The organism is Vibrio sp. R10-SG3-ISO10 (genome assembly GCF_059834185.1).
The window spans coordinates 1-57671 of the sequence record NZ_JCBDHG010000001.1 but is presented as its reverse complement, the minus strand read 5'-3'; the positions used below and the strand labels follow the sequence as shown (position 1 = coordinate 57671).

General features: G+C 44.6%; 45 protein-coding genes (1 of these 45 running past the window's edge). 13 read left to right on the top strand and 32 right to left on the bottom strand.

The annotated features are described in order from the left end of the window. Positions 1–630, bottom strand: the 5' end (the start) of a protein-coding gene (locus AC6R16_RS00225) for an ATP-binding protein (protein ID WP_500642092.1). Its footprint begins 990 nt before the window's first position; only the first 630 of its 1620 coding nucleotides appear in the window; the start codon lies at positions 628–630; the stop codon falls past the left edge of the window. A 351-nt stretch (positions 631–981) separates the two neighbouring features. Here AC6R16_RS00225 and AC6R16_RS00220 point away from each other — a divergent pair, with 351 nt between their 5' ends. Then, positions 982–1206 (top strand): hypothetical protein, encoded by a 225-nt coding sequence (locus AC6R16_RS00220; protein ID WP_500642091.1) that lies wholly within the window; start codon positions 982–984, stop codon positions 1204–1206. A gap of 52 nt (positions 1207–1258) precedes the next feature. Here AC6R16_RS00220 and AC6R16_RS00215 read toward each other — a convergent pair whose 3' ends face one another. The 12 genes from AC6R16_RS00215 to AC6R16_RS00160 all read right to left on the bottom strand — a co-directional run bounded on the left by AC6R16_RS00215 (position 1259) and on the right by AC6R16_RS00160 (position 13989). Continuing rightward, positions 1259–2428, bottom strand: a complete 1170-nt coding sequence (locus AC6R16_RS00215) for a tetratricopeptide repeat protein (RefSeq protein WP_500642090.1) — start codon at positions 2426–2428, stop codon at positions 1259–1261. Beyond that, complete coding sequence (locus AC6R16_RS00210; protein ID WP_500642089.1) at positions 2425–3042, bottom strand: energy transducer TonB; 618 nt, start codon at positions 3040–3042, stop codon at positions 2425–2427. The genes AC6R16_RS00215 and AC6R16_RS00210 overlap by 4 nt, the downstream gene beginning before the upstream one ends. After that, complete coding sequence (locus AC6R16_RS00205; RefSeq protein ID WP_500642088.1) at positions 3042–3446, bottom strand: ExbD/TolR family protein; 405 nt, start codon at positions 3444–3446, stop codon at positions 3042–3044. The genes AC6R16_RS00210 and AC6R16_RS00205 overlap by 1 nt, the downstream gene beginning before the upstream one ends. Beyond that, positions 3443–4000 carry a MotA/TolQ/ExbB proton channel family protein gene (locus AC6R16_RS00200; protein WP_500673164.1) on the bottom strand — a complete coding sequence of 186 codons (558 nt, stop codon included), beginning with the start codon at positions 3998–4000 and terminating at the stop codon, positions 3443–3445. Before AC6R16_RS00200 ends, AC6R16_RS00205 begins: the two co-directional genes overlap by 4 nt. After that, a complete protein-coding gene (locus tag AC6R16_RS00195) occupies positions 4000–5355 on the bottom strand; it encodes a MotA/TolQ/ExbB proton channel family protein (RefSeq protein ID WP_500642086.1) in 1356 nt (451 codons plus the stop codon). Before AC6R16_RS00195 ends, AC6R16_RS00200 begins: the two co-directional genes overlap by 1 nt. Beyond that, a complete protein-coding gene (locus AC6R16_RS00190) occupies positions 5355–6119 on the bottom strand; it encodes a DUF3450 domain-containing protein (protein WP_500673163.1) in 765 nt (254 codons plus the stop codon). Before AC6R16_RS00190 ends, AC6R16_RS00195 begins: the two co-directional genes overlap by 1 nt. A 172-nt stretch (positions 6120–6291) precedes the next feature. After that, the gene (locus AC6R16_RS00185) at positions 6292–8385 is read right to left on the bottom strand and encodes a TonB-dependent siderophore receptor (RefSeq protein WP_500642084.1); all 2094 of its coding nucleotides are present in this window, start codon (positions 8383–8385) and stop codon (positions 6292–6294) included. A gap of 197 nt (positions 8386–8582) precedes the next feature. Continuing rightward, a complete protein-coding gene (locus tag AC6R16_RS00180; RefSeq protein ID WP_500642083.1) occupies positions 8583–9959 on the bottom strand; it encodes an ATP-binding protein in 1377 nt (458 codons plus the stop codon). A gap of 4 nt (positions 9960–9963) precedes the next feature. Further along, positions 9964–10626: a response regulator transcription factor gene (locus tag AC6R16_RS00175; protein ID WP_500642082.1), complete on the bottom strand. Its 663-nt coding sequence runs from the start codon at positions 10624–10626 to the stop codon at positions 9964–9966. 142 nt (positions 10627–10768) lie between these two features. Next, positions 10769–11545, bottom strand: coding sequence for an MBL fold metallo-hydrolase (locus tag AC6R16_RS00170; RefSeq protein WP_500673162.1), 777 nt, complete (start codon positions 11543–11545; stop codon positions 10769–10771). Positions 11546–11735: 190 nt separating this feature from the next. After that, positions 11736–12698 (bottom strand): lactate/malate family dehydrogenase, encoded by a 963-nt coding sequence (locus tag AC6R16_RS00165; RefSeq protein WP_500642080.1) that lies wholly within the window; start codon positions 12696–12698, stop codon positions 11736–11738. Between the two features lie 418 nt (positions 12699–13116). Beyond that, entirely contained in the window at positions 13117–13989 is an 873-nt protein-coding gene (locus AC6R16_RS00160) for a DMT family transporter (protein WP_171801666.1), read from the bottom strand. 150 nt (positions 13990–14139) lie between these two features. Between AC6R16_RS00160 and AC6R16_RS00155 the strand changes: the two genes are divergently transcribed. The 3 genes from AC6R16_RS00155 (at position 14140) to AC6R16_RS00145 (ending at position 16821) form a co-directional block, all read left to right on the top strand. Then, positions 14140–14841 (top strand): glycerophosphodiester phosphodiesterase family protein, encoded by a 702-nt coding sequence (locus tag AC6R16_RS00155; RefSeq protein WP_500642079.1) that lies wholly within the window; start codon positions 14140–14142, stop codon positions 14839–14841. Positions 14842–15109: 268 nt separating this feature from the next. Further along, positions 15110–15505, top strand: coding sequence for a hypothetical protein (locus AC6R16_RS00150; RefSeq protein WP_004742824.1), 396 nt, complete (start codon positions 15110–15112; stop codon positions 15503–15505). Positions 15506–15717: 212 nt separating this feature from the next. Further along, entirely contained in the window at positions 15718–16821 is a 1104-nt protein-coding gene (locus AC6R16_RS00145; protein ID WP_500642078.1) for a phosphoribosylaminoimidazolesuccinocarboxamide synthase, read from the top strand. Between the two features lie 52 nt (positions 16822–16873). Here the strand turns inward: AC6R16_RS00145 and AC6R16_RS00140 are convergent, their stop codons facing one another. From AC6R16_RS00140 to AC6R16_RS00130, 3 genes are read right to left on the bottom strand one after another with little or no spacing between them, the layout of a single operon-like run. Then, the gene (locus AC6R16_RS00140; protein WP_500642077.1) at positions 16874–17257 is read right to left on the bottom strand and encodes a TadE family protein; all 384 of its coding nucleotides are present in this window, start codon (positions 17255–17257) and stop codon (positions 16874–16876) included. Positions 17258–17292: 35 nt separating this feature from the next. Beyond that, a complete protein-coding gene (locus AC6R16_RS00135) occupies positions 17293–17775 on the bottom strand; it encodes a TadE family protein (RefSeq protein ID WP_500642076.1) in 483 nt (160 codons plus the stop codon). A 15-nt stretch (positions 17776–17790) separates the two neighbouring features. Then, on the bottom strand, positions 17791–19158 hold the full coding sequence (locus AC6R16_RS00130) for a TadG family pilus assembly protein (protein ID WP_500642075.1): 1368 nt from the start codon (positions 19156–19158) through the stop codon (positions 17791–17793). Positions 19159–19325: 167 nt separating this feature from the next. Between AC6R16_RS00130 and AC6R16_RS00125 the strand changes: the two genes are divergently transcribed. After that, entirely contained in the window at positions 19326–20240 is a 915-nt protein-coding gene (locus tag AC6R16_RS00125) for a LysR family transcriptional regulator (RefSeq protein ID WP_500673161.1), read from the top strand. Here the strand turns inward: AC6R16_RS00125 and AC6R16_RS00120 are convergent. From AC6R16_RS00120 to gyrA, 5 genes are all read right to left on the bottom strand, one after another. Then, positions 20237–21103 (bottom strand): YjjW family glycine radical enzyme activase, encoded by an 867-nt coding sequence (locus AC6R16_RS00120; protein ID WP_500673160.1) that lies wholly within the window; start codon positions 21101–21103, stop codon positions 20237–20239. The genes AC6R16_RS00125 and AC6R16_RS00120 overlap by 4 nt on opposite strands. Positions 21104–21115: 12 nt before the next feature. Next, a complete protein-coding gene (locus tag AC6R16_RS00115) occupies positions 21116–22657 on the bottom strand; it encodes a YjjI family glycine radical enzyme (RefSeq protein ID WP_500673159.1) in 1542 nt (513 codons plus the stop codon). A gap of 142 nt (positions 22658–22799) precedes the next feature. Then, positions 22800–24683, bottom strand: coding sequence for a methyl-accepting chemotaxis protein (locus tag AC6R16_RS00110; RefSeq protein WP_500642071.1), 1884 nt, complete (start codon positions 24681–24683; stop codon positions 22800–22802). A gap of 128 nt (positions 24684–24811) precedes the next feature. Then, positions 24812–25117 carry a hypothetical protein gene (locus tag AC6R16_RS00105; protein ID WP_500642070.1) on the bottom strand — a complete coding sequence of 102 codons (306 nt, stop codon included), beginning with the start codon at positions 25115–25117 and terminating at the stop codon, positions 24812–24814. Between the two features lie 185 nt (positions 25118–25302). After that, a complete protein-coding gene (gene gyrA, locus AC6R16_RS00100; RefSeq protein ID WP_500642069.1) occupies positions 25303–27933 on the bottom strand; it encodes a DNA topoisomerase (ATP-hydrolyzing) subunit A in 2631 nt (876 codons plus the stop codon). A gap of 285 nt (positions 27934–28218) precedes the next feature. On the opposite strand from gyrA, the gene ubiG reads away from it, so the two are divergent. From ubiG to yfaE, 4 genes are all read left to right on the top strand, one after another. Further along, positions 28219–28926 carry a bifunctional 2-polyprenyl-6-hydroxyphenol methylase/3-demethylubiquinol 3-O-methyltransferase UbiG gene (gene ubiG, locus AC6R16_RS00095; RefSeq protein ID WP_500642068.1) on the top strand — a complete coding sequence of 236 codons (708 nt, stop codon included), beginning with the start codon at positions 28219–28221 and terminating at the stop codon, positions 28924–28926. Between the two features lie 468 nt (positions 28927–29394). Next, positions 29395–31677: a class 1a ribonucleoside-diphosphate reductase subunit alpha gene (gene nrdA / locus AC6R16_RS00090; RefSeq protein WP_500642067.1), complete on the top strand. Its 2283-nt coding sequence runs from the start codon at positions 29395–29397 to the stop codon at positions 31675–31677. A gap of 85 nt (positions 31678–31762) precedes the next feature. After that, positions 31763–32896, top strand: a complete 1134-nt coding sequence (gene nrdB / locus AC6R16_RS00085; protein WP_500642066.1) for a class Ia ribonucleoside-diphosphate reductase subunit beta — start codon at positions 31763–31765, stop codon at positions 32894–32896. Further along, entirely contained in the window at positions 32896–33174 is a 279-nt protein-coding gene (gene yfaE, locus AC6R16_RS00080) for a class I ribonucleotide reductase maintenance protein YfaE (protein ID WP_500642065.1), read from the top strand. The genes nrdB and yfaE overlap by 1 nt, the downstream gene beginning before the upstream one ends. Before the next feature lie 42 nt (positions 33175–33216). Here yfaE and AC6R16_RS00075 read toward each other — a convergent pair whose 3' ends face one another. Together AC6R16_RS00075 and AC6R16_RS00070 are read right to left on the bottom strand one after the other, a co-directional pair. Beyond that, complete coding sequence (locus AC6R16_RS00075) at positions 33217–33468, bottom strand: hypothetical protein (protein WP_500642064.1); 252 nt, start codon at positions 33466–33468, stop codon at positions 33217–33219. Between the two features lie 244 nt (positions 33469–33712). After that, a complete protein-coding gene (locus tag AC6R16_RS00070) occupies positions 33713–34954 on the bottom strand; it encodes a CinA family nicotinamide mononucleotide deamidase-related protein (RefSeq protein WP_500642063.1) in 1242 nt (413 codons plus the stop codon). A 177-nt stretch (positions 34955–35131) separates the two neighbouring features. Here AC6R16_RS00070 and AC6R16_RS00065 point away from each other — a divergent pair, with 177 nt between their 5' ends. Then, the gene (locus AC6R16_RS00065; RefSeq protein WP_500642062.1) at positions 35132–36028 is read left to right on the top strand and encodes a DUF3943 domain-containing protein; all 897 of its coding nucleotides are present in this window, start codon (positions 35132–35134) and stop codon (positions 36026–36028) included. A gap of 217 nt (positions 36029–36245) precedes the next feature. After that, a complete protein-coding gene (locus tag AC6R16_RS00060; protein ID WP_500673158.1) occupies positions 36246–36758 on the top strand; it encodes a glycine cleavage system transcriptional repressor in 513 nt (170 codons plus the stop codon). 50 nt (positions 36759–36808) lie between these two features. Here the strand turns inward: AC6R16_RS00060 and nspC are convergent, their stop codons facing one another. The 4 genes from nspC to AC6R16_RS00040 all read right to left on the bottom strand — a co-directional run bounded on the left by nspC (position 36809) and on the right by AC6R16_RS00040 (position 48646). Continuing rightward, a complete protein-coding gene (nspC, locus tag AC6R16_RS00055; RefSeq protein ID WP_500673157.1) occupies positions 36809–37948 on the bottom strand; it encodes a carboxynorspermidine decarboxylase in 1140 nt (379 codons plus the stop codon). Positions 37949–38142: 194 nt separating this feature from the next. Further along, entirely contained in the window at positions 38143–39396 is a 1254-nt protein-coding gene (locus tag AC6R16_RS00050) for a carboxynorspermidine synthase (protein WP_500673156.1), read from the bottom strand. A 15-nt stretch (positions 39397–39411) separates the two neighbouring features. Beyond that, complete coding sequence (locus AC6R16_RS00045; RefSeq protein WP_500673155.1) at positions 39412–42312, bottom strand: pyridoxal phosphate-dependent class III aminotransferase; 2901 nt, start codon at positions 42310–42312, stop codon at positions 39412–39414. 544 nt (positions 42313–42856) lie between these two features. Continuing rightward, positions 42857–48646, bottom strand: a complete 5790-nt coding sequence (locus AC6R16_RS00040) for a VCBS domain-containing protein (protein WP_500673154.1) — start codon at positions 48644–48646, stop codon at positions 42857–42859. Between the two features lie 288 nt (positions 48647–48934). Between AC6R16_RS00040 and AC6R16_RS00035 the strand changes: the two genes are divergently transcribed. Then, positions 48935–50248, top strand: a complete 1314-nt coding sequence (locus tag AC6R16_RS00035; protein ID WP_500642057.1) for a TolC family outer membrane protein — start codon at positions 48935–48937, stop codon at positions 50246–50248. A gap of 34 nt (positions 50249–50282) precedes the next feature. Then, positions 50283–50864, top strand: coding sequence for an OmpA family protein (locus AC6R16_RS00030; RefSeq protein ID WP_500642233.1), 582 nt, complete (start codon positions 50283–50285; stop codon positions 50862–50864). 64 nt (positions 50865–50928) lie between these two features. On the opposite strand, the gene nhaA is transcribed toward AC6R16_RS00030, so the two are convergent. The 5 genes from nhaA to AC6R16_RS00005 form a co-directional block, all read right to left on the bottom strand. After that, positions 50929–52113 (bottom strand): Na+/H+ antiporter NhaA, encoded by a 1185-nt coding sequence (nhaA, locus tag AC6R16_RS00025; RefSeq protein WP_500642056.1) that lies wholly within the window; start codon positions 52111–52113, stop codon positions 50929–50931. A 257-nt stretch (positions 52114–52370) separates the two neighbouring features. Further along, entirely contained in the window at positions 52371–53495 is a 1125-nt protein-coding gene (locus AC6R16_RS00020; protein ID WP_500642055.1) for a lipocalin-like domain-containing protein, read from the bottom strand. Next, positions 53496–55949 (bottom strand): ABC transporter permease, encoded by a 2454-nt coding sequence (locus AC6R16_RS00015; RefSeq protein ID WP_500673153.1) that lies wholly within the window; start codon positions 55947–55949, stop codon positions 53496–53498. Then, positions 55930–56601 (bottom strand): ABC transporter ATP-binding protein, encoded by a 672-nt coding sequence (locus tag AC6R16_RS00010; RefSeq protein WP_500642053.1) that lies wholly within the window; start codon positions 56599–56601, stop codon positions 55930–55932. Before AC6R16_RS00010 ends, AC6R16_RS00015 begins: the two co-directional genes overlap by 20 nt. Positions 56602–56724: 123 nt before the next feature. Further along, positions 56725–57671 (bottom strand): MATE family efflux transporter (locus AC6R16_RS00005; protein ID WP_500673152.1); only part of this gene is annotated, 947 nt, incomplete at its 5' end.

Below are 57671 nucleotides of genomic sequence, written 5' to 3'. Positions count from 1 at the left end.
TCGCCCTATCTCTTCTGGTTCAAAGCCTAGAATAGCTTTCTGAAAACGGCGTGACGCATAGCTAGACACAATTGCATTGGCACCAACGACAATAAAAGCCATCAGGACGAGGAAAATAATAAAAGGTTCGATACGATCTTGCAGGCGATCAATCAAATATCCGACAGAGACAACGCCAATAATTTCGCCCTGTTCATTGAATACAGCCGTTTTACCACGAACAGAATAACCAAGTGAGCCTTCTGCAACTGATATATAGGCTTCTCCACCCACGAGCGCACGATCATTGTCGCCACCTTTCATTGGCTTCCCAATACGTTCGTCGAGTGGGTGAACAAGGCGAATACCATCCTTGTCACCAATAACAATGAAGGCCGCGCCAATTAGGTTAGTCAAACTACGATAACGTTGCTGACTCTCACTATCAACGCCATTCTCAATAGCACTAATGACATAGGGTGATTTGGCCAGAAATGAAGCGACACCTAGAGCTTGATGCCCCATTTCGTCTTCCTGAGCTTGCTTAATATAGATAAATCCTGCCGCGACAAGAATTAACAGCTCGATCAAACCTGATAGTGTCATGATAATCAGCATTCTCTTACGAAAGCTGATACTGCTCCATTTCATACATTCTCCTTTGTGCATTTGCAGAATAACATTCGTCTAACATGACAACGATTGGTTGTTGAGTAATTTGTGAAGCTTACAGAGGTAATTTATTCCTATCGGTTATTAGGCGAGCACCGCTTATTCTTTAATCGATTACTTTTAGATCTAATTAGGTATTTCACATATAAAACCAGTGGAATAGTTGATTTGGATCACATGAGTTTTAGAACATTTTTTATACTAACTACTCACAAGTCTCGTATAATTATTGAGCACACAAAAATGTGTAGGGACGTTTAAATCGGCCGTCAAAGACAACATAACTATTCAACCATAATTATGACGGCTCACTTGTCAGAGGGAAAGACGATGAAACGGGACGTTTTTGGTATTTGTTTGTCAAAGGGTATGCTGTCAAATAACCTATCGAGTACGTTTACGCACGTGCGGGCTTACCAAAAGTCTGAAGAAAGCGAGGATGTAATGGTTTTACACGCATTCCCGCAAATGTCTGGTCAAGAGTTACTGACCAACATGAAAGAAACAAAAAGACTTTTGTGGCGTGCTGAATATATATGCTCAGGCATCAAATAGTTCTGCTTTATGTAAAACCAAGAGGGAAGCACATCTGCTTCCCTCTTTTTCGTTAGCTAGTCGTCTGGTTTTTCGATTGTCGTAATTGTGTTAAATACTTAATCCAACTCTTTGCTTGAGATGAGGGTTCAACATTATTGGCATGTTTAGCTTCGATTAAGGCTTTCTCTAGTTGATCCAATTTGTAAAACGCGCGAGTTTTGGCAAGAGCAACATCCGCCTTCCTACCCTTAACTTTTGATAAAACGCTCAGCGCAGGTTGGTAGTATCCTTGCTGAACCATCAGTTGGGCTACGTTCCAATGATATTTAGAGTCTTGCTTAGCGGCTAACTTCCAGATACCTAGAGCTTTATCCCACTCTTTGGCCAACTGCCAATACGTAGCTTGCTCAGAAAGCAGCTGTACGTCTGTGTCGGCACCATCAAGCTGACTAATCTCAATGGCTGCGCGTTCTGGCACACCACGTTTGGCATATAGCTGAGCGAGCATGCGGCGATCACTTTGACTTAAATCGAGCTTGTTTAGCTTAGCCAAAGACAAAGTGTCTAACGCATCACGGTCTTTGCCTATCCTTAACTGCAAGCCAACAAGCTGTCGCCACCAATTGATTTTGTCAGGTTGCAAAGCAATAAGCAGCTCCAAAGTCGGAATCGCCTGCTTCCATTTTTTAAGTTGCAGCTGGGCACCGAGCTTTAATGATAAAGGCTGAAGCGGGCTTTCTTTACTTACCTTCAGGTACTCATTAGCAGCAGGGATAACTTTTGACCATTGCTCTAGCTGATAATGAGACTGCGCGATACGAAGCCAAATATCATCAGCTTTCTGCGTGGTGGGTACTGTCTTTTGCAGCACATAATAGTGCTTTAAAGCTCGCTCAAACTGCTGTTCGTTCAGATAAAGATCAGCTAGCATTCGCTCAGTAATCCAACCTTGTTCATCTTGCAGAAGGCCACCGGTTACTGCTTTTTCTAAATGCTTGATCGCCTGTTTAGGCTTGCCGTCTTGCCAATAAAACACACCCAGCATACGAGCAACAAAAGCCTTATCGTATTCACGGGAGGTGTCTATCTCACTCAGCATGGTAATGGCTTGTTTCACCTGCTCTTCTTGTGCAAGTTCGTGCGCCTTTTGTACCCTGGTCGCGGTATATTGACTAAGCTCTTGTGCAAACGAAGTACTGGAAGCCAATATAAGAGGAACTAACAATAATCGTTTAATCATTTCGCTATCTTAAACTCCAATCTTACGGTTTGACCAAGCTGAGAAATGGCTCCCCCATCCACCACTTTTGGTTGGTACTTCCATTTTTTCAGTGCCCGGATTGCTTCACGTTCAAACATACGCTTAGGGTTGGCTTCCACCACTTCGACATCAATCGGTTTACCTGCTGGATCGATGGTAAATTTCATCACGACATACCCTTCGGCACCACGTTTTAACGCCTTTGTCGGATAGCGAGGTTCAACACGATACAATGGCATCGCCTGTTGATTGACACCGAAGTCACCGAAAGTCGGAGCGCTAATAGCCAATCCATCTACCGCCGTATCTAAGCCTAGCATTGGTTGAGCGATAGGCGACACTTGAGTTAGCTGAGTATTCGCCTGTGACGTTGGCATCTGCTCTGGCACTTCTGGAGCTTGAGGCTGCTCAGGTACAGAGCGTTGACGCCTTTGAACGTCTTGTTCGTTTTCTACCATCACCATATTGAAACTTAGTGCTTCACTCGGTTCAGGCGCACGGCGGTGGCTAATATCGACCATCCACGCCATCAAGCTGAAAATAGCCACAACGCACGATAACGCAATTGGTGTGGCAATGAGCAATCGACCCACTAGATCTTCTCCGCAGCCAAAGCTATATTCTTCACCCCAGCCCCTTTTGCCGCATCCATCACCTTAACAACCGTACCGCTATAGGCGTGTTCGTCCGCTTGAATAACCAAGGAAGCATCGGGTTTATCGAGCATTAGGTGCTCTAACGTTGCTTCAACCCGCTCAACATCAACCATTCGTTTGTCGATATAGATATCATTTGCAGAGGTTATCGCAACGAAAATACCTGCTTCCTTTTGACTCACCACATTTGAAGCTGTTGGCCTGTTTACTTCTACACCAGATTCACGAACAAATGAGCTCGTCACGATGAAGAAGATCAACATAATAAATACAATATCAAGCATTGAAGTCAGGTCTACCTGAGCTTCATCTTGTTTATGGTGGCGTCGACCGAGTCTCATCGTTGACTCCTTAAAGATTTTTCCAATTTAATTTCTTTCATTTGGCATACTTTGACTAATCGCGCGTGGAAGAACATGCCAGTAAGTGCAGCAACCATACCCGCCATAGTCGGCAAGGTCGCCAGTGAAATACCCGATGCCATCAGTTTCGGATCGCTACTGCCTTGATTCGCCATTACATCAAATACTGAAATCATGCCTGTCACCGTGCCTAGCAGACCAAGCATTGGGCAGATCGCCACCAGCACTTTAATCACATTGAGATTCTGGTTTAGTAGCGAGTGCGCTTCCGATAACCAACCTTCGCGGATCGAACGTGCATACCAAGAGTGCTGATCACTGCGCTGCTTCCAAGCGTCTACCCACTGGTTACGTTGTTTAGGAAATTGAAACCACAGAAAGACGATGCGCTCAATGATTAGCAACCAGCAAACCAACACCACACCGGATAGCCACCAAAGCACCTGACCACCTTGTTGCATAAAGGATTGCAACGAAGTCATCCAATTACTGGTGGCAATCACCTCAGGAAATAGAGCGAATATCGCTTCCATTACGCCGCATTCTCCAAGCTGTTGTCGCTGATTAACGTCTCTTTCTCCGCTTGCTCAGCAACAAGCGCAATACCTTGTTTCTCTAGAATGTTGCGGATGCTTTCCGCTTGAGAGCTCAAAATATTGTGAGCAAGTAACAATGGCATCGCAGCGATAAGTCCTAAGACCGTTGTCACAAGTGCCATAGAAATACCACCCGCCATCACTTTAGGATCGCCGTTACCGAACTGGGTGATCACTTGGAATGTTTCAATCATCCCGGTTACCGTGCCCAAAAGACCTAGCATTGGCGCAAGCGCTGCCAATAACTTAAGCATAGAGAGACCTTTTTCTAGCCCTGCTTGCTCATCAACCACAGCTTCAAGAAGACGCAGTTCCAATGCTTCAACGGTCTGATTCTTTTCTTTACTATAAACAGCTAGTACACGACCAAGTGGGTTATCCGTTGGCGTTTGAGGCATTTTCAGTTGCTTGCGAATCTTTTGGCGTGCTACCGAAAGGCTAACACCTCTAACCAATGAAATAATTAGACCAATAACAAGCAGGCCCAGAATGACTTTACCAACGACACCACCAGCTTGGAGTCTGTCCATTAAGCTAGGAGTCAACGCTAGTTGTTCAAGCATAATGCCACGCGAAGGATCAACAATAAGGTTGGTGCGCTCACCAGCTAATAAGCCCGTCAAAGACGATGTCGTCGGCCCGTTTTCTGGCTGTTTAATGTAAGCCGTAGCGTCTTGTTTAGCACCGTTCCAATTTAGATAGCCTTGCTCGCCAACTAAACCGAAAGCACCAAGGCGTTGCGCTGTCACATCGTGAGAAAGGCCTTCACCGTCGACAAATTTAACTTGAGTCGGCTGTACCTGACCCGTCGCTTTAATTTGTTCTTCTAGCGCTGACCATAAACCTGTTAATTGCGGCATAGAAGGTAGCTTGGTTGCAGCAACAATGTCTTTAATAGTATCAGAATGGGTTTGAGCACCCGCGCCGGTTACTGAATGAGAAAGCTCAGTTTCAAGTTCCTTTGCATGCTGGCGAACTACACCAAACACCTCACCTAGGCTTCCCGTTTCGAGGCGAAGCTTTTCTTCGAGTCTAGCTAACGTGTCTTCGTTCTGGCTAAACTGGGCAGCAAGTCGATCGTTTGCTTTCTGTAACGTTTCTCTTTGTTGAACCAGTTGCGCTTTTAGTGCTGCCAGTTCACGCTCGGTTTGCTTAAAACCTGATTCGCGTTGAATATTGTGTTGCTTTTGAACCTTCGCGTCAGCTTTAGCCGGAGAAGCTAAATCAGCTGCAATGCTGTTAAACGATAGAGCGGTAAATGCAATTAAAGAGGCAATCAGTGTGCGTTTCATTATTTTGCCTCCGCCACTTTTAAAGAAATAGGAAGAGTAATTAGGCTTGGTGCTGTTTGTTTCGCCGCAATGCTAAACGCTTTATCTAGATCTGATTTAAGCGAAGAATCAATATCTAACCATTGACTGGATTTTTGATCCCAAGACCAAAATTTGCTGCCATTTAAGCTACGTGCAACTAACGAAATACGACCTAAGTAAAGCACATCCGCTTCTCTGCTCTCAGCATTAACGGTGATTTGACCTTGATACAAACCAAGTTTAGTACCGTAATCTAGCTCGATTTGATAAGCCTCTAAGATACGACGATACTTTTCCGCATCACTCACATCCGCTCTGGTCATCATAGACTCAAGCTTAGCGATTCGCTCTTGACGTTGATCCAATTTGATGGGGACATCATCAGCAACGATCTGTTTTAGACCGTCGACCATTTGATACATCAGCGGAACAATACCTTGACGTGTAGACTTAATCTCTTCTATCTGGCTATCTAAACTAGCTACCTCTTGCTCTTGGCTTGAAACCAAAGCATTCAGGTGATCGCGATACACTTTTAGATTTTTCACTTCTTCTTCAAGCTGTTCAATTTCAGCTTTTAGGGTCAACGTCTTTTCTGCACTGGCGTCGATACGTTTTTGACTTGAGGCAGAAGCCGCATTGGTTTTACTCTGGATAGATTGAGCGGAGTCAAGGCTATTCGCCAAGGTATTCGATGTTGACGTAGCAAGGATGAGCGCCAAGCTAGTTTTAATTAAATTCATAACGTCTATTATTCACTGATGCGATATACGATTGAGAAACACTCTCATTTTCACTCGCGACATAGTACCGCGATTGGGTAAAATTGCAATTGTCCTTACACTTTATACAAAAATAGGGGAAAGGCTATGCCTCTCCCCTATTAAAACTCAAGTCAGTTTATGACTCTTGTTATTAGTATTTGATTTGTAACGTCGCCATGTAGTTGCGGCCTTCACCAATCACTACGTCTTCTGCGTAGTTGTGCTTTGAAGATGTAGAACCACCGCCACCTAAGTATTCAGTATCGAACACATTTGCAACCGTTAAGCGCGCAATCATATCTAGGTTTTCATCGTACTTGTGAGTGTATGCCACACCCATGTCTACACGGGTGTAACCGTCTTTCTTAAATGTATTCGCGTCATCACCGTAGCGAGAGCCTTCATAAATCACACCTACATTTAGATCGACTTGATTAGTTGCGGCGTAATTTGACCATACACTTGCAGCAAATTCTGGCACATCAACAGGACGGTTACCTGCGTAGTTTTCATGGTTTTCAATTTTTGCATCTAAGTACATCGTCGAGCCCGTAAGAGACAACTTGTCTGTCACAAACCCTTGGGCTGTTAGCTCCACACCACGGTGCACTTGTTTACCGTTTTGCGTCTTCGTCCAGTTTCCAGATGCAGCATCTTCAACATCCATACTGATATTATCTTTGGTAATGTCGAACACAGCACCCGATACGAACAAACGACTGTCTAATAGCTCCCATTTGGTACCCAATTCATAGGATTTACCCAAAGCAGCATCAAGCAATGCCCCATCATTGGTGTACGTCCTGCTTCCACTTGAAACTGTGCCCTGCGGCTCAAAGCTTTCTGAGTATGAAGCATAAATGCTGCCATTGTCGGCTGGATGGAAAATGATGCCAAGCTTAGGCGATACGTTTTCTTCAGCAACACCGTTAGCTACCTTACGGTCAAAACGTAACCCAGCAAGTACCTGCCATTGCTCGCTAAGCGTTACCATATCTTGAGCATAGAATCCCCAAGTATCGTAGCTCGAGTGGCTAATTTTAGGGTCACCACTGCTGAATGTTGGTACGCCAACAGACTCACCAGGAGCAACATTTTGGCTGTTGAAGCTTCTTTGATAGCGATCGTAACTGTATCCTAGCCAATTAGAGCCAAACAATAGTTGGTGATTCATGCCAGCTAACTCTAGATTACCTACAAAATCTACATATGCAGTTCTAAAGCGCCACTTATCATGACGGTTGCTACCACCATGCTTTACCGTACCGTTAGAATCTAATGTAGAAAAATCCGGATAGCTTTCAACATCGGTACGTTCAAAATCTTGGTAGTTAAAGCCACTCTTTATCGCCCAAGCATCCGTCAGGTTGGCATTAACGTTGAAACCAACGTTTTCTACATCATTTTCAATTTTTGACCACTGCGCATCCCAGATATGTTCTTCACTACCTACACGCTGGCCATCTAATGTATAAAGTGCTCCTGAATCAACACTGCCATTATCGTTGGTCTTATCGTAGTGGAATGAAACCGTCACATCCTCATTGACGTCATAATCTACAAACAGACCCGCAACTAAACGTTCAGTTTGAGGCTTAGAGCCATCACCGTAGGTTCTCCATGAGTTATAACTCTCTTTGGAAACAACCGTGCGTGCTCTTAATGTTTGATCATCATTGAGCGAACCGCTTACATCGACCATTGTACGTGAACGGTCATTTGAGCCTACATCTTGGCTAACATTTACTTTAGTGTCGTAAGTTGGCTTTTTTGAGACCATATTGATCAAGCCACCCGGTGCAGAAACACCATAAAGTAGACCTGAAGGCCCTTTAACCACTTCTACGCGTTCTAGTAGTTCAACAGGCTGACGATAATGCGACCAGTGTTGATGTCCGTCACGAAGAAAACCAGATGAGCTTTGTACTTCGAAACCTCGTAGTGAGAAACGCTCACGATTTCGGCCCGTACCACCAGCACTGACACTTGCATCATTCTTTAGTACTTCACCAAGAGTGCTAGCACGTTGCTCGTCAATAAGTTGCTCGTCAAGAACAGTAATCTGTCCTGGAGTTTCCAATTGTGAAGCTTCCATACGCATCGCTGTTGAGTTTGTGTCAGCTTTGTAGCCATAGTCACGGCCTTCAACCACCATGTGTTCGTCAGTTTCAACACTTTCAGCAACCACTGCTGGAGCAGCTAATACAGCACCGATGACGAGTGCTAACTGGCTCTTTGTGAACATATTTTTCTCCGAATATTTCGTGCAGAGCTAACTTGCCCTGTTGAGTTATTTATAACGAAGCGAAATATAAGTGATAACCAATATCATTTGCATTAAATTTACAATCTTTGCATTCGTAAACAATTGTTATCATTCTTAAACCACAAAAAAAACGAACACCTATGATGTTCGCTTCCTCAAGAATCAAAAATGTAGAGCTAAATAGGCAGTGTCAACTGAACCCTTAATCCCTTCTCTTTACGGTTTGATGCTCTCACTTCCCCTCCAAGTAGTTTCATTGACTCTTTGACGATCGCAAGGCCTAAGCCATATCCCCCACTCTTTTTATCCCTTGCGGACTCAAGTCGCGTGAATGGTCGGAAGATATCTTCCAATTGAGCTTGCGCTATTCCGGGGCCGTCGTCAGCGACTTCGATACACACTGAATTTTTGGAATAGTTACGTAGCTCGTAAATAGAAATTTCAATCTGTGCATCTTCGCCAGCATACTTGATCGAATTTGAAAGTAAGTTACTGAGGCATCGCATTACCAATCGTTCGTCTGTCATCACGACTGGGATTGTCGAACCCATCGACAGGCATATGCTCTGCCCTTTCTTGAGTTGCAATCGGCTCTGCTCAATTTGAGTAGATGTTAGACTTTCCAAACAAACGGGATTGGCATCAGCCTCATAGCGGGAGTTCTCTAAGCGGCTATACTCTAGAATCTCACCAACCAGAGCGTCCATTTCATCGACTTCCTTTTCTAACCTTTCAACTAACGGAAGCTCATTTTCACTCGCTTTAGAACGCAGTAGATGCAGCGCAAGATTTTGCCTTGCCAAAGGGGTTCTTAACTCATGGGAGACATCACGAATGAGGCGACGCTGCCTCTCAGCCAATGCGTGAATTTCCTTAGTCATGTCGTCAAAGTCATGAGCCAGATCGTTAAACTCACGCGTGTTAGAGTTCAACTCTTCAACAACCTTTACTTTAAAATCACCTGAAGCCAGGCGTCGACTCGCCTCTCGAAGGCGATCGAGTGGCATCTGCAACTTTCGCGCAAAGATCAGAGAGAATAAAAACAATATAGCGATGACAATAATCACCTTGCTCACTGCAAAGTAAACAATGAATCTATGCGCGGGATGCAATTGACTTGGTAGCTGAACAACCAGCGTATTGCCTTTGTCCAAGCGGACACCAATTAATGGCTTATTGACTCTGTCGTCAAGTAACTCATCAATCTCTCTGAGAAACCTCAATTTAAATTCAAAGTGAGGATGCATCTGACGATGAGACAGTGGCTTGTTTTGTGGGTTGAGTACAAACAGATAATACGGCTGTGCGTTCGCCCAATCCGCCAACTCATCCATATCGCCATCTTCTATAAGCACATTCGCTTGGTGCGCTAGACTCTGGATGTCTTGCTTTACTTCCAGCGGTACTTTAAGCATGGTTTTGACTAAAGCTTGCTCCGCTACGGCCTGCACAACCAATATCGAAATGATCACACCAGACATATAGCTGAACAACTGAAAAACAAGCGAATCTTTTCTCTTCGCAAGGCTTTGGAAACGAGGCGGCCAAATCATTTGGCTACCCTGCACTTTCGACAAAGCTGTAACCTTTGCCTCTTACCGTTTTGATATGCTGTTTTGATAAACCCGCTTCAACAAACTTACGTCTTAGATTGCTGATGTGCATATCGAGGTTACGATCAAACGGGCTTAACTCTTTTTTGAGCACTTCGATTTGTAACTCCGCTTTCGAAACCACAATGCTTTCGCGGCTGATCAAATAATTGAGCAAGTCGGCTTCAGTACTTGTCAGTGGCAGGTTAGACACTTTTGAAGCGGGCCCAGAAACATCAATGCTTTGACTTTGCCGCTGCTTTTCTAATCCTACCCGACGGAAGATCGCTTTAATGCGAGTTAGAAGTTCAGGTACTTTGAACGGTTTGCCGATGTACTGATCCGCACCCGACTGATACCCATCCAACATGGATTCTTCATCATTAAGCGCTGTAAGCATAAGAATTGGCGTAGCAAAACGTTGGCATATTTTACGTGCCACCTGCATACCATTAAGTTTGGGCAGCATGACATCGAGTAACACCAAATCGACCGGTTTTTTCTCGATGTATTTAAGTGCGGTTTCACCACAGTGTACACACTCTACGCTGTACCCTTCTGTGATAAGTACATCTGCAAGTAATCCACACAACTCGATATCATCATCAACAACTAAAATTCGCGACATGAGAACAACAGTACAATTGAAAAGAGTTCGCATTCTAATCTGAACCCTAAAACAACACAATGTCCTGTTGCTAGATAATGTTCTTAAACGTCTTTATACCAACTAGCATAAGTAGATGTTCAGATATTGGTTCTGGTGGGTGCTATTTACGTTTTGAAACGCCCAATCGCCAGACTGCTCCCGTAAGACTTTTAAGTTTGACCTTAGTCGCTCGCCAGTGAGTCGAAGGTGTTCTAGGTGCGGTATCGACTAAATGTTGATAGACCTGTTCGTTCAGCTCGACTTGCCCACCGTGTGCCACCAAAAGCACTTTGGGGTTTAGATTATAAACGCGCTTTAACGACGCTTTGTATTTGTTCGGATGGAAAATGGGAAAGGGTGAAATCAGTCGTTGCTTCACTTCAACCATTAGGTCAGCGACGTAAAGGATGTCGCGTTCAACGTTGTGCAGCGAGAGATCTCTATCCGTATGTCCTGGCGTTTCTAATACTTTCCAGTCTTCAAAATTGGGAATCGCTTCCCCATCTCGAAGCTCTACATCTGCATTAAGCTTTCTCGAATACCATAAATTACGCTTTGGTTTACGCTTTCTATTGGCGACCCAGCGAGCCAAAGCAATATCCGTTAAGTGCATCAAGAAGCCGTCGATACCTGAATACCAATCTTTATCCCTTTTCGCGGAGACGATCGTACACCCTGTTATCTCGCGTAGTTTGTGTGCAGCACCAGCATGGTCTGGATGCATGTGCGTTACCACAACCGTTGTCAAATCAGTGAAAGGCCTTTGAAGTTCATGAGTGATGAACTTTTTAATATAGGAGATATCTGCTCTAGACGCTCCGTCGAGAAGCATTAGCTTGTCTGTATATTCGGCGAGGTAGATTTTTTGAATATACCCATCTAGAGCGTGAATTTTCATGACGCAAACCAATTAACAAATCATTTACATTTCAATGTAACAAGCTTTACAGCAAATGACAGAGTAAACACTCTAAACTGTGAACTTTGAAGACTTGTACTGAACTAAACGTCAGAAGATCTAATTCAATAGGATTAAAAACCGGTGGATTTAACACCACCCGCAAGATTAGGTTTATAGCATCGGCAGCCTAATTTTTGTGCATGGCAAGACCCGTCTTATCTGCTACTTGCTTCACGACCTTATTCACTTCAATCGCGATATTTGATAGCTCTTCCATCTCTTGCTGAGTAAATGGGTGGATAAGAATCGTCTCCGCGCCGTTTTTCCCTACCACGGTAGGTACGCTGAGCACGACATCTTTCAATCCATACTCTCCATCTAGCAAAGTAGCAACAGGTAGCACTGAGCGCTCATCAATCATAATCGATTGGATAATACGGAAAACACTTGCGGCAATACCGTGGGTGGTATTTTGCTTGCGCTTAAAGATCTCGTAGCCCGCTTGTTTTACCGACTCAAGTAACTCATCGGCACAAATTCGCTCGATATGGTGAGTATCACAATAGAAATCGGCCGGCTGCCCAGCGATGGATATTAAGCTCTTAGGCGTAAAGCAATGACTACCATGCTCCCCTAACACATAACCAAACACGTTCTTAGGATCCAGATTGACACGGCTAGCGACAATACTCATAAGGCGCGCCGTATCAATCACACAGCCACTACTGATGACTTTTGAGCGCGGAAAGCTGGTATTGGTGGCAATAAAGTGGGCGACTAAGTCACAAGGGTTACTGACAACAATCAGTGTGGCGTTAGGGGCCACTCGTTCAACTTGTTTTGCAATATCAACACCGATGCGGCTATTGATTTCTGCCAGATCGATACGAGTTTGACCTTGCTTGATTTGAGCACCCGCAGTAACAACCACGATGTCGGCACCAATCAGCGTTAGGTAATCATCGGTGGGTACTAGATGAGTATTTTTTGAAAACGTCAGTGCTGAGGTGTGCCTGAAGTCAAACACCTCTCCTTCTGCTCGTTGCAAGTCTTTATCAAGCAGCACCAATTCACTAATGCTACCCAGTGTCAGGAGGTAATTACACACCCCAACCCCGACTGAACCTGCTCCAATTACACCGATTTTCATTTAACTTTCCCTGTATTCGTTACCTCTTAACTGTGGATTGTACTAACAATTACATCAATTATTCCAATATAATTTTATGCTAAAAATAAATAACAGAATTTACGACTACAGATTAGATAATGATTAGGGTCTGTTGACCTTTTGCGGTTAAATTTTGTTCGAGATAAAAGCGTTTTAATCGCGGCGAGTGGCGGACGGCTAGTTGTTTGTGGCCTAGTCATTCTAAGCAAAACACCTCTCAACAAAGAGTAAAACGGTTTTTGCGGGGGCGCCCAGCTCGAACCCTTCGGGCAGCGTTTGTGGCTCCTTTCTACTGCGTTATCGGCTTATCAAGTAGGTTAACTACATCTCAAAGCCTCTGCCTTGTATAAAGAACCCACAAACTGCTGCAAAAATCAGCTCAAAAGGTCAACAGACCCTAGTTTCTTCCTTTAAACAGTCGACCATCAGTTCGGTAGAAGATCAGAGCAAGCAGAATTAAGCTGCATCCAATTAACTTGTTGCGTGAAAGCTGTTCTCCATACCAGAGAATACTCAGGATAACCGTCCAGATTGGTTCCAAAAGCATAATGAGCGCAGCGTTGGCTGGGTTACATCCCTTTTGCCCTAGAGTTTGCATCACGTACCTAAGACTCGTAGCTAGCAGTGCGCTAAGAGCAAACCAACCCCAAATAGACGCTTCAACACTTTCAGGTATCGTCTCAAATAATGACGAAGCAACCAGTGCTAGAACTCCGGTTACAAACAGTTGAATGCAAGTCAGCATCAAAACAGGCATTTTCTGCGCGAGCTTGCTGTTCACATTGAAGTGAAGCGCAAGAAGACAGGCATTGGCAAGAAACCACAATTGCCCTGCTGAGCTTTTCCACCCATCCGTTAATGACAGCATTGCTAAGCCAGCGATAGCAATCGGCATCGAAACCCAAAAGGCTCTTTTCGGTCTTTCTTTGTAAAGTACCCATGCAATGATTGGCACAATGATCATCGAAAGGCTGACAATAAATGCCCCTTCACCGAGCGTCTCACTGATAGAAATTGCATAAACCCAAGTCAGTAGCGCTAACGCCAGAATGCTACCTCCTCCTATGGCTTGAAGTAGCAATTGGGTTGTTAAGTCCCTAAAGCGCTTATAGCACAGTGGTAACAAGCAAATAGAAGCCACAACAAAGCGCAACCCAACAAAACCAAATGGGGGAAGACCTTGTATTGCTTCTTTGGAGAAGATCCAGCCTAAACCAGCGAGTGCAGTGGTGAAGAACAGAATCCAGGCAGCTTTACTTTCAGCGTTCAATTTACATCTCTCTAAGGTCGAACGACCTATCTATTTTATTATTAATATCCGACTGATAGTGTCAGATTTAGGCTGTAATGGCTATGAATTATCTATCCAAAATTTCAGCGAAGGAGTAATCTGTTCTCTTTCCATCATTGAGAAGAAAATATGATTATTGTTGGACATCGCGGAGTCGCTGGTCGCTACCCTGAAAATACTAAAGTCAGTATAGAAGCGGCCATTAACCTCGGGCTCGATTGGGTTGAGGTAGACGTGCAGCCCACAAAGGACGACCAACTTGTTATCTGTCACGATCATACAATTAATAGATGCAGTGACGGTTCCGGTCGTATCGATAAACTGACTCTGAAGCAACTGAAAGAATATGATTTTGGTGCTTGGTTTAATGCAGAGTTTGCCAACCAGACGCTTCTCACTCTAGAAGAACTTCTCACTCTGGCTAAAACACACAACTTAAAACTCAACCTTGAGATAAAAGTAGACCGCCATGATGTTCAAAAGGTGTGTGAGTTACTCAAAGCGCAATTAGCCAAAAATAATGTTGATCCTTGCGATGTAGTGCTTTCGAGTTTTAGTCATGCAGTTATACGTCAACTTAACCAATTGCTCCCGCAATATAGACTCGGTGTGTTGTGTAATCGTCTCGACAAGAAAACCAAAACTCTCCTTAAAGAAGTCGATGCGTTTAGTTGCAACATCAACTATCACAGGGCTAACAAGCAGCAGATTGAACAACTCAAGCATGACGGATATCAGGTATGGAGCTACACCGTCAACAACCCAAATTCACTGAAACACCTCCCTAACCTAGACGCGATTTTTAGCGACTTCCCCGAGCGATTCTTATAACGCTACTGACGTTCTGACATACAGTGTTATCCAGTACTACTGTATAACACTGTATAAGCCATAGTGACCTGCATCACTATTTATGAATTATTTGTCAAATCTCTCTCGCACCCAACAACTTTATATTTATTTTATATATCAACACTTTAAATAACACACCGAACTCACATCGTTCTAACTCTGTTTAAATGCTGCACAAAAATGCTTGCCAACACAGCCAATAAAAACTACTGTATAACCATACAGCATGTACAAAGGAACAGTAATTATGATTCAGGCACATACTCAAACTCACACGTTCTCTAAATACAATGTTTTGGCTCAACCTACAGCGCCAATGAACATCGATAACGATACGTTAAGTCGCCTAGCTGGTCTTTCTGGCCAGAAACAATGGATCTTATTTACTGCTGAATGTCCTCGCCCTGACTATGAGCAGTTCGCTGCCTTCAGTGTGAGCTGTAAGAAAATTATCCAGATGAAAGCTTCTCAAAAACAGTCTGAGTTTGAAATTGTTAAGAAAGCGATTGAATCAGGTAATGCGAGTGCTGTTGTTGCATCAAACAATATTCCTATGGTTGAGCAAAGCTTACTCCGCAACCATGCTATCCAATTCCAGTGTGAAGTCTTTTTCGTTGAGGGCAGAGTTAACCAGTATCACTAACAAGCTCAACAAATTCACTGTCTTTTTGCCCTACCTTGTGTGGGGCTTTTTCTTTTTTGCACCCTATTGAGCTGTTTTTCGCCATATAGAAAAAAACAAAGCAAACGTTTGCTTTTTCTCTGGCAGCACAAAATAGTTCTGGTATTATGCGAAGCAAATAAATTATCTGCGTGGATAATTTCACCACCTTGCTAAAGTATAGGAATGTCAAAATGAGTCTCGCTGATCAAGTTCTAGCTGTTAACGATGATCTTCCAATTCGTACCGATAAACCCGTCCACAGTGGAAAAGTTCGCTCTGTTTACTGGCTAACTGAAGAAGACAGCAAGCGTCTTATCCAAGAAAAAGGTTATGACGTTGCCCCTGATGCGCCTCTTGCTATCATGGTAATCAGTGACCGTATCTCAGCGTTTGACTGTATCTGGCATGCTGAAGGCGGCTTAAAAGGGGTTCCTGGAAAAGGCGCGGCACTCAATGCGATTTCCAACCACTGGTTTAAGCTGTTCAAAGACAACGGTTTGGCAGACAGCCACATCCTTGATATTCCCCACCCTTTCGTTTGGATCGTTCAAAAAGCGAAACCAATTATGATTGAAGCGATCTGCCGCCAGTACATTACTGGCTCAATGTGGCGCTCTTATGAGAAAGGCGAACGTGAGTTCTGTGGTATTGAGTTACCAGAAGGGCTAGAAAAGGATAAAGCGTTGCCAGAGCTGCTGATGACACCTTCAACGAAAGGCATTTTAAAAGGCATTCCGGGCGTGCCTGAAGCGGATGACGTCAACATTACTCGCCAAAACATCGTTGATAACTTCGAAGCGTTCAACTTCTCTAAAGCAGATGATATCGCTCAATATGAAAAACTGCTACGCGAAGGCTTTGTTGTCATTAGCAACGCTCTTGCAGAAATCGAGCAAATCTTTGTTGATACCAAATTTGAATTTGGCTACGTCAACGATGCAGCAGGTAACGAAAAGCTGATCTACATGGATGAAGTGGGCACTCCAGATTCATCACGCATTTGGGATGAGCGCGAATACGATGCAGGAAATATCGTAGAGAACTCGAAAGAAGGCTTCCGTCAGTTCTTGCTTAACCACTTCCCTGATCCAGACATTCTGCTTAACAAAGAGCGTATGGATGAGCGTGAAGCATTAGCGCGTGACAATGAACTACCTCTAGAAGCCTTGATGGATATTTCTAAGACTTACCTCGGCATTGCTGAGAAAATAACAGGCGCTGAGATTGAGCTAAGCGACAATCCAAAACAGGAAATCATAGATATCCTTAGTCGTGATTACGGTTTGGTTGACTAGCTCCAAACGCAATCGAATTAATGCCCTAACCACTGGTTGGGGCATTATTTTATCAAAAGTATATCGTGCTTGAAGCCGTGCTAGATATAGTCAAGTCGTTAAACAAAGTAATAAATGAAGAAAATTCGTGGGAGACGGTGACATCGACCTCACTGCCAGGTGAGTTATCCGGAGACCAAACCACTGAAGTGGTCACATTGTTTATCGGTGAACGTGACTGAACAAAGGCAGAAATAGTCGACTCAGTTGCTGGAGCATCACTAGACCTTAGAGGATCTTTAACAGCCTGGCTGCCTCTTACTGCAGCATAACGGGCTCCCTCTCTAGCTAAGTGAGACAAAGCGCCATTTGAATACACATACCTAGCCCCCTCTATAATAGAGAAAATCATAAACATAAAAAGTACCGACACTAGGGTGAATTCAACAATTGTCATCCCTTTTTGCGTACTTGAATATCTACTGAAGCGCTTCATTCCACTCTGTACCTCGCAGACCTATTCAAAGTGACGGTCCCAGGCATCGCATCATGGCCGCTGAAGGTTTTAAAGTTTCGTGAAACCGTTGTTTGTATGTACACTTCTTTGTTTTCAGGGCAGCTTTCGGAACATGCGCTCTCTGTTGGTTCAGGCAAAGAAACTGCGTCTGAGTCGTAGCAGCGACAAACTCTAACAGAAGTTACGTCTACGCGAGAAGATTCACCGGTATTCATGGATAAACCTTGCGCATCTTTTGAGGCAATCGCTAACATGCCCGCGGAATCTATTGCTTCATCAATATCGGTGCTGTGTATCGAGCCATATCCAGCGGCTGCATTGGCAGAACTATTGGTCACAATAACTTCGGACATGACTCTACCGAAGTCGACAGCGATATAAAGGAGCAACATAATGAACGGAGTGAGTATTGTCAGTTCAACGGCAGCGAGTCCAAGTTGGTTGTTAATGCGTTTCATTGCTTGATCTCCTTTTCACTCAACAAGCGAAATTCGAACATAAGGACCTGAACTTAGTCCACTTGGTGCACTCGAGTTATGGGTTATAACAAGAGAAGAATCACTGGCTACTTGTATATATCTGGTTATGAATACACCATTTGTTGCCGCCACATCCGTGTTACTTGATATTTCCAAGTACTGATTGCCCGCATAGAAAGTCCCTGCCAACTGTGCGCTAGCACTACTGTTAAGCTTATTAACAGGGTCTTGTTGCGGGCCGGACGTTTCCGGTGCATCTCTGTCGGTGTACCAAAAAATGTCTTCATACTCGTCTTCTACACCGCTCTCACACGCTGTAGTGCTTGCTTGACTACAAGCAGATAGATTTAAGGTTCCTGAAGATTTTACATCCAAAGGGTGAAACTCTTCTTCGCTATAGCTGCTGCCATAGTTGCTACAAGCCATCTTGGCGCAAGTGTTATATATAAAGACCCCATCTCCCTCCAACTTAGCGTCACTACCATCAACAACGAGCCCCCCTCCTTGCATTATGTATGTTCCGGGGCTCATAGTTACGTCAGCTGAACCCTTGATAAAAAGACCTCCGCAATAAGAGCCTGGGTTAATGGTTCGAGTTTGTGAATCAATCTCATAACGTTCATACAACCCACCACCCTTACTGTTTCCACTATAATCACAACCACCATATGCAACAGCTGGGGCGGCAAGGGAGCTAAGAGGGTCTGAAATTGCATCAGCACCTTCATTAGCGGATGGATCTATCGTACTGCCACTCTCATAGGCTCCTCCAACAACATCAACTTTGGATGTTTCCAATGTAGAACCACTATCGACATAAAGGCCCTTGCTATCTTCAGAGTTCGCATGCGCGCCACAATTTGCGCTGAGAGTAGAGCCACTTGAAACATGGAAAGCTTTTTCATGATCGTCACCTAGCGCGTAGACACAAGCACTGGACGAAATCACTCCATTAGCAACCGCCCTAGCTGAATAGTTGAAACTGTCAAAACCAATAAACTTTAGGAAGAAAGTAGACACATCCTTTGTGATGACAACCTCGACAAAATCGCTATCTCCAGCATAAGGTCCGGATGAAGGAGGGCTGTTGACAGATATTGAAACACCATTGACGCCGTTTTCAAAACCATGAGCCTGTACTTCTGAAGTACCATATTTTTGAATGTCACTGCTGCTATGACCATGATATTTTTCAAATGCAGCAGAAATGGCGCCAGCATCCGCTGCTATTTGGGCTTGTCTGAAGTCTCCATAGGCAAAACCTGAATCAACGGCTAATCCTATAAACCCAATTAGAACCGCTGAAGCTACCGTGAAAAATATCGTCACAAGCCCATTCTGCTTGCCAATACGTTGCTTCATCACTGACCATCCCCAGCTTGGAACTCATAGTAAAGTCTAGTTTATGATTACACTTTAATCTAATGTCATCTGACTCTCGCAACCAAATAGATAAAATGGTTAATCTGCTATTTCCAATCTTCTCGACAGCGGGTATAACATTAGTATTCCTACTGAATTAAATAGTTATGGATTACCTAGCCCTTTCTCGAATCAGCCTTAAACACCTTACCGTGTTACATGTCCTTCTTAGTACTCATAGCGTCACCAATGCCGCCAAGGTTCTATGCGTTACCCCGTCGAGTGTGAGTAAGACTCTCAACCAGCTGCGTGATCAACTTAAAGATGAGCTGTTCTACCGTGAGGGAGGCCAATTAATTCCAACGCCATTTGCGCTTAGTATTGGTTCTGAAGTTCATAAAATATTGTCGAGCATGAATGGTATTTTGCACCAAGGTGCTTTCAAACCAGCGGAATTTGAGGGGACGATTTCTCTCTCTATGCGCGAAAGTACCTTTGAACTGTTCGCGTCAAAAATCGCGCTCATCATAAACCAGCTCGCCAAAGCAAGAGCTATCAATGTTTATGCGAAAGAGCAGTTAAGTTTTGATGCCTTGGTGCGCGGGCAAGTCGATTTTATGATCTTACCGCATGATATTAGCCAACCGCCGACTCGGAGCCGAGAGCTAATGTGGAAACAGATTCATTCAGATGAGATGGTGTGCTTGATGTCAGAACTACACCCACTCGCAAAGAGTGAGTTGGATATACCCGGATACCTCTCGTATCAGCATATCGGTATTTTGGACAAAGATCTCGCTGAGCCCTACTTCGAGCAAAACCTGACACAAAAGTACGGCGCCCGTAAGGTGGCTATGTCAGTCGCGGATTTCGGCGCTGCCGCGATCATGTGCCACCATTCACAACACTTACTGACCTGCTCTAAAATGTGGGCTGAAAACGCAGCGCAAGCGAAAGGCTTAGTTTCTAAACCTCTTCCTTTTGAGTATGGTGAGGTTGCCTATAGCTTAGTGTGGAACCAAGCAAGCTTAAACAACCCAGCGCTACACTGGCTCCATCAGCAATTAACGATCGCGGACTAAGTATATATAGCGGGGGTAAGTATCGGTTGGACAATTTTATCTGCAATAAGTGAGCGAAACCGATTCATCTCATCTTCGCTACATTTTACCCACTCTAGTGCTTGCCCACTCACCCCATGATGCTGAAACGCATTGAGTCGAACGACTACATCATCTGGCAGTGAACGGATTAGCTTCACAACCTCATCGATTTCACTGTCCAGATCGCTTTTCCTCGGAACGTGTAACAGCCTAAGCTCATGCAGTTTTTTGCCGCTTGCTAGGTAGCGAATCGAATCAATCACCCTATGGTTGTCTCTTCTGGTTAGCCACTGATGCGTTTCACTCTGCCACGATTTTAAATCGAGCATAACGCCATCAAGAACAGGTGTGACTCTCTCCCAAGCATGAATGGGTAAATAGCCGTTACTATCAATGAAACAGGTTAGATGCCCTAACTCTCTGTCTGCTTTGATGGCACTAAATAACGCTATGATAAACGGAAGCTGGAGAGTGGCTTCTCCACCCGAAACCGTGATGCCGGAAATAAAGAAGTGTTGGCTACGGATGAGTTCCAAGATCTGAGTGACATTGTAACGCCTAATCTTGGGGCTCGATTTGTGACCACAGATATCGATACATTTATCGCAGTGAGTGCAAAGCCCTTCATCCCAAACCACTTTGCTATCAATCATCGCTAACGCTTGTGTAGGACATGAATGAACACAATCGCCACAGTGATTACAATGATTGATCGTATGTGGGTTATGGCAATTTAAGCAATCGAAGTTACACCCTTGTAAAAAGATGACCAGGCGATTACCCGGCCCATCAACACAAGAGAAATTAAGAATGCGGCTAACTAACGCTGACTTCTCACTCACTGCTGTGCCCTATTACTTGTAAACTGGCTCTGTTTCCATGCTGACCACGCGAGGTGAACGGTCTAAAATTCCAGTGTTCTTCGCCGCCTCAGCTCCCAAGAAAGTGGTGTTTTTACGTGAGCCTTCCTCGGCAAACTTGTTGATATCAGAAAGCTTAATCATATAACCCGTGACACGGACTAAATCATTAGATGCAACGTTCGCGGTAAACTCTCTAAAGCCTTGCCTCAATGCCCCCTTACACAAGTTGAACATCGCCTCAGGGTTGGATTTCACCGTTTCATCTATGGTCAAAATATCACTAATGCCAGAGGTGTAATATTTGTGCTGCTCAGCCGTTGCTTGAACATAAGACACAGGATCAGGTTCGGTGCCATAAGGGATACGAACACCTGGCGTCACATCTTCATCCAAGCTTATCCCGCCTTGAGCGTGAAGCAGCGCCTTACCCTCTAAACCATATTTCACTGGGCTGCTATCGACAAGGAGAGCGAGCTTTTCTGATATTGCCAGTGCAAGTCGATTTGCCTGCTGACTGTGGCCGTATTGCTCATCAATGCCTTCTTTGTCAAGCAAGATATTGACCGCTTCAGCCATGCCATAAATGCCATACATAGGTGCAAATCGATTCTCTTCAACCAAACCTTCAGTCGTTAAAAAGCCTTTGAAGAAGTTCGATTTCTCGTGCAGGTGACTGCTGCGCGCATCCATAAGCTCAATCATTAGCTCACTATAAGATGGTAAAACGTAGTCTAGAAAATCTGTTCTATCTTTGGCACGCAATGCGACTTCTTTTAAGTTCATGCGAACTAAGGTATTCGAACCACCAGCAAGAGGCAGAGAGTTGTAGCAACTAACAATGCCAAACTTATTCTCACCATAAGCGGCCGCATGCATCGGATAATTAGCGATATGAGGTTTGCTACATTCACAGATATTGGTCGTCGCTTGTTTGAGTAGATCGTCTGGGGTGACGTTCGCGTCGTACATAAAGGTTAAGTTCGGAGCGATCTGCTTTAACTCTGCGTCGACTCGTAAAATTGTTCGGCAAATGACATTGTCTGTAGGGCCAATATTCACATGCATAAAGGCATCTGGCAGCGTTCTATCGAGCATGATCCAGAAACGTTTCAGCTTGGTGTAAATTTCCGCTTCACTTAAGGTTCCTACATAGGGCAACAGGACATCATCAAGCTGACCAAGATAGACCGGAATATTCGTTACAGAAGGAACATGGTGGTAGATGATCGTCAGTAGATTCAGCGCATCATCAAAATCAGTCGCGGGTTCTAGTTCTAGGTAATCTGAGCCTTGCTTAAGGAACTTCGCATAGTCAGGTAAAACATAGCGAGGTTTGAAAGGGGCATGGCCTTCAAACATGTCACAAATTACGCCCTCTTCCATCGCTTTTGAAACACCTTCAGAAACCTTCATATAGGGAAGACTGGCTTCCGCTTCTAGGGCTAAGAATTGGTTTTTCTGTTTTGGAGAGAGCTTAGCATCGGTAACAATATTGTTTATACGTTGCTGAAATGCGTTGTTAACATCAGACATAATTATTTCCCTTATTATTTATAAGGATTCTAACTAATATCCTCTATGTCCACTATTGAGATTATGTTGATGACTAATGTCCATTTTGGAAATTCATATTCAAAAAAAGCCCCGAACTTTCGGGGCTTTAAGAGTCATTGGATTACAGTTTAAATCGCTGAATCTCTTGCTCTAGTTCGTGAGATAGCTCAGACAACTGTGCGGCTTGTGCTGCTGCGTCGTGTGCTTCATCTGCAAGTTCATTCGAAACATCACGAATACCAACGGTGTTACGCGTGATTTCAGAAGTGACTGACGCTTGCTCTTCAGCAGCAGAGGCAATTTGGGTCGCCATATCGCTAATACGCTCTACCGCTGTTTGGATTTGAGTCAGGCTCACCGCAGCTGAATCAGCGTCCGCTACACTGGTATCGGCTAACTGACGGCTATCACCCATGATGCCCACAGCTTTACCCGTTGTGCCTTGCAGCGTTTCAATCATCTGCTGGATTTCTTGGGTTGAAGCGTGTGTACGTTGGCTTAGAACACGAACTTCATCAGCAACCACAGCGAAGCCACGACCTTGTTCACCCGCACGCGCTGCTTCAATAGCGGCATTAAGCGCAAGTAAGTTAGTTTGCTCTGCAATATCCTGAATCGTAGAAAGAATAGTACTGATACTATTACCATGAACTTCAAGCTCTTGAATTACTTCTGTCGCGACCTGAACTTCCGTTGCTAAGTTTTGAATCGAGCCTTGAGTCTGAACGACCTGCTCACCACCGTGAACACAAGCTGTTACCGCTTCAGTTGAATTCTGCGCTGTATTATCTGCGTTGCCAGCAATTTCTTGCGTTGCTGCCGCCATTTCATTGATCGCTGTTGCGACCATATTGATCTCATCTTGCTGCAAACGAATACGCGCACTGCGCTCTTCTGCTTGTTGCGCTGTTTGTTTTGACTGCTCTGACAGCGATGCAGACACAAGACTCAACTTAGAAACCATAGTATGCATATTGCCAACGAACGTATTGAAGTTCGTTGCCAACTGACCAACTTCATCGTCGCTACGTGGTTCAAGACGCTGAGTTAGATCGCCTTCACCGGAAGCAATTTCTTCAAGCGCATTTGAAACACGAACCAAATCTTGGAACAAGAAGCTCACTAACCAAGAAACCACAGCAATAACAATTAATGTAATGACGACTGCGGTAATAATTAGGCTTTGTAGCAGCTCTGTGTGTGCCGCTTCTTCTGTTGCGCGATCCATCTCAATAGCGAAGATCCACTGCGTATCTGGAACCTTAGTAAAGAAATACAACTTCTCTTGACCATTACGTTCAATCAACTTGATTGAGCCAGCGTTTGCAGCCTCTTCGATGGCACGTAGAGTGAACTCTTTTGAGAGTGTAGTAACAGGCTTAAGAGAAAGAGATTTATCTGGGTGGGCTAAGAAGCTGCCATTCTGAGTATCAATCAACATCGCGTAAGCATTTTTACCCGCATCTAAGTTGATCACATCGTTAATTAGTTGATCAATCAATACATCAGCGCCAACCACACCAACAAACTGACCGTTACGGCGAATTGGTTCAGCAATCGTCACTAACAAGGCATTAGTAATCGCATCTTTGTATGCCGTAGTGATGATTTGACGGCCTGCATTATTAGCATCGATATACCAAGGGCGAACACGTGGGTCGTAATCAGCTCGGTTACGCTCAGGGTGCGAACGGTACATACCACCTTCTGGCGTGCCTAAGAAGATGTCATCAAAGCCGCCAGCTTTTCTCGCTTGTTGTAGGTATGGAACAACGTCGATTTCATTGCTGTAGTCATTAAACGCAGAGGCAATATCCTTACGAATATTGATCCAGTCTTTGATACCAGCAGAAGCCGTCGTCGCTAGACTTTCTGCTCGCGCATAAACACCATTTTGCGTTTGTTGCTTAAGTTGATCGGCGGAAAGCCAAGTTAGCGCACTCGCCATTAGCACCACTGCTAACAGGCTTGCACCTATAAGTTTTTGTTTTAATGATAAGTTCATAATCGATTATTTTGGTTGTGGAACAGACAGAGATTGCGAATTTTATAGTCAATTTCTTCTATATGCACGCAAAATTATCGAGTTATTCACTTACACTAACTATTTGTAATATAGTTATTTTTCTGACGTCAGAGAGTCGTCACGTCGGCAGCTTTGTTACTCACCTTTTGAGGCTCTTCTCGTATCTGGGGATTATCTCTGTAGTACTTATCGATCAATTCTTTTCCATATATCACTTCAGTTTGCATATGAAACGCCAGCATTGTTGTAGCAATAAGTGCAGAGATAATATTAAACCATTTGGTCACTTTCTTTCGGCGGACTGGAGAATAGATAGCAATGTTCACTGCCACCAGTGCAAACGGATATATCAGTATTATTGCGATTAAAACAGCGAGATAGTTGGAAATCGCCATAGGCGTGTCGTAACCCATAAACACCTCCGATTTAGGTTTCAATACAATCTAACCTTGAAACATGTCTTAAGTCTCGGACTGCTATTGGCTCTGAGCGCTTTGATGCTCAGCACTTGAAGTCACTCGAAGAAATGAAAGTAGTGAATGATTAGCACAAAAATGCCAGACACTAGGTCTGGCATTTTGATGTTCAATTAACTGAATTACTCTTCAGCATCATCGCTTGCTGCTGGCGTCTCGTTAGAGTCAGTAGTTTCTTGTGCTACCTCACCATCAACGCCTTCTTCACCTTCGACGAGTTCCGCTTCTTCTACTTCATCGATACGTTGTAGACCCACAACGTTTTCATCTTCAGCAGTACGGATTAGTGTAACACCTTGCGTATTACGACCTACTTGGCTTACTTCAGCAACACGTGTACGAACTAGAGTACCAGCGTCGGTGATCATCATCATCTCGTCGCCTTCTTCTACTTGTACTGCGCCAACTACAGGGCCATTTCGCTCAGAAACTTTGATCGATACAACACCTTGTGTCGCACGGCCTTTGGTTGGGTATTCTGCAAGTTCAGTACGCTTACCGTAACCATTTTGCGTCACTGTTAGGATGTCACCTTCATTTGAAGGAACAATCAGCGAAACAACTTGATCATCATCAGCAAGCTTCATACCGCGAACACCTGCTGCGGTACGGCCCATTGCACGTACTTTATCTTCTGCAAAGCGAACGACTTTACCCGCTTTCGAGAACAGCATGATATCGCTTTCGCCGTTTGTGATATCAACACCGATTAGAGAGTCTTCATCACGTAGGTTTACAGCAATTAGACCGTTCGCACGAACATTTGCAAACTGATCTAGAGATGTCTTCTTAACGGTACCGTCACCTGTTGCCATGAAGATGAATTTCTCTGGTGAGAATTCATCAACAGGTAGAATCGCAGTGATACGCTCACCTTCTTCTAGTGGAAGAATGTTAACAATTGGCTTACCGCGAGCGGTACGACTTGCTTGAGGTAGTTGGTAAACTTTCAGACGGTAAGTCTTACCACGAGTAGAGAAACATAAGATGTTGTCGTGGGTATTCGCCACTAGAAGACGTTCAATATAGTCTTCATCTTTCATCTTAGTTGCACTCTTACCTTTACCACCACGACGCTGAGCTTCGTAGTCGCTTAGGATTTGGTACTTAACGTAACCTTCGTGAGATAGCGTAACAACAACATCTTCACGAGCAATCAGCTCTTCCATGTCGATATCGTGGCTTGCCGCTGTAATCTCAGTACGACGTGCATCACCGAAGCCATCACGTACTGCTTCGAGTTCTTCACGAATCACTTCCATCAAACGCTCAGTGCTTGCAAGAATGTGCATTAGCTCAGCGATCTCATCTAGAAGTGCTTTGTACTCATCTAGAATCTTCTCGTGCTCTAAACCCGTTAGGCGGTGTAGGCGAAGCTCTAGAATAGCTTGTGCTTGAGTTTCAGTCAGGAAGTACTGACCGTCACGGATGCCGTATTGATCTTCTAACCACTCTGGACGTGCAGCATCAGTACCGGCACGTTCAAGCATTGAAGCAACGTTACCAAGATCCCAACCACGCGAAACCAAGCCCACTTTTGCATCAGCTGGTGTTGGTGCGTTCTTGATCAGTTCTATAACTTCATCAATGTTTGCTAGTGCAAGAGAGAGTGCTTCAAGGATATGTGCACGCTCACGCGCTTTACGCAATTCGAAGATAGTACGGCGAGTCACCACTTCACGGCGGTGATCAACAAAGCACTTCAACATATCTTTCAAGTTGAATAGCTGTGGTTGACCATTATTCAGTGCCACCATGTTGATGCCGAATGTGGTTTGAAGCTGAGTTTGTGCGTAAAGGTTGTTTAGAACCACTTCGCCAACTGCATCACGCTTACATTCGATAACAATACGCATACCGTCTTTGTCAGACTCATCGCGTAGCGCACTGATACCTTCAACTTTCTTATCTTTAACTAGCTCAGCGATCTTTTCGATCAAGCGTGCTTTGTTAACCTGATAAGGAATTTCGGTAACAATAATGGTTTCTTTACCATTCTTGTCTGTTTCGATATCCGCTTTCGAGCGCATGTAAATCTTACCGCGGCCCGTCTTATAAGCATCGACGATACCTTTACGGCCACTGATTAGCGCTGCTGTTGGGAAGTCTGGACCAGGAATGTAGTCCATTAGCTCATCAATAGTGATCGCTTCATTATTGATGTACGCAAGACAACCATCAATTACCTCTGTCAGGTTGTGCGGAGGAATGTTGGTTGCCATACCTACTGCGATACCAGAAGCACCGTTTACCAATAGGTTAGGAATTTTTGTAGGTAGAACAGCAGGGATCTGCTCAGTGCCATCGTAGTTAGGCACGTAGTCTACTGTTTCTTTATCTAGGTCAGCCAAAAGTTCGTGGGCAATTTTTGCCATGCGAACTTCGGTGTAACGCATTGCTGCCGCTGAGTCACCATCGATCGAACCGAAGTTACCTTGACCGTCGACCAGCATGTAACGAAGTGAGAACGGCTGAGCCATACGTACGATTGTATCGTACACAGCGCTATCACCGTGTGGGTGATATTTACCGATTACGTCGCCAACAACACGGGCAGATTTTTTATATGGTTTATTCCAATCATTACCTAGTACATTCATCGCGAACAAAACGCGGCGGTGTACAGGCTTTAGGCCATCACGCACATCTGGAAGAGCACGACCCACGATTACTGACATCGCGTAGTCTAGGTATGAACCTCGAAGCTCATCTTCAATGTTTACGGGCGTGATCTCTTTCGCTAGATCGCTCATAGAGCCATTATCCCTCTATTTATAGATCGTATGTACAATACGCTTAAGGTGCAAAAATATAACATACATTTCAGTGGTTCGGCATTACTTTCCCTCTCCTTTTATCAGGTTGTGAGCTTGGTTGTGAATCAAACGCCGAGAATTTGCACACTCATCTGATATCTTGCTGATAAATGGTTATATTTTATCCACCCGTAGAGAAAAGTGATCCCGTCTATGGAGTGTATGTGGTTAACAGGTATAATGCCTGTCATTCAAGGAAGCGGTTAAATTAGTAGAGTTGTTATGACCCAATCACAAAACGTCGATCCAAACGAAATTAAGAAGTTTGAGGATATGGCCTCACGCTGGTGGGATTTAGAAGGTGAATTTAAGCCTTTGCATCAGATCAATCCTTTGCGCCTCAACTATGTTTTGGACAATTGTGATGGCTTGTTTGGCAAAGAAGTTTTAGACGTCGGCTGTGGCGGCGGAATTTTAGCAGAAAGCATGGCCAAAGAAGGCGCGATTGTCACCGGTCTTGATATGGGTAAAGAGCCATTAGAAGTGGCGAGACTGCACGCTCTAGAAACGGGCACTAAGCTCACCTACATCCAGAGTACAATTGAAGATCATGCGACTGAAAATCAAAGTAAGTATGACGTTGTGACCTGTATGGAAATGCTTGAGCACGTCCCGGACCCACAATCAGTGATTCGTTCATGTGCCGCTTTGGTGAAACCTGGTGGTCACGTATTCTTTTCAACACTTAACCGCAACCTTAAATCTTATCTGTTCGCGATTGTCGGCGCAGAAAAGCTGTTGAAGATTGTCCCTGAAGGCACTCATGATCATGATAAGTTCATCCGCCCTGCTGAGATGATTAAAATGATTGATCAAACTGACTTAACCGAAACCGGGATTACTGGCCTGCACTACAACCCTCTGACAGACACCTACAAGCTAGGTCAAAATGTTGATGTAAATTACATCGTTCATACTCAGAAATTTTAACATTTGTCACATACTAGATGTAGTGGTCAAGATTAAGGCGATAGCACATGCTCATCGCCTTTTTTAGTGCCAATTGAAGCAATTTTTGTCGGTTTGATTCCAAAATAATCAAAGCAAAAATCGAAGACAACTTTGACCAAAGATCAAGGAATTTTTTTTTGTTTGTGGTTACTTCTAAACCGATCTAAAAACGGTAATTAATTACAATCTTACCCGCTCTAACTTCATCGGTTAGTAGTCACTTACTGTTTTTTTTAATTTTGTTAGTTATCCACAAGTCATCCAAGATCTGTAACTTGAAAAGCCATGGGGATAGCACTATCTTGTAACTCGCACCTTGGTGCACCCCTATATGTTGTGTTTGTACTACAATATATAGATAGACTTTGATCACAAAGCCGGAACGATTTTTACAAGAATTACACAAAAATACGGCTTTTATCAGTTTTGTTAGGGAAATGAAGCAGAATGAACCAACAACTTACCGTTACTAAGCGTGACGGACGCAAAGAAAGTATTGATCTCGAAAAGATCCATCGCGTTATCACCTGGGCTGCCGAAGGTCTAGACAACGTCTCTGTATCTCAAGTAGAACTACGCGCTCACATTCAGTTCTATGACGGTATCACTACATCTGATATCCATGAAACCATCATCAAGTCTGCAGCAGATTTGATTTCTGAAGAGACGCCTGATTACCAATATCTAGCGGCACGTTTGGCTGTATTCCATCTACGTAAAAAAGCGTATGACCAGTATGAGCCACCAACGCTATACGATCACGTCGCTCGCCTTGTGGATATGGGTAAATACGACCAGCACATTCTGGAAGACTACACCAAAGCAGAACTTGATGAGCTAGATGCCTACATCGATCACAAGCGCGATCTCGATTTTTCTTATGCAGCCGTAAAACAGCTTGAAGGTAAGTACTTTGTTCAAAACCGTGTATCCGGTGAAATCTACGAAAGTGCGCAGTTCCTTTACATCCTAGTTTCTGCTTGTCTATTCGCGAAATACCCGAAAGAGACACGTCTTGATTACATCAAGCGCTTCTACGATGCGACATCGACATTCAAAATTTCTCTACCTACGCCGATCATGTCTGGCGTACGTACCCCTACTCGTCAGTTCAGCTCATGTGTACTTATTGAGTGTGGCGATAGCCTAGATTCAATCAATGCGACAGCAAGCTCTATTGTTCGTTACGTTTCTCAACGTGCTGGTATTGGTATCAACGCTGGCCGTATCCGTGCTCTAGGTTCAGAGATCCGTGGTGGTGAAGCATTCCACACGGGTTGTATCCCTTTCTACAAATACTTCCAAACAGCGGTTAAATGTTGTTCTCAAGGTGGTGTTCGTGGCGGTGCAGCGACTGTGTTCTACCCACTATGGCATGGTGAATCTCAAGCACTGATGGTTCTTAAGAACAATCGTGGTGTTGAAGAGAACCGTGTTCGTCACATGGACTACGGTGTACAGCTAAACCGCTTGATGTATCAACGTCTAGTTGAAGGTGGCAACATTACTTTGTTCTCACCATCAGATGTGCCAGGTCTGTACGATGCGTTCTTCGAGAACCAAGACGAGTTCGAACGTCTATACGTTCAGTACGAAAACGATCCATCAATCAAGAAAGAAACCGTTAAAGCTATCGAGATGTTCTCTATCTTGATGCAAGAGCGTGCTTCTACTGGTCGCATCTACATTCAGAACGTTGACCACTGTAATACGCACAGCCCGTTCGACTCAGAAGTTGCACCTGTTCGTCAATCTAACCTATGTTTGGAAATCGCGCTGCCAACTAAGCCGCTAACAAACGTTGAAGATGACTCTGGTGAGATTGCTCTGTGTACTCTATCTGCATTCAACCTTGGTGCGATTAAGTCTCTTGATGACTTTGAAGAGCTGTCAGATCTTGTTGTTCGTGCACTAGACGCACTACTGGATTACCAAGACTACCCGCTACCAGCTGCGTACAAGTCAACGATGAACCGCCGTACTCTAGGTGTTGGTGTGATCAACTACGCTTACTACTTAGCGAAGAACGGTGTGAAGTACTCAGATGGCAGCGCAAATGGTCTAACACACCGTACATTCGAAGCGATGCAGTACTACTTGCTGAAAGCTTCAGTCGCGCTTGCGAAAGAGCAAGGTAAGTGTCCTTTATTCGAAGAAACAAACTACGCTAAAGGCCTGATGCCAATCGACACTTACAAAAAAGATGTCGACCTAATTTGTGACGAGAAACTGCACTACGATTGGGATGGTCTACGTGAAGAAATCATGACGCACGGCCTGCGTAACTCTACCCTAACCGCGCTAATGCCTTCTGAGACATCTTCTCAGATCTCTAACGCGACAAACGGTATTGAGCCACCACGTGGTTACGTTTCAGTGAAGGCGTCTAAAGACGGTATCCTGAAGCAAGTAGTGCCAGATTTCCTTGAGTACAAAGACAACTACGAACTGCTATGGAACATCGGTTCAAACGATGGTTACCTGCACCTAGTGGGTATCATGCAGAAGTTTGTCGACCAAGCGATTTCAGCAAATACTAACTACGACCCAACGCGTTTTGAAAGTGGCAAAGTGCCAATGAAGAAACTGCTTCAAGATCTGCTAACTGCGTATAAGTTTGGTGTGAAGACACTTTACTACCACAACACACGTGATGGCGCGAGCGACGATCAGAAAGACGCAGTACAACCACAAGATGACGATTGTGCAGGCGGCGGTTGTAAGATTTAAACCATAATCCTGACTAAAGGGTTATCAAGGCTTAACAAATTATTCGCCCCTCAGACATGAGGGGCTTAAAAGGAATTGAGGCACCATGGCTTACAGTACTTTTAACAGAAAAAAAAATGACCAGCTAAAAGAACCAATGTTCTTAGGTCAATCAGTAAACGTTGCTCGTTACGACCAGCAGAAGTTTGAAATCTTCGAAAAGCTCATCGAGAAGCAATTGTCTTTCTTCTGGCGTCCTGAAGAAGTGGACGTTTCAAGCGATCGTATCGACTACAACAAGCTGCCAGAGCATGAAAAGCATATCTTCATCTCAAACCTTAAGTACCAAACACTGCTCGATTCTATCCAAGGTCGCAGTCCAAACGTTGCCCTGCTGCCGTTGGTATCGCTACCAGAAGTAGAAACTTGGATTGAAACTTGGTCTTTCTCAGAGACAATTCACTCACGCTCTTACACGCACATCATCCGTAACATCGTGAATGATCCGGGTCTAGTGTTTGACGACATCGTAGAAAATGAGCACATCCTTAAGCGTGCAGAAGACATTTCTCGCTACTACGACGATCTGATTCAAATGACCAATGATTACCATCGTTACGGTGAAGGTACTCATAACATCAACGGCGAAGAAGTGAAGATTACCCTTCACGACCTGAAGAAGAAGCTCTACGTTTGTTTGATGTCAGTTAACGCACTAGAAGCGATTCGTTTCTACGTGAGTTTTGCGTGTTCATTTGCTTTTGCTGAGCGTGAGCTAATGGAAGGTAACGCTAAAATCATCAAGCTTATCGCTCGTGATGAGGCGCTGCACCTAACGGGTACACAGCACATGATTAACCTGCTACGTAACGGCCAAGACGATTTCTCATTCATGCAAATCGCGGAAGAGTGTAAGCAAGAGTGTTTTGAGCTGTTTAAAGACGCTGCTGAGCAAGAAAAAGAGTGGGCAGAATACCTATTCAAAGATGGGTCAATGATCGGTCTGAACAAAGACATTCTTTGCCAGTACGTTGAATACATTACGAACATTCGTATGCAAGCTGTTGGCCTAGACGCCGCTTACCCTGAAGCAACTTCTAACCCAATTCCTTGGATTAATGCATGGTTGTCTTCAGATAACGTGCAGGTTGCGCCTCAGGAAGCAGAAATTTCATCTTACCTGGTTGGTCAGATCGACAGCGACGTACGTGCAGACGACTTCAAGGATTTCGAACTGTAATGCCTAATATCAAAATCAACGCTATTACATCGGTTCAGTCTCACCCTTCTAATACCATTCTCGAAACTATGGAGAATGCAGGGTTAGAGCCTGAATATAACTGTAGAGATGGGCACTGTGGCGCTTGCCGCTGCAAACTGGTCTCAGGTGAAGTTGAATACGTTGGTTTTGCAATGGCGTACACACAAGAAAAAGAAATTTTGCCGTGTATATGTAAAGCGAAGACAGACATTGAAATTGAAGGTGTCAATTACTCGCTTAAAGAAAAACGCGCATAAGTATGCACAAATAGAAAACGGCCAGCAAAACGCTGGCCGTTTTTACATCTGAACACGTACTCCGGATAGGAATTCATCGGCGGTCAGCACAGAAACAGGCTTATCTGCGATCTCCCTTCCATCATCATCAAATAACGAAAGTCGATACCCTAAACGTTCACCACTTGGTTTGTCTTCTGGCGCTTGCAACCACAAAGAGATAACATCTTGATGCTTTCCATTAAGTGCTTCACCTAGAAAGACTTTTTGGCTCGCCACTTGATACCAAACAAGGATCTTGGACTGATTAAACATGCTAACCTCCCTGAGCAATTAGAATCCTGAATTGTCATTTTAAAGGTTATTTTGCCGAATGCACGTTGCAAATCTAAGACAATTTCCACTTCTATTGAAAATCATCCAGTTAAACGATATTCGAATTTGGCATATAAAAATAATATGAGCGTGAATGAGTAATAAGAAATAGGATCATCCACTTATTACAGAACACTAGACTGAGCCAATTTGACAAAATTGACTCACTATCCTAGTTGAATAATTATGCTTCTATTGCGCTTCGTGGCACAAACATTTCTTTGTTCCTGCTCAGTGAACTGTACTGGACAAACATAGGTTTCGTGTTGAGGTAGCGTCGCAACATATCCGCTGCAACGGTTGTGATCACCAGAGTACGTTCTTCACGCGTATAATTGCGATTGAAGGTTAACGTCTGTCCCCACTCTCCTTCCGGTGCGGCCAAGGCGACTGAAAACGTCTTCTCTGTTACCTTACCCGTTACAATGGCGATGTCCGTAGCACATTTATCTTTCGTTGCTCCAGCAAGGGCAAAAGCAGCTGCGAGTTGGTCGTCACTCTCATCACCAACATTAACGCGCTCACCCAACACCCATCCATGACCACAATATTGGGCTGCCACCTCTTTAGACTGTAACCAGTGTGATAACGAACCATAAGTCGATTGCTCCGCCGTCGCGATAGATTGTTTTCGCTCTTGGATTAGGTAGGCAACATGGTCCTGCATAGATTCATCAACACTCACCACATTGCTTTCAATCAAATTGAAGATAATCTGCAGCAGTTTCACTCGGTTATCTAAATCATTCTTAGGGCCAAACAACTTCACTTCGATGTAAGGCAGGTATGAACGATAACCTAGTGTGTAGCCATCAGGAAGTTGTACCTTGTCGAGCTTATCTGACAAAGCCGACTCCGAAGTACCAAAGGTATAAAGCTTACTGCATTCCTGCCCTAACACATCACGATGCGTGGTCTTCATATCGGGTAGAATCTGTTGCTCTACCATCAGCTTAAATTCGCTCGGTACACCCGGTGTGAAGTAGAAATCACAGTCATTAAAGCGAACTTTAAAGCCACAAGCAGTTCCAATTGGGTTATCAAGTAGAACCGAATCTTTTGGCAACATGGCTTGTTTACGGTTACTTTCTGGCATAGCTAACCCACGAGAGGTAAAAAACTTCTCTAGCCTTGCTAACCATTCTGGATACAGAACAAGCTCAGTCTCTGAAGCGACAGCCACCGCCTCAGCGCTCAAGTCGTCACTTGTTGGGCCTAACCCACCGTTAACAACGACGACGTCACAGTTAAAACTTAGCATCATCAGCTCTTCGACAAGAGCTGACATCTCGTCACCAACTGTTGAGCGCTTAGTTACGCTAAAGCCTTGTTCGAAAAACCTTTGAGATAACCACGCTGCATTCGTATCGACGATGTCTCCGTGGAGGACTTCTTCCCCAGTGCTCAGCATTGCGATTTTCAACATTATTTTATCCTTAGTGGGAAAACGTCACATATTTTATGAGTTTAACTGATATTTATTATGGCATTAGGCCAAAAAACAACTAAGTTTCTTATTTAGGACAATTTCAGATTCCCAATACGCCAACTTTGTTGGATACTTGTGACCCTGATCATTAAAATAATAACGATGGAGTGCTCAGTGTTGAAAAAAAGCATCACCGCTTTAGTTTTGTCAGCTTCTGCCCAGGCCAGTGCCAATGTATATGATTCTAATCAACATATTGAGTTTTCATACACTGTAGATCAAGCTGAATCCGACACGTTTTTCTATCATTCTTATCAATATCAATCGTCAGACCCGTTTTCACTCAGTTTGACAGAAAATGACCTAAAACTCGAAGGCCCGGCGTTACCTAAATATCTCACGGTTTCCGATGGCAAAGATTGGGATTACTTGATGGGGCAAACCTACACGATTCTAGGACTGAGTGTTGCCACGGTCGGCTTGATGACGCTTCTACCAGAATCAATCACAAAATGGGATGAAGAAGATCGTGACCTTAGCGGTCTAGGTTCTAAATGGAAGGACAATGTCACTTCGGGCCCTACATGGGATCGCGATGAACACTTCCTAAACTATGTCATGCATCCTTATTTTGGTGGCGTGTACTACACAGCGGCGCGACACGCAGGCTTTAATGAGTTTGAGTCTTTCTTGTACTCCGCAACAATGTCGACTTTCTTCTGGGAATACGGTGTTGAAGCCTTCGCAGAAGTACCTTCTTGGCAAGACATCTTTATTACCCCATTCTTTGGTGCAGTGGTTGGTGAGATGATGTTTGAAGCAGAGCAAAACATTGTCGCATCCGGTGGCGAAGTCTTAGGTTCTGAAACCGTAGGTGATGTATCTCTGTTCTTCCTCAATCCCGTCGGTCATATCCACGGCTGGGTAAGCGGAGCTTGGGGTGGCAGCGCAGAATTCCAATACAGCAGTAAGCCTTGGTTCGGCAACCAAGATGCCGCTAAATTCGCTATGGATGCAGGAGCAAGTTACGATAACGTTTTCTATGGTGTAGAAATGAAAGTGAGCTTCTAAACCACATCAAATCTTACTGAAAAAGCGATGTTGTTCATCGCTTTTTTTGTGCTCGCGGTTAAAGATTCGTAGCGTTGACAAGGATTTAGGTTTAAAACTTGACTCAGGTCAAACCCAACCTATCTTTCCATTCTAAACTGAAGTTAGGCATCAGAACTCTTTCAACCTCAATAAGCATTGAAAGCCACATGCCTTACTCAGCGTTTGGAGGCCCAATATGAACAGCACATTTATTGTTAACTTCGTTGGCAAAGCAACCCCTGCAACAATCAAGCAACTTGCCGCTATCACCCACGAAAACGGAGGTAAGTGGCTCATCAGTAAAGTCAATTTTATTGAAGACCAAGTCGCAGCGGTGATTAAAGTTGAACTTCCAAGCGTCAATGAACAACTCGTGAAAGACGCCTTTGCCTCCCATCCAGATTTACTAGTACAGGTTACAGATTCCGATCAACTGGCACACGATGTTGATACTATCTACCAACTCAGACTCGATTCCAATGATCGGGCGGGTATCGTAAACGAGATTACTCACGTACTCGATGGACAAGGTATCAATATTCTTGATATGGATTGCCAAAGAGTCTTCATCGCTGGTGGAGGTGGAGTGAGCTCGAGCTTATTTACGGCAAACTTGTCGATAAGATTGCCTAAGCAGATCAATATCAACGACGTGGCTAATGAACTTGAGTCTTTAAGTGAAGACACAAGGGTCATGGTGGAAAGCTAAACGTTGAGTCAAATGAAAAAGAGAGCGACGAGTCGCTCTCTTTTTATTTGCTATTTCAAAGACCATTGTGACAGTGAGCGCTTGAAGTCAGAATAATCAAACTCATTCAATTTCTGAACCTCTCCCGAGCTTCTCTCACAATAGACTGAAGGCATACGTAATCCGTTGAACCAGTTAAGCTTAACCATAGTGTAACCTGCACTATCCATGATATGCAGTCGCTGACCAATTTCTAGCGGTTTGTCAAAGTTGGCCACACAGAATTGATCCCCGGCAAGGCATGAGCAAGAGCCAATCACATATTCATGTTCGCCGCTATCTGTTGCTTCTAGAATAGATGCCGGCTCATCATAGATTAACGTGTCTAAGCGATGAGCCTCTGTTGCTGAATCTACAATCGCTGTCTTCTTTACGTTCTCAACAATATCAACTACAGTCACAACAAGATCTGTGGTTTTGGTAATGATAGCTTCGCCCGGCTCAAGGTACATTTGTACCGCGTGTTTTTCTGAAAATGCCTTTAGCGCCAAGCCCAGCTTCTCAATATCGTAACCTGGCCATGTAAAGAACACTCCGCCGCCCATGCTTACCCAATCAAGCTTGTTTAAGTAGTCACCAAACTGCTGAGAGATCGAGTCAAGCAAACCAATGAACGCATCAACATCTTTGTTTTCGCAGTTCATATGGAACATCACACCATCAATGTTCTCAAATACTTCGGGGTCAATATGATCCGCTTGTACTCCAAGGCGAGAAAATTGACGCGCCGGATTCGCTAGATCTTGACCCGCATAGCTAACACCTGGATTTAAACGTAAACCAATTGACGCTTTGTCTTCAACGATATGGCGGTAGGCCGCGAGCTGAGACTGTGAGTTAAAGATCATCTTGTCACAAATGTCAGCCACTTCACGTACGTCATCTTCGCTGTAACCAACACTGTATGCGTGCGTTTCTCCGCCAAACGTTTCGTGGCCAAGCTTTACTTCAAAAGGACCAGAGCTTGTGGTGCCATCTAAGTAAGGCTTAATAATGTCAAACACGCCCCACGTAGAGAAACATTTGAGTGCCAATACCAGCTTCACACCAGAGATTTCTTTCAGCTGTTTTGCTTTCTCTAGGTTTTCAATCAACTTATCTTCGTTGATCATAAAGTAAGGGGTTTTGAGTTGTTCTTTCTGAAATGTCATCTTATGCACTCAAGCAGAATCTAATGATAAAGAGCCATAGCTGATGGAGTTGGTATTGAGTATGTTTATTTTGTCCTGTCTGAACGTAGTGAGTTACAAAATAAACATGGTTAATACCAACATCTAATAGATCGCTATGACCGAAAAAGGGAACACTGCTGTCCCCTTTTGATACCAAACTAAAAATTCAGTCGTTACTTTTTAAGTTCGTGAATTACTGGCAGACCTTGACCCGCTTCAAGCTCTTGAACATGCCAATCAAGACCGATGCTTGGCATTGTTTCTAGGAATGGATCTGGGTTTAGCTGTTCCATGTTGAACACACCTTTATCCGCCCACTCACCACGGAAGAACTGTAGCGCCGCCGTAATAGCAGGAACACCCGTAGTGTAAGAGATCGCTTGATGTTCTACATCTTCGTATGCCACTTCATGGTCAGCGTTGTTATAGATAAATACGCTGCGCTCTTTACCATCCTTCTTACCTTGAACCCAAGTACCGATACAAGTTAAGCCAGTGTAACCCGGAGCAAGTGAAGTTGGGTCTGGAAGTAGTGCCTTCAGTACGTGTAGAGGTTGAACAACCGTACCATCATGCAGTGTGAGTGGATCTGGGCTAAGCAGGCCGATGTCACGCATACAGTTAAAGTAGTTTAGGTACTTGTCACCAAAGCCCATCCAAAACTCGATACGTTTTGCAGGGATAAACTCTTTCATTGAACGAACTTCATCGTGCGCCATTGAGTAAACTTTGTGTGTACCACAGTTAGGGAAATCAAACTCAAGCATACGTGAGTGACAAGGGACTTGCTTCCACTCTTCGTTTTCCCAGTAGAAAGAATCACCCTGAATTTCCAACATGTTGGTTTCTGGGTCAAAGTTGGTTGCGAACTTCTTGCCGTGATCGCCTGCGTTAACGTCCATTACGTCAATCGTGTCGATCTCATCGAACAGGTGTTTCACCGCGTAAGCAGCAAATACAGAAACTACACCCGGATCGAAACCTGCCCCTAAAATGCCCGTAATGCCTGCTTCAGCAAACTTCTCGCGGTAACCCCACTGCCAATCATAAGCTTGAGGAACCTGCTGACCTTCAGAACATAGGTCTACTGCCACTGATGTATCTAAGTAGTTCACTTTCGCTTGGTAGCACGCTTCCATGATAGTCATGTTTACCCAAGGAGGACCCGCGTTGATAACCAAATCAGGTTGCACTTCTTTAATTAAAGCAACTAGCGCTTCAACATCATCCGCGTTCACGGCACGAGCTTCTAGTTTCTTCGAGCTGTCTTTAAGGTTGTTTTTCTTCTGGATAGATTCGATGATCTTTTCACATTTACCGATTGTGCGAGACGCAATGGTAATGTCACCAAGAACATCGTTGTTTTGCGCTGCTTTGTGTGCAACAACCCAACCGACACCACCTGCACCAATTTGTAAAATAGCCATAGTATTACGTTACCTTTATTTCGCTAGCTCTGAAGCTAATGTTTTGATTTTGTTTAATAGAGACTCAAAGTCAGAGATCTTCAAGCAAGGGTTTAGAATAGTAAATTTAAGTGCAGACTTATCATCCACTACAGTCTCTCCAAGCACGGCAATGCCACGAGTAAGAGCTTGCAGTCTTAGAGTCTTATTTAGTTCATCTAAATCGTTGGTTTGTGAGTCACAAACTCTAAACAGCACAGTCGATAGTGAAGGTTGCGCGAGTAGCTCAAACGCTGAATCACTTTCAATCAGATCTGCCACTTGTTGAGTCTGCTCAAGAAGATGATCATACATTTTGCCCAACGTATCTGGACCCACGCTTTGCATCGTCATAAAAACTTTCAATGCATCAAAACGCTTGGTCGTCGCAATCGACTTATCAACTAAATTAGGCAGTTCATCATGTTCGCGGTTGAGGTAATCGGCATGATGAAGAAGGTACTTAAAGTTCGCTTTGTCTTTCAGCAGTACTGCGCCACAACTGATTGTTTGATAGAACAACTTATGGAAGTCGACGCTAACTGAATCTGCACGCTCAATACCCGTTAAACGTGACTTATGGCTGCTTAAAATCAAAGCGCCGCCGTAGGCACTGTCAACGTGGAACCACAAGGCATTTTGTTCAGCGATATCAGCAATGGATGTTAAGTCATCAATCGCACCATGATCGGTTGTGCCCGCCGTACCCACTACAGCAAATGGGATCAAACCCTGAGATTTCAGCGCCTCGATTTCCACCTTTAAGGCTTCAACCTTGATGGTTCCATTCGGATTGGCATCGACACTACAGACTGAGCTTTCACCCAAACCAAGCAGTGATGCGGATTTTTGCACGGTAAAGTGAGATTTCTTCGAGCACAGGATACGCAACTTACTCGCGTATTCCGGTAAACCTAGCTTTTGAATCGAATGTGAATCAAGCTTATCGGCAATCCAATCGCGCGCGAGCAGTAATCCCATCAGGTTACTCTGGGTTCCACCACTGGTGAAGATGCCGTCGGCTTGAGTACCTAACTCATACTTCTCGCACATCCAGTTAATCACTTTCTGCTCAACGTAAGTGGCTGCGGATGCTTGATCCCAAGAGTCCATTGATTGGTTTAGTGCAGCGATCATCGCCTCAGCGACTATCGAAGGCATCAATGGTGGCGTGTGAAGATGCGCAATACAGTCAGGGTGCTGCACTATGATTGAGTTCTTGGCAACTAAGTCTGCCGTCTCACCAATCACGTCAATCAACGAAGCGTTTTTATTATCGAGATCAACAGCGTTGATTGCCTGCTCAAGCTGCTTAGGTTCTAAACCAGAATATGGCGCACCAATTTGCTCAAACACCGCTTTCATTTTAGCCGTTGTATGATTCATTGCTTTAGCGAATTTATCACTGCCAGACTCGCCGGTATGAACGAAATGTTGCTTCCAAACAGCATTGCTCTCTTGTGAATCAAGATGGCTACCGCCCGCGACAATAATCGCTTCTTCAAGTACGCGCAGAGCAAAGTCAATTTGCTCGAAAGAGATAATCAATGGCGGTAGGAAACGGATCACTGAACCATCACGTCCACCTTTTTCAACCATCAAGCCCCGCTCTAATGCAGCGCGTTGAATTTTTAAGGTGAGATCACCATCAGCGACAGGCTCACCAAATTTATTCAGTTCATTGCCCGGCTTGCGAATTTCGACACCAAGCATTAAACCCTTACCACGAACTTCTGCGATGCAATTTACTCGTGCTTGAATCGCTTCGAGACCGTGGCGTAGATACTGGCCAGCAATATTGGCGTGCTCAACTAAGTTATCGCGTTGGATAATTTCTAGCGCTTTAGCACCAGAGACCATCGCTAACTGGTTACCACGGAATGTGCCCGTATGCTCGCCCGGTTTCCATGTGTCGTGCTGCTTGTTAATCACGAGCAAAGACATTGGCATGCCGCCGCCAATCGCTTTCGACAGACATAGAATATCGGGAACAATGCCTGCTTCTTCGAATGCGAAGTTATAGCCTGATTTGCCGACACCACATTGAATCTCATCAAAAATCAGCAAGATCCCATGCTCATCACATATACGACGTAGTTCTTTCAACCAGAAAGCCGGAGCTGGAACAACCCCACCCTCACCTTGTACAGGTTCAACAACAATCGCCGCAGGTTTCATGATACCCGCTTCATCATCGTGCAATAGACGTTCAATATAGCGAATGCTTGCTTTTGCACCTTCGTCGCCACCAAGTCCAAATGGACAGCGCAAGTTATATGGGAACGGCATAAAGTGAACGTCAGACATTAGGCCAGTTCGACGTGCCTTAGTTCCTAGGTTACCCATCATGCCCATGGTGCCATTTGTCATACCGTGGTATGCACCACGGAAAGCAAACATGGTGTTTCTGCCTGTAGTTTGCTTAGCAAGCTTAATGGCGGCTTCAACGGCGTCTGCACCAGAAGGCCCACAAAACTGAATGACACAATCGTCGGCCAGCTCTTGTGGCAAAAACTCTTTTACAGTTTTGATGAAGTGTGTTTTTGCTTGGGTCGCGATATCGAGCGTTTGGTACGGTAGACCACTGTCTAGCTGAGCTTTTAGCGCTTGATTGATTTCTGGATGGTTGTATCCCAACGCCAGAGTGCCTGCGCCAGCTAGACAATCTAAAAATAACTGACCACGAGTGTCTTCAACAAGCGCACCATAAGCCTGTTTAATGGCAATAGGCAGGCGTCGTGGATAAGAGCGAACTTCAGATTCATGTTGCTCTTGGTCTAGTAGAATCTGATCTGGAGTTAGATCGTAGGTTCCTTCCAAAACTGGAATCTGAGTTGAAAATGGAGTTGCGATAGCAGTGCTGCTCACTGTGTTATCGACTTCAAAGGCTGTGCTCATGATTTAATCCCTTGAAATGTAATTCTTTCCCCTCGTAAGAACAGATTCTAAACTGAGGGTATAGCAAGCCGTAGCGCGAAATATTTAAAAAGCGCATACGAGAAAACGATCCATCATGGATGGATTACATATCGAGAAATTAGATCAAGGTTCAGTAATGCAACTGTCCTGTAAAACAGGGCATTGAGGAAGAACTAAGCTGATTAATGTAGTTTTATTATGTGAGTTCAATGTTGGGTTTCCCATTCACATGCCGCTTAACGACATTAGTATCCCGTCTATCGACAAAAGGACTTGCCGATACCTACCCTACGTGATGCTCACTCAGCCCGAATGTCATCACGCGTATCCCCCAGAATGTCCTTATTGAGACTCCTCTCCGAGATTGCGGCGAAAATTATCATAAATTGAAATCATCTGGCAATAAGTTTTCACACTTGAGTTGAAATAACTTGTACTATTTGCAGATATCATCACCTCATGGAGTGTTGATATAAAAAGAGAGCGAGGTTTTAAGCTCACTCTCTCAATTAAAGCCGATCGGTTAATCTTGTCGCATTACGAGAATGTCATCTAGATTATCCATTAGGTGCGCTGCAGAAATGCCTTCAAACTCTATCGTCACAGAGCGTCCACTATCAGAAGGTGACGTCACCACCATGGTAGCGCTTGACGCATCGCCAGTTATCTCTATTTCATCGTCAATGAAATCAGAAATCTCTAGTTCAGACGGGCTATCGAGTAGATCAGAGAAGTCCAGCTTGTCATCCTCAACGCTAAAGTCTTTAACGGTATCGGTTGAACCATCAATATCTTCATCCAACCATTTGAAGGTATCTTCACCGGCTCCACCCATTAGGGTATCGCTTCCTTGGCCTCCCATTAATACGTCATTACCACCTTGACCATAAAGAACATCATCTCCCATCAACCCACTGAGTACATCATCACCGCCTCGAGGTTCATCATACAAGCGGTACACATCGTGGTTTTCAGAGATAAACTCATTGATCAATTCTTGGCTTGGCTCGCTACCATTCACTAATGTCAGCAACTCGATCAGTCCACCTAGATTCTCCAGACCATCTATGGAGTCAGGCTGCTCTGGGTAATCGCCTTCGCCCCAAGGAAGGTTTGCGGTATTAATTGCATCACCGATAATGATGTCTGCGCCACAACCGCCTTCTAAATGATCGTCGGTCATCTCTCTAAACTCGGAGTGAGTCGTTTCACCGATTAGCGCAGCGGTTAACTCACTACCAGAGGTAACCACATCGACTTCCCCTAAAGGTACGTCATACTCTTCAGTAATTTGAATTCTCGCATCGAGATCGATAGCATCTCTTCGGTCATTCGTGACGTTATCTAATGTCATTGTAATACGATAAGTACCCGGTTCTGAAAGTTCTAGCGAGGTATCAGACCGTGAGCTGTTTGGCCCATTGACGACTGACCAACCGGGGCCATCTTGTTTCTCAATTGACCACGAGAACTCATCTCGACTTCCAAGCCCAGCTACAACGGTAAAGTCCATATCGATATCAGCAGTTTGCCCACTTGTCAGTGTTACCGGTTCTCCTCTTACGGTTTCTGCTGCCTCATTTCTTCGGACATCAACAGATAGCTCTTGAGTAACATCTGAAATCGGTTTGGTTTGCGTTGAAAACTCGCCTGAAACCACATCTGAGTTATCAAACATTCTTAAAAGCTCAGTCTCACTGCTGCCAGTGGCAATACCAATCGCCCTAACATGAGAGATGTCAGCAACTGGCCCATAGGCATCCAGCGCCTTGCTGATGTCCAATGGGTCAGTACTGCCGCCACTACTGGAGTCATCACCAATATAGGTCGTCGGTTTACCATCAGATAGGAACAAGGTGATGTTTTCAGCATCAGGTTCACTATCTAAGCCTGAGAACCAGTCTGAGGCACGAGTAAACGCTGCTTCATAGTTTGTTGAGCCACCTGCATCCAATGCAAGAATCGCGGACTCTAATCCGCCCCAATTGTCAGCGGTAAGATCCTCAATTGGCACCGCAAGTGACGCACTAGACGAAAAGCTGATGAAGTTGAGATTAATCGTTCCTTCGTGATTCTCTATACCTTCGATAAAGTTGATTATCGAGTCTTTCATCACTTCTAAGCGGCTCTTACCGTCATCAAACAATGACCTCATACTACCTGACACGTCGGCTAATATGGCAATATTGTAATCGACTGCTGGGACAACGGTTGTTAGTCGTCCGCCAATGTCGCCATACATGACTTGGTCTTCATCCTCACAAACGTCTTTCTCTTTAAGAACAACTTCAACATCGGTGGTTTTCACCCTACCTAACCCCGTAACTTCAGTGGCAGTAACCACGAGGTTGTGCATATTCGCTTCAAGTTCAAAGTCATTGGTATAGGCGTTGACACCTGCTGGCGTAAGACTTATATCACCGCTATTCGGATCTATCTCAAACAGTGGCTTATCGGCATCATTAAACACATTTGCCTTAATGCTGTAAGTGACGTTTTCGCCATCTGCGTCAGTGGCATTGACCTTGCCTATCACATGGCTGTCGGTGGAATTTTCTTCGTATTCGAAGTTGTAAGAGCCATCATCCGTATCATTAAAGATCGGCTTGTTATCATCGACGTTGATTTCATCAAGGTGTACAGTTACAAAACTCGATTTGGTAGGCCCAAATCCAGGTTCCTCTGTTGCCCTAACCACAATAGTGTGCTTATTGCTAGCTAACTCGAAATCATTGGTAAAAGCCTCAACCCCTTCTTCAGTCAACGTGATTTCACCAGTATTAGGATCAATTTCAAAAAGTGGTTCTCTTTCATCATTGAACACATTTCTCGCTATTGCATAGGTAACCCGCTCACCATCGGCATCCCTTGCTCTAACCTGGCCTAACACGTCGTCACCATCGCGATTTTCACGGTACGAGAACTCGTATTCACCATCTCTGTTGGTATCTTTAAAGTCAGGGCGGTTATCATCTCGGTTCAACTCGCGAAGGTTAACCGTCACCTCAGTTGATTTAACGGGACCAAAACCTGGGTCTTCTGTCGCGGTGACCTTAATTTCATGGCGATTGCTTCGCCACTCATAATCATTGGCAAAAGAGAAAACACCTGCGCGAGTTAAAGTAATCTCTCCGCTATTTGGATCAATCTCAAACAGTGGACGACCAAAACGGTTATGTATGTTTTCACTAATGCTGTATGTAACGTTTTCACCATCAGCATCACTCGCTTTCACTGTACCTAAAACGTCATCCCAATCCCTATTTTCTCTATATTCAAAGTCATACTCGCCTCTGCGGTTAGTCTCTTCAAAAATAGGTTTATTATCATCCCTGTTCTTTTCGCTAAGGTTGACCACGACATTAGTCGATTTTTGTGGCCCTAAACCCGGTTCTTCTGTTGCGGTAACGACAATTTCGTGGTCATTACTACGTTGCTCGTAATCATTAGCAAATGAACGAACACCCGCTCGGGTAAGGGTAATTTCCCCCGTACTAGAGTCTATTTCATAGATTGCGCGACCATCCGGATCAGTAATGTTTCTGCTAATGCTGTAAGTCACTGCCTCACCATCGGCATCGCTTGCCGAGACCCTGCCAAGAACGTGGTTACCACCCCTATTTTCGAAATAAGAGAAGTTATATTCTCCATCTTTCCCGGTGTCTTCGAACTCAGGGCGGTTATCATCACGATTCACTTCTTTGAGCGTCACATTGACGTCTGTGGTTTTAACCGGACCAAGTCCTTCATCTTCAGTCGCTCGGACAATAATGCGATGTACATTGGCGTCTCGCTCAAAATCATTAGCAAATGATCGTGCTCCCGCTTCAGTGAGACTTATCTCGCCGCTTATTGGGTCTATTTCAAACAAAGAGTCAAAGTTTCGATTGTAGACATTATCCACAATACTATAGGTAACCCGCTCTCCATCCGCATCGGAGGCGAAAACCGTACCTAACACATCGTCTTCAGAGGCATTCTCACGGTAACGGAATCGGTATTCGCCATCCCACTCTCTTTCATCAACAGTGAGTATATTAATGTCAGGTTGTTGGGGTGTTTCTTCTTGAGGTGGTTCAGGGTAGAAGATTGGCGCGTTATCATCGAGGTTTATTTCACTTAGCTGAACGTTGACGTCAGTGGTCTTAACCGGACCTAATCCTTCGACTTCTGTCGCTCTTACCACTAAGTTATGAACATTGGCAGCAAGCTCAAAGTCATTGGTAAACGCAGCCACGCCTGCTGCGGTTAAGCTAATTTCACCGGTAGTAGGATTGATTTCGAAATAGTCGCCACCTTCTCCAGAAACGTTAGTTTCAATGCTATAAGTGACACTTTCTCCATCAGCATCGGTCGCCGATACCGTGCCTATGACATAGGCATCGGTAGAATTTTCATCGTAGCTAAACGCATAGCCGCCTTCTTCGCCATTTTGGTCTTGGAAGATTGGCGCATTATCATCAAGGTTTATTTCACTTAGCTGAACGTTAACGTCAGTGGTCTTAACCGGACCTAATCCTTCGACTTCCGTCGCTCTCACCACTAAATTATGTATATTCGCAGCAAGCTCAAAGTCATTGGTAAACGCAGCCACACCTGCTGCGGTTAAGCTAATCTCACCGCTAGTAGGGTTGATTTCAAAGTAATCCTCACCCTCGCCAGAAACATTAGTTTCAATGCTATAGGTGACACTTTCTCCATCAGCATCCGTCGCCGATACCGTACCTATGACATAGGCATCGGTGGAGTTTTCATCGTAGCTGAACGCATAACCGCCTTCTTTTCCATTTTGCTCTTGGAAGATAGGGGCATTATCATCGAGGTTTATTTCACTTAGCTGGACGTTGACGTCAGTGGTCTTAACCGGACCTAATCCTTCGACTTCTGTCGCTCTTACCACCAAGTTGTGAACATTCGCAGCGAGCTCAAAGTCATTGGTAAACGCAGCCACGCCTGCTGCGGTTAAGCTAATTTCACCAGTCGTCGGGTTAATTTCGAAATATTCGCTTCCCTCGCCAGAAACGTTAGTTTCAATGCTATAAGTGACACTTTCTCCATCAGCATCCGTTGCCGATACCGTACCTATAACATAGGCATCGGTAGAATTTTCATCGTAGCTAAACGTATAGCCGCCTTCTTCGCCATTCTGATCTTGGAAGATTGGCGCATTATCATCCGCATTAACTTCATTAAAGAAAACATCAACGTCTACAGACTGAGGAGCACCGATACCATCACCTTCTGTCACCGTAACAACAATTTGGTGAGCGTTGGCAAGAGTTTCAAAATCATTCACAAATGAGGCTGCACCCGCATCAGTGAGGCTGATCACTCCCGTATCGGGATCAATCTGGAATATATCTGCACCTTCTCCGTCCTGAAGGTTGGTTGAAATACTATAGATTAAAACGTCATTATCAGGGTCTACGGCCTCAACTTGACCAATCGGACTGCCTGCTGCGGTATTTTCCTGCAAATCAAAGATGTAGGCGCCATCTTCAAATGCAAAAGTTGAAAACTGCTCATCTTCTCCACCGCCACCACCAGGAACAAAGTCGTCTGTCGCCACAAATTGTGGAAGATCATTGGTACCGTTAATTGTGACCGTGACACTTCCGACTGTGCCGTCAGTAGATGCAATAGGGAATACGTCAACGATAGAATCACCGATATTGAGTTCATCAAAAGCGCTGTTCGCTACATAGGTCCAATTACCATCGGCATCAATAGAAAATGTACCGTTATCACCCGCGACACCGTCTTGAGGCAAGAAGGTTGGGACATCAGTTTCGGTTGCAACCACTGTACCTGTAATTACCCAAGGAACATCTGTCTCAAAGACGGTAACTGCATCATCTCCAACAAAAACCGCCTGAGCGACTAGATCAAGTAGTGCTAAACTTTGTGTTTGTGACAATCCTTGTGACTCTAACCCAGATGTATCAAACGATGTTTCTGCAATGGTCTCCGTCCCGATTCGTTCGATATCACCCGTACCAGTAGGGCTTGATCCGTTTTGTCCACCCGCGGCAGTTGCAAAATCTTCATTTTGAGTCGGGTCGACACCTTCTTCAATCTGCTCGATGATTGAAGCTATCTCATTGTCTAAGTTGAGGTCTAAGTTTTGATCGTCTCCGACAAGCTGCGCTTCTATTTGTGGTTCTGTCGCAGCTGTCGCACCTTGACCTAATACAACAATGACCTCACCTGGTCCGGGTACTTCACCCGGCACTAGCTCTCTTATTTCACCATTAATGTCAATTACTACTGTTGTACTAGCCAACATAAACGGTGTTAGACTTTTCGCATTCATAACCAATTTCCCACTTCAGCGTATAAGCCCCCCCACCCCCAATTTCAGGTGTTAAAACTTTCGCGTACTCCCACACCTTATAAAGCTAGACGCCGCACTATTGACATTCTAGTAAATAACAAAAAAGTCCATGCGAAAGTTTATAAGTTACTAATAAATAAACGGGGTAATTTCGCACAAAGATTCTCACTTTTGGAATACGTCAGCTAAGCTTTTGGTACTTACTGTAGGGGTGTCGTACTCCTACGATAATTGACTATTGACTTAGCGGATATTAAGGAGGCTCCCTTGAACCTGAAAAAGTCACTTATAGCTAGCTGTGTGGTTCTCGCGAGCTTTACTGCTTACTCGCAAACTCTGGAACAAGCAGTCGCCATCACACTCGCCACTAACCCCGAACTAAAAAGTACGTTCAATGAGTTTAAGAGTGCAGTGAAGCAAGCTGATGCATCGACTGGTGCATATCTGCCGAGTTTGGACTTGGATGCAGGTATAGGCTACGAGGGGATTGACCCTGCCAATTCGACAGGGAGAAACGATACAGACCTTACGAGAAAAGAAGCGACACTTAGCCTGACTCAATTGCTTTGGGACGGCAATGCGACGCTAAATGATATGGATAGAACCGCGGCTGATGCCGAATCTGTCCGCTACCAACTACTCGCTGACGCCTCTGATCTCGCACTGCAAGTCACTCAAGTCTATCTAGACGCGGTGAAGGCCACCGAAATTCTTGCTCTCTCGGAAAGCAACTTAGCCGTTCACAAAGAGATTTACCGCGATATTCAGCGACGAGCCCAATCAGGCATTGGTTCGACTGCTGATGTGTCACAAGTAGAGGCAAGGATTGCTAAGGCTCACGGTAATCTACTCGCTGCACAGAATAACTTGGTCGATACCCATACTCAGTTCACGCGTCTAGTCGGACAACAGCCATTGGGATTAATCTACCCAAGAGCGGATGAGACTAAACTGCCTCTCTCTTTGCAAGATGCCCTCGTTGATGCCTTCGAGAAACATCCTGTCATTAAAGTCTCGATGGTTGATGTGGACTCAGCGCGTTTTCAATACAAACAGTCAAAAGGAAACTATTACCCTACCTTCTCAATTGAAGCGAGTCAGACATGGCGAGATGATGCTGGTGGCGACAGAGGTCGCAGTGAAGAAACTCTAGCTATGCTTCGAATGCGCTACAACCTATACAATGGTGGCTCTGACAGTGACCTCTCGGAACGAGCCGCTTACCAACTCAATCAAGCGAAAGACTTACGTGATAACGCTTATCGCCAAGTTGAAGAAAGCCTTCGCTTGTCTTGGAGTGCATTAGACCTCACCTTGCAACAAAAGAACTTCCTCGCTGACCATGTAGATTCTGCCTCTGAAACTGTCATTGCCTACGAAAAACAATATCGAATTGGCCAACGAACCTTACTTGACTTGCTCAATACAGAAAACGAGTTGTTTGAAGCTAGGAAAGACTACTTAGACGCACACTATGCTGAACAATACGCCAAGTATCGCGTGATGAACGCAACTGGCAACCTACTCGATGCGCTGCTAGTAGATACGCCTGAAGAGTGGACTGAGCGAGTGGAGTATTAATATGAAAGTTAAACAGTTTATCCCATTTACCCTTATGGCTTTCATTCCTATTAGTACGGTGATCGCCGATGATGAGTATGACTACATCGAAACACCTGTTGCTAACCAAATCTCTGACCTTACCGATGATGACAGAGATGGTGTGGTCAATGCTCGTGATATCTGCCCTGGTACACCGACGGGCGCGCAGGTAGACAATGAAGGCTGTGGTGCAGCCCTGTTTGAAGAAGAGGAGCGCCAGCTTCGTATCTTATTTGCCAATGACTCTTATGAAATAAATCCTATTTTCTCAGATCAGATTCAAACAATGGCTGAGTTTTTAGAGCGCTATAAGTCGGCCTCAATTCAAATTCAGGGCTACGCGAGTAAAATCGGTACCCCTGAGTACAACTTAGAGCTATCAAAGAAACGCGCGCATGCAGTTGAAGACGAACTACTTTCCTATGGAACCGAACCTAGCAGAGTTACCATCGTTGGATATGGAGAAACAAGGCTTGAATCGGAGGGTGAAGATGAAACTTCACATGCATTAAACCGTCGTGTAACTGCAACGGTAGTAGGTTTGAAAGAAGAGGTGATCGAAGAGTGGACTATCTTTACCGTTATCGAAAAATAACTTATCCACTCGTTACAAAAAAGCGCCCATTGTAGGGCGCTTTCTAATTTCTGTTGTTTGGTCTTTAGTGCTGAGATTTGACCTGTGCGTTACTCTCAACACTTACGCTCTTCTTTGGCAGCGAGATGTGCAGTAAGAAGTAACCTAGCAGGGCGGCTGTCGTCGAGCCCATCAAGATACCCAATCGAGCATAAGTATCAAACTCTGCGTTCACTTGACCGAAAGCCAGTGACGAGATGAAGATAGACATCGTAAAGCCGATACCACACAGGACGGATACTGCAAAGATATGACGGAAAGTAATACCTTCAGGCAGTTTAGCCACACCTGATTTCACGGCAAGCCAACTAAATGAGTAGATACCAAGCGGTTTACCAACCAATAGACCAAGCGCGATACCTAGAGGCAGCATCGAAGTCAAACCATCCATCGACACGCCTTCTAACGAAATACCTGCGTTAGCGAATGCGAATAATGGAAGAATACCAAACGCTACGTATGGGTGTAGTGCGTGCTCCATATGCTTAAGTGGTGAATGCTCGCCTTTATTACCTTTTAAAGGAATTGCGAAACCAATAACCACGCCTGCTAACGTTGCATGAACACCCGATTTCAATACCGCAAACCACAAGATCGCACCAACAATTATATACGGCGTGAGCTTAGTCACCTTCTTAGCGTTGAGCATGAACAGTGCCGCGGTCATCGCAAAGCCAACCGCCAATGCAGTAGTAGATAGGTCACCTGTATAGAACAGGGCAATAATAACGACTACACCTAAGTCATCAATAATTGCCAGAGCAAGTAAGAACACTTTCAGGCTCACAGGTACGCGCTTACCAAGAAGCGCCATGATACCCAATGCAAAAGCAATGTCAGTTGCAGCAGGAATTGCCCACCCCTGAACCGCTTGCGCGTCACCATAGTTGAACATTAAGTAGACCAACGCCGGCGCAACCATACCACCAACCGCAGCAATGGCAGGGAAGATAGCGGTTTCTTTTGATTTTAGAGCGCCTTCAAGTAGCTCACGCTTAACTTCAAGACCAATCAATAAGAAGAAGACTGCCATCAAACCATCGTTGATCCAGTGTGAAACCGACATACCAAACACATAAGTGTGTAAAAACCCTTGGTACGCATCGTTAAGAGAGGTGTTTGCGATTGTCATAGCGATTGCAGCAGCAATAACTAGTAGAATGCCTCCGGCAGATTCTAGTTTGAAAAAATCGCGAATAATATCACTCATGATATTGTCCTTATATTTATTATGTTAATAAGCGATTAACAATGAATACTGTTGAGTTTATAGAGTTGGCTACATCAGGAAAAATCGATTGTTTAGATTATATCTTTCGGTTTTTCCGATGCACACTTTTAAAAGTTCACCTCATTTCTCTGTTTCATTATAGGCAAAGTATCGGAAATTCCACATAAAATACAAAAAGCCACTTCTCATCAGATAAGAAGTGGCTTTTATATCACAGAGCTCAACGCTCCTTTGACTCAATACCCAGTCAGTTGCATAAAACCTTGGGCGTTATGACTGCCTGTGGTAGTTATTGGTCCTTCCCAATATGGCAGCACAAACGGTAACCATAAGTTGTTGTTCATAGCTTGAGTTTCGAGACTGATCGACAAGTGAGGAATATTGATCATCCAACTCATTGGAATGATTTTACCATTTGCTAGTACTTCTTCTTTCAGCGGCAACACTTCGATATCTTCGTTATACAGGGTTACGACTTTCCCATCGTTGGTGGCTAACGTACCAAACACATAAGGCAGTTGGCTGTCGTGACGGTAACGGTTGATTGAAAGTGTGGTTTCATCATCCAAGTGGAACACAAACCAATCCCAGCCCTGTTGGTCTTCAGCAAGTAACCCGCTACCCCACTCTTTGCTCATCCATCCAGTGCCCTTAACATCAATCACATTATGGGGAGCTAGTTCTAACTGGCCTTCAACGGCTAGAAATGGTGCTGTTAAGTTATGTGAGGCAATAGGCAGTAAGTCATGTTTGACCACATACCCACGCTCTCTAGGAATTACAAATGGACCACGTGTTATCGCCTTTAAACGCACTTTAAACGTATCTGTCTGCGCGTCTAATAGTCCTGGAAACGGAGTACGGCCTAGTGAGCGCCAGAACCAATTGTCTATCCAGAGACGGAATGGCTTGGACGTCATTCCTGCCTGTCCAATTCCGCCACGAGCGACACGTTGCTCGCGCCATACTTTATCTTTATTGGAAACGACAACATGAGAAATAAAAAGTTGAGGGCTTAGCCAACCCGACATATTGCTATCGTTGGACGCTATTCTAAAGTAGCTCCACTGAATACCGTATTTTTCTCCATGTTGATCTTCAACATTAGCGAAAAAATGCCACCAGCCATGCTGATACTCATTGTGGAATGCAAAGTCACGTGGAATAACAACAGGATTATCGGGTAGAACAGGCTCAAACACCTGAGTCGGCTTAGAGACCAAAACTGAGCTAACTTCGCTTGTTCGCGCCACATTATTTTTGCTAGTGACGTTGTATTCATGCAGTGCGACTAGCGCAAACGCACCTAAAGCCAACGTGATGAACAACACCACAAGTATTCTTTTACTTCTGCTGCTCATCTATAGCGAATCTCTTAATGATTTCATCGGCGTGTTACGAACCATTCTCAACACTGGAATAGCACCTGCGACCATCAATGAAAGCATGGCTAAAGCGCCAGAATGTAGATATTCCGTCGGAATAAATTGAACCTCTAAGGTCCAACCAAAAGATTGTTTAATGACGATATCAACCACTAAGTTCGCTAGTGCTAATCCTAACGGCATGGCAATGAGCATCGCTATTGCCCCAAACACAAACAGCTGCAAACCGCCCATCAAAATCAACTCTCTTCCAGACATACCTAAGCAGCGCAGCAAAGAAATATGCTTTTGTCGTGAGACCTCACCAGCAACAGTCGCAAAGAAAATGCCAAACACGGCAATTACAAGCGTAATGTTACCTAGGGTATCTGCGATAGAGAAAGTGCGATCAAAAACTCTCATCGCCTGACTATGAATATGACTGTTGTCAAAAATTCGTTCGGCATCGAGCCTGAAGATAGTCTCTAGACGCCGTTTGAGACCAATCGGGTTTACACCGTCATTCAAGACAGCACCGAGGGCAACAGAGCCACTTCCAGCAAAGGCATAAAGCCAATTGCGATGGGACAACAAGACTTGATTGTACGGATTACCATAGTCGTAATAGACGCCTACAACCTGCCAACCGGAACCGAGTTTACCGGTTAAGTCGATGTAATCACCGGGGCGAATACCAAGTTTCAGGGCCATAGATTCACTGATCATCACCCCTTTTGAATGATGCAGATGATACCAATAGTTAGGAATACCCAATTTAACCGTCAGGGCATCAAGCTCCCCTTCTGATGCTCCAGTGCTGACGACTTGTAACGCACCTTTGTCGGTCGATATATCCTTTTCCCAGCGCCACCATACTGAGTCCACTTCCGGCTGTTTGGTTAGCCAAGTGCTCATGCGCGCCGCTGCACTATTATTTGGGTAGATGTATAAGTCCGCCGCTAATCGCTGAGTTAACCATTTATCCGTTGTATCTCGGAAGCTGCCAACCATAGTCTCTACACCAATATTGGCTGCCATTGCTAACATAAACGCCATGGTCGCAACGCCACGGTAACTCATGCTCGCCGCCGCGTCAGCAAAGAACCAACGTACCTTCACCCAACGCAAAGAGTAGGACAAGCTTTCAAACACTTTCCAGATAATATAAGGCGTAAAGAGCGCCACACTCAGCAGCATTAATGCAATAATTGCAAAGCCTGTCTCTTGAGTTTGCGGAGCTTGGTAAAGAGCAATCGCTGCCACGCAACATGCACAAGCAATCAGCGCTTGAATGGTAAACTCAGCGCCAGCAAATCGAACCAGAGATAATCGAGTCGTCAATCGGCTTGGTTGAGATCGTAGCAAGCGAACTAAAGGCCAAGCGCAAGCCACTATCGCTCCTGCTAACGAAAGATAAAAGCTATATAGGCTCGAACGCCAGTCCCAAGCTATCGACAACCCAATATTGGTATCATACAAGTCACCTAAGCTGGCAGATACCGTTGGTATCAGCTGATTAGCCAGTAACATGCCTAAAATATTGCCGCATAACCAACCAACAAAGACTAGTGCAAACAGTTCAAGCAGCAACGCCTGTGCTAACTGCCAACCCGACACTCCCATCTGCCTGAGGTTACCAACTAGAGGCTGACGCTGCGTAAGAGTCATCGACATGGCTTGATAGAAGATAAACAACCCGACTAAGAATGCCAGCATCCCCATTGCACTCAAGTTCAAATGGAACGCTTCTGTTAGTGATTCTAGTTCAGCACGAGAGCTTCGACTCAGCACCATGCCATTGGGCAACACAGACTTCAATCTGGCGATTTTCTCTTGGGGCATATCCGCACAAGCGATCACCGAAATTCCCGAGCTACGTTCGATCATCCTGAGTAAAGACATATCCGCGACAATACGTGTACCGTTCAATCGCCTTTCGGTATCAATACTAATAGGACCAAGAGCACTGCCATCGTTTAATCGGATAAAGTCGCCATTGTTCCATTTCATATGCAGCGCGAGATCAGAGCTGACCAGCACAGGGAATGGCGGCTTCATTAGTGCAAGAGAAGAAATGTCATCGAGCAAAGAGCCAGATTCAAACTCGATCATCGCAACAGGATCGATACCAACCAACATTAAGTCGGTTCCGTTGGCCGTCCTTATGCGTAAACTTTCAAATGGCGCACATTGGTGAAAGCCATCTCGGCGCAATTGAACATAGAAGCCTTGAGGGATCTTGTTTGCTGCGTGCTTGGGACGAATTCGGTAAGGAAGAGGATTAGAGAAGAGCTTTTCGCCATGTTCATAGCTCTGACGGGCATGGCTATTGATTGAGCTAACACCTACAAGAAGAGAAACACCTAAAGTAAGACCAAGCCAAACTAGAATGATTTGAAAAGGATAACGTCTGTAATGACCAAGTAGCGCTTTAACTACGGGCCATAACATGAAGCTGTCCTCCTTGTAGCCTTATTTTCCCTTCCATATGTTCCGCTACACGTTCACTGTGCGTTACTAAAAGCAGGGTACAATCGAGCTGTTTGGTCAACGTGGTTAGAAGGCGCATCACCGCTTCGGCGTTGCGTTCATCTAAGCTACCTGTTGGTTCGTCTGCCAATAGAATCTTTGGTTCCATGTATAGCGCACGTGCAATGGCTGCCCTTTGCTGCTGACCACCAGACACCTCTTCTGGATAGCGACCCAATAGAGGCATCAGATCAAGTGCAGAGAGAATTTGTCGCCAAAGCCCAGAATCTTCAGGAAGACCTTTGAGCTGCCGACAAAAGCGAATGTTGTCGGCAATATTTAGGGTAGGAAGAAGGTTAAACTGCTGAAAGATGAGACCAATATTGTTTCGACGATAGGCAGTACGTTTGGTTTCCGCGACTTCATGCATTGAGAACTTAGGGAACACAACCTCACCAGAATCTACGGTATCTAAGCCGGCAATCAAGTTAAGCAAAGTACTCTTTCCAGAGCCACTCTCCCCCATTAACGCAATCTGTTCACCTTGCTTTAATGACAACTCAGCACCTTGTAAAACGGGGTGAAACTCACCGCCATCTACATAGCCCTTACATAGGTCTGTTAGTTGTAACATCTATACTCTCGAAAACCTTAAAAATAGGAATGTGAATCTACACTAAATCGGCGAATCAAGAAAGTATTTTGGATACTAGATCACAAGATATGCATCGAAACACTATTAACTTACGTTCAAAGTCTAATTTTCGATCAAATTTCGAATCCATTTACGCGTTTGCATGCGATAGAGAGACGCGAACCACTTAATGACCTCTTCAGTCAAAAACAGCACATAAATCCATTCAGGCTTCCAGCCTAACCCAATCGCAGCAAAAGCGGCTATAGGAATACCAACTAGCCATTGCGCGACAAGGTCTTGATATAAACAGAACTTGACGTCCCCCCCAGCTCGAAGTACGCCAACAATGGTCATCATAGGTACAGATCGAAGGATAATGCCGACACTCAGCACCAGCATGAATTTCTCCGACAGAGCTCGGGTTTCTGCAGTAAGCGCACTAAACGCATCTAAAACCAAACCTTGAACCAGATAAAGCACACCAGCTACGACAACGCCGACAAGGACACTAAGTATCGTTACCCCAATTGCTTGGTAATACACTTCATCGTATTTCTTAGCCCCAATTTGGTTGCCGACTAACACAGCGGCAGCGTTTGACATCCCAATCAACAAAGCCAGCGCGATCGACTCTACCGGCGACATCACTGACAATGCCGCCAAACCTTGTACGCCAGATTGCCCCATAATGGCATGGTAGGCGAATAAGCCACCTGCCCAAGCAAGAAAGTTAAATGTGGTTGGGAGCGATAACTTCAAAAACTTGATGACGCGTGTCCACTCCAGCACATTGCGAATATCGTACAGACTAAACGCAAGCAGGTGCTTTTTGGCATACAAGTAGCCAAACAAGGTCACAACTTCTATTGCGCCACTTAACACAGTCGCAATAGCCGCCCCTTTAATACCCATGGCTGGCACACCCAACTTACCAAAAATGAATACCCAGTTAAGAAAGATGTTGGAGAGAATCCCGATGCCGCTGAAGAAGGTACTAAGGCCTGGTTTGTGCATCGCTCTTAGTCCGACCGCCATACTGGCAACGCACGCGACTGCAAACATACTTA

What these genes read in the sequence shown, in the direction of transcription:
- AC6R16_RS00215 (WP_500642090.1), bottom strand. Translation starts at nt 2,428, where the DNA reads ATGATTAAACGATTATTGTTAGTTCCTCTTATATTGGCTTCCAGTACT.
- AC6R16_RS00145 (WP_500642078.1), top strand. Translation starts at nt 15,718, where the DNA reads ATGAGTCTCGCTGATCAAGTTCTAGCTGTTAACGATGATCTTCCAATT.
- AC6R16_RS00125 (WP_500673161.1), top strand. Translation starts at nt 19,326, where the DNA reads ATGGATTACCTAGCCCTTTCTCGAATCAGCCTTAAACACCTTACCGTG.
- nhaA (WP_500642056.1), bottom strand. Translation starts at nt 52,113, where the DNA reads ATGAGTGATATTATTCGCGATTTTTTCAAACTAGAATCTGCCGGAGGC.
- AC6R16_RS00105 (WP_500642070.1), bottom strand. Translation starts at nt 25,117, where the DNA reads ATGGGTTACGACACGCCTATGGCGATTTCCAACTATCTCGCTGTTTTA.
- AC6R16_RS00140 (WP_500642077.1), bottom strand. Translation starts at nt 17,257, where the DNA reads ATGACAATTGTTGAATTCACCCTAGTGTCGGTACTTTTTATGTTTATG.
- AC6R16_RS00165 (WP_500642080.1), bottom strand. Translation starts at nt 12,698, where the DNA reads ATGAAAATCGGTGTAATTGGAGCAGGTTCAGTCGGGGTTGGGGTGTGT.
- AC6R16_RS00150 (WP_004742824.1), top strand. Translation starts at nt 15,110, where the DNA reads ATGATTCAGGCACATACTCAAACTCACACGTTCTCTAAATACAATGTT.
- AC6R16_RS00220 (WP_500642091.1), top strand. Translation starts at nt 982, where the DNA reads ATGAAACGGGACGTTTTTGGTATTTGTTTGTCAAAGGGTATGCTGTCA.
- nrdB (WP_500642066.1), top strand. Translation starts at nt 31,763, where the DNA reads ATGGCTTACAGTACTTTTAACAGAAAAAAAAATGACCAGCTAAAAGAA.
- AC6R16_RS00115 (WP_500673159.1), bottom strand. Translation starts at nt 22,657, where the DNA reads ATGTCTGATGTTAACAACGCATTTCAGCAACGTATAAACAATATTGTT.
- AC6R16_RS00045 (WP_500673155.1), bottom strand. Translation starts at nt 42,312, where the DNA reads ATGAGCACAGCCTTTGAAGTCGATAACACAGTGAGCAGCACTGCTATC.
- AC6R16_RS00020 (WP_500642055.1), bottom strand. Translation starts at nt 53,495, where the DNA reads ATGAGCAGCAGAAGTAAAAGAATACTTGTGGTGTTGTTCATCACGTTG.
- AC6R16_RS00050 (WP_500673156.1), bottom strand. Translation starts at nt 39,396, where the DNA reads ATGGCTATTTTACAAATTGGTGCAGGTGGTGTCGGTTGGGTTGTTGCA.
- AC6R16_RS00175 (WP_500642082.1), bottom strand. Translation starts at nt 10,626, where the DNA reads ATGTCGCGAATTTTAGTTGTTGATGATGATATCGAGTTGTGTGGATTA.
- nspC (WP_500673157.1), bottom strand. Translation starts at nt 37,948, where the DNA reads ATGACATTTCAGAAAGAACAACTCAAAACCCCTTACTTTATGATCAAC.
- AC6R16_RS00130 (WP_500642075.1), bottom strand. Translation starts at nt 19,158, where the DNA reads ATGAAGCAACGTATTGGCAAGCAGAATGGGCTTGTGACGATATTTTTC.
- AC6R16_RS00135 (WP_500642076.1), bottom strand. Translation starts at nt 17,775, where the DNA reads ATGAAACGCATTAACAACCAACTTGGACTCGCTGCCGTTGAACTGACA.
- AC6R16_RS00190 (WP_500673163.1), bottom strand. Translation starts at nt 6,119, where the DNA reads ATGAATTTAATTAAAACTAGCTTGGCGCTCATCCTTGCTACGTCAACA.
- AC6R16_RS00180 (WP_500642083.1), bottom strand. Translation starts at nt 9,959, where the DNA reads ATGATTTGGCCGCCTCGTTTCCAAAGCCTTGCGAAGAGAAAAGATTCG.
- AC6R16_RS00200 (WP_500673164.1), bottom strand. Translation starts at nt 4,000, where the DNA reads ATGGAAGCGATATTCGCTCTATTTCCTGAGGTGATTGCCACCAGTAAT.
- yfaE (WP_500642065.1), top strand. Translation starts at nt 32,896, where the DNA reads ATGCCTAATATCAAAATCAACGCTATTACATCGGTTCAGTCTCACCCT.
- AC6R16_RS00205 (WP_500642088.1), bottom strand. Translation starts at nt 3,446, where the DNA reads ATGAGACTCGGTCGACGCCACCATAAACAAGATGAAGCTCAGGTAGAC.
- AC6R16_RS00185 (WP_500642084.1), bottom strand. Translation starts at nt 8,385, where the DNA reads ATGTTCACAAAGAGCCAGTTAGCACTCGTCATCGGTGCTGTATTAGCT.
- AC6R16_RS00170 (WP_500673162.1), bottom strand. Translation starts at nt 11,545, where the DNA reads ATGAAAATTCACGCTCTAGATGGGTATATTCAAAAAATCTACCTCGCC.
- AC6R16_RS00030 (WP_500642233.1), top strand. Translation starts at nt 50,283, where the DNA reads ATGGCTTTCATTCCTATTAGTACGGTGATCGCCGATGATGAGTATGAC.
- nrdA (WP_500642067.1), top strand. Translation starts at nt 29,395, where the DNA reads ATGAACCAACAACTTACCGTTACTAAGCGTGACGGACGCAAAGAAAGT.
- gyrA (WP_500642069.1), bottom strand. Translation starts at nt 27,933, where the DNA reads ATGAGCGATCTAGCGAAAGAGATCACGCCCGTAAACATTGAAGATGAG.
- AC6R16_RS00155 (WP_500642079.1), top strand. Translation starts at nt 14,140, where the DNA reads ATGATTATTGTTGGACATCGCGGAGTCGCTGGTCGCTACCCTGAAAAT.
- AC6R16_RS00075 (WP_500642064.1), bottom strand. Translation starts at nt 33,468, where the DNA reads ATGTTTAATCAGTCCAAGATCCTTGTTTGGTATCAAGTGGCGAGCCAA.
- AC6R16_RS00110 (WP_500642071.1), bottom strand. Translation starts at nt 24,683, where the DNA reads ATGAACTTATCATTAAAACAAAAACTTATAGGTGCAAGCCTGTTAGCA.
- AC6R16_RS00070 (WP_500642063.1), bottom strand. Translation starts at nt 34,954, where the DNA reads ATGTTGAAAATCGCAATGCTGAGCACTGGGGAAGAAGTCCTCCACGGA.
- AC6R16_RS00010 (WP_500642053.1), bottom strand. Translation starts at nt 56,601, where the DNA reads ATGTTACAACTAACAGACCTATGTAAGGGCTATGTAGATGGCGGTGAG.
- AC6R16_RS00195 (WP_500642086.1), bottom strand. Translation starts at nt 5,355, where the DNA reads ATGAAACGCACACTGATTGCCTCTTTAATTGCATTTACCGCTCTATCG.
- ubiG (WP_500642068.1), top strand. Translation starts at nt 28,219, where the DNA reads ATGACCCAATCACAAAACGTCGATCCAAACGAAATTAAGAAGTTTGAG.
- AC6R16_RS00015 (WP_500673153.1), bottom strand. Translation starts at nt 55,949, where the DNA reads ATGTTATGGCCCGTAGTTAAAGCGCTACTTGGTCATTACAGACGTTAT.
- AC6R16_RS00040 (WP_500673154.1), bottom strand. Translation starts at nt 48,646, where the DNA reads ATGAATGCGAAAAGTCTAACACCGTTTATGTTGGCTAGTACAACAGTA.
- AC6R16_RS00060 (WP_500673158.1), top strand. Translation starts at nt 36,246, where the DNA reads ATGAACAGCACATTTATTGTTAACTTCGTTGGCAAAGCAACCCCTGCA.